The 57,671-nt window shown below is 40.4% G+C and carries 57 protein-coding genes, 1 tRNA gene and 1 pseudogene (2 of these 59 running past the window's edge); 28 read left to right on the forward strand and 31 right to left on the reverse strand.

Annotated features, from left to right (window positions below; genetic code table 11):
• From L6494_RS04450 to purT, 4 genes are all read left to right on the forward strand, one after another.
• On the forward strand, window positions 1–16 hold the 3' portion of the coding sequence (locus L6494_RS04450) for a DUF1824 family protein (protein ID WP_237995798.1). 401 nt of this gene lie to the left of the window's left edge; the window shows 16 of its 417 coding nt (coding positions 402–417); the start codon falls outside the window, past its left edge; the stop codon is at window positions 14–16.
• A 200-nt stretch (window positions 17–216) separates the two neighbouring features.
• Window positions 217–2,157 (forward strand): ABC-F family ATP-binding cassette domain-containing protein, encoded by a 1,941-nt coding sequence (locus tag L6494_RS04455; protein ID WP_237991633.1) that lies wholly within the window; start codon window positions 217–219, stop codon window positions 2,155–2,157.
• A gap of 448 nt (window positions 2,158–2,605) precedes the next feature.
• A complete protein-coding gene (locus L6494_RS04460; RefSeq protein ID WP_237991634.1) occupies window positions 2,606–3,100 on the forward strand; it encodes a pentapeptide repeat-containing protein in 495 nt (164 codons plus the stop codon).
• Window positions 3,101–3,154: 54 nt separating this feature from the next.
• Window positions 3,155–4,330, forward strand: a complete 1,176-nt coding sequence (gene purT, locus L6494_RS04465) for a formate-dependent phosphoribosylglycinamide formyltransferase (RefSeq protein ID WP_237991635.1) — start codon at window positions 3,155–3,157, stop codon at window positions 4,328–4,330.
• On the opposite strand, the gene L6494_RS04470 is transcribed toward purT, so the two are convergent.
• From L6494_RS04470 to L6494_RS04480, 3 genes are all read right to left on the reverse strand, one after another.
• Window positions 4,320–4,466: a hypothetical protein gene (locus L6494_RS04470; protein WP_237996322.1), complete on the reverse strand. Its 147-nt coding sequence runs from the start codon at window positions 4,464–4,466 to the stop codon at window positions 4,320–4,322. The two genes, purT and L6494_RS04470, sit on opposite strands and share 11 nt — an antisense overlap.
• 125 nt (window positions 4,467–4,591) lie before the next feature.
• A complete protein-coding gene (locus L6494_RS04475) occupies window positions 4,592–5,023 on the reverse strand; it encodes a DUF6006 family protein (RefSeq protein WP_237991636.1) in 432 nt (143 codons plus the stop codon).
• A gap of 375 nt (window positions 5,024–5,398) precedes the next feature.
• A complete protein-coding gene (locus L6494_RS04480) occupies window positions 5,399–7,561 on the reverse strand; it encodes a S8 family peptidase (protein WP_237991637.1) in 2,163 nt (720 codons plus the stop codon).
• Window positions 7,562–7,625: 64 nt separating this feature from the next.
• Here L6494_RS04480 and L6494_RS04485 point away from each other — a divergent pair, with 64 nt between their 5' ends.
• The 5 genes from L6494_RS04485 (at window position 7,626) to L6494_RS04505 (ending at window position 9,857) form a co-directional block, all read left to right on the forward strand.
• Window positions 7,626–8,042 carry a XisH family protein gene (locus tag L6494_RS04485; RefSeq protein ID WP_237991638.1) on the forward strand — a complete coding sequence of 139 codons (417 nt, stop codon included), beginning with the start codon at window positions 7,626–7,628 and terminating at the stop codon, window positions 8,040–8,042.
• Window positions 8,030–8,365 carry a XisI protein gene (locus tag L6494_RS04490; RefSeq protein WP_237991639.1) on the forward strand — a complete coding sequence of 112 codons (336 nt, stop codon included), beginning with the start codon at window positions 8,030–8,032 and terminating at the stop codon, window positions 8,363–8,365. The genes L6494_RS04485 and L6494_RS04490 overlap by 13 nt, the downstream gene beginning before the upstream one ends.
• Before the next feature lie 42 nt (window positions 8,366–8,407).
• Complete coding sequence (locus tag L6494_RS04495; RefSeq protein ID WP_237991640.1) at window positions 8,408–9,013, forward strand: hypothetical protein; 606 nt, start codon at window positions 8,408–8,410, stop codon at window positions 9,011–9,013.
• A gap of 183 nt (window positions 9,014–9,196) precedes the next feature.
• The gene (locus tag L6494_RS04500) at window positions 9,197–9,409 is read left to right on the forward strand and encodes a type II toxin-antitoxin system HicA family toxin (protein WP_237991641.1); all 213 of its coding nucleotides are present in this window, start codon (window positions 9,197–9,199) and stop codon (window positions 9,407–9,409) included.
• A gap of 13 nt (window positions 9,410–9,422) precedes the next feature.
• Window positions 9,423–9,857: a type II toxin-antitoxin system HicB family antitoxin gene (locus L6494_RS04505; RefSeq protein WP_237991642.1), complete on the forward strand. Its 435-nt coding sequence runs from the start codon at window positions 9,423–9,425 to the stop codon at window positions 9,855–9,857.
• Window positions 9,858–9,918: 61 nt separating this feature from the next.
• Here the strand turns inward: L6494_RS04505 and L6494_RS04510 are convergent, their stop codons facing one another.
• On the reverse strand, window positions 9,919–10,149 hold the full coding sequence (locus tag L6494_RS04510; RefSeq protein WP_237991643.1) for a type II toxin-antitoxin system Phd/YefM family antitoxin: 231 nt from the start codon (window positions 10,147–10,149) through the stop codon (window positions 9,919–9,921).
• 69 nt (window positions 10,150–10,218) lie between these two features.
• On the opposite strand from L6494_RS04510, the gene L6494_RS04515 reads away from it, so the two are divergent.
• Together L6494_RS04515 and L6494_RS30840 are read left to right on the forward strand one after the other, a co-directional pair.
• A complete protein-coding gene (locus tag L6494_RS04515; protein ID WP_237991644.1) occupies window positions 10,219–10,515 on the forward strand; it encodes a DUF433 domain-containing protein in 297 nt (98 codons plus the stop codon).
• On the forward strand, window positions 10,512–10,643 hold the full coding sequence (locus tag L6494_RS30840; RefSeq protein WP_269139281.1) for a hypothetical protein: 132 nt from the start codon (window positions 10,512–10,514) through the stop codon (window positions 10,641–10,643). The genes L6494_RS04515 and L6494_RS30840 overlap by 4 nt, the downstream gene beginning before the upstream one ends.
• Before the next feature lie 248 nt (window positions 10,644–10,891).
• On the opposite strand, the gene L6494_RS31120 is transcribed toward L6494_RS30840, so the two are convergent.
• From L6494_RS31120 to L6494_RS04545, 7 genes are all read right to left on the reverse strand, one after another.
• On the reverse strand, window positions 10,892–11,047 hold the full coding sequence (locus tag L6494_RS31120) for an anacyclamide/piricyclamide family prenylated cyclic peptide (RefSeq protein ID WP_442947005.1): 156 nt from the start codon (window positions 11,045–11,047) through the stop codon (window positions 10,892–10,894).
• Window positions 11,048–11,665: 618 nt separating this feature from the next.
• The gene (locus L6494_RS04520) at window positions 11,666–13,066 is read right to left on the reverse strand and encodes a hypothetical protein (protein WP_237991645.1); all 1,401 of its coding nucleotides are present in this window, start codon (window positions 13,064–13,066) and stop codon (window positions 11,666–11,668) included.
• A gap of 358 nt (window positions 13,067–13,424) precedes the next feature.
• Window positions 13,425–14,666, reverse strand: a complete 1,242-nt coding sequence (gene argJ / locus L6494_RS04525; protein WP_237991646.1) for a bifunctional ornithine acetyltransferase/N-acetylglutamate synthase — start codon at window positions 14,664–14,666, stop codon at window positions 13,425–13,427.
• A gap of 657 nt (window positions 14,667–15,323) precedes the next feature.
• Window positions 15,324–16,799: an Asp-tRNA(Asn)/Glu-tRNA(Gln) amidotransferase subunit GatB gene (gatB, locus tag L6494_RS04530; RefSeq protein WP_237991647.1), complete on the reverse strand. Its 1,476-nt coding sequence runs from the start codon at window positions 16,797–16,799 to the stop codon at window positions 15,324–15,326.
• A gap of 167 nt (window positions 16,800–16,966) precedes the next feature.
• Window positions 16,967–17,671, reverse strand: coding sequence for a DevA family ABC transporter ATP-binding protein (locus L6494_RS04535; protein WP_237991648.1), 705 nt, complete (start codon window positions 17,669–17,671; stop codon window positions 16,967–16,969).
• 29 nt (window positions 17,672–17,700) lie between these two features.
• The gene (devC, locus tag L6494_RS04540) at window positions 17,701–18,864 is read right to left on the reverse strand and encodes an ABC transporter permease DevC (RefSeq protein ID WP_237991649.1); all 1,164 of its coding nucleotides are present in this window, start codon (window positions 18,862–18,864) and stop codon (window positions 17,701–17,703) included.
• Window positions 18,865–18,877: 13 nt separating this feature from the next.
• Complete coding sequence (locus tag L6494_RS04545; protein WP_237991650.1) at window positions 18,878–20,071, reverse strand: ABC exporter membrane fusion protein; 1,194 nt, start codon at window positions 20,069–20,071, stop codon at window positions 18,878–18,880.
• A gap of 129 nt (window positions 20,072–20,200) precedes the next feature.
• Between L6494_RS04545 and L6494_RS04550 the strand changes: the two genes are divergently transcribed.
• Both L6494_RS04550 and L6494_RS04555 read left to right on the forward strand, forming a co-directional pair.
• Window positions 20,201–20,746, forward strand: coding sequence for a PadR family transcriptional regulator (locus tag L6494_RS04550; protein WP_237991651.1), 546 nt, complete (start codon window positions 20,201–20,203; stop codon window positions 20,744–20,746).
• 908 nt (window positions 20,747–21,654) lie between these two features.
• Window positions 21,655–22,077, forward strand: a complete 423-nt coding sequence (locus L6494_RS04555; RefSeq protein WP_237991652.1) for a hypothetical protein — start codon at window positions 21,655–21,657, stop codon at window positions 22,075–22,077.
• A gap of 202 nt (window positions 22,078–22,279) precedes the next feature.
• On the opposite strand, the gene L6494_RS04560 is transcribed toward L6494_RS04555, so the two are convergent.
• Window positions 22,280–23,083: an SDR family NAD(P)-dependent oxidoreductase gene (locus tag L6494_RS04560; RefSeq protein ID WP_237991653.1), complete on the reverse strand. Its 804-nt coding sequence runs from the start codon at window positions 23,081–23,083 to the stop codon at window positions 22,280–22,282.
• A gap of 457 nt (window positions 23,084–23,540) precedes the next feature.
• Here L6494_RS04560 and L6494_RS04565 point away from each other — a divergent pair, with 457 nt between their 5' ends.
• Window positions 23,541–24,335, forward strand: coding sequence for an Rpn family recombination-promoting nuclease/putative transposase (locus tag L6494_RS04565; RefSeq protein ID WP_237995800.1), 795 nt, complete (start codon window positions 23,541–23,543; stop codon window positions 24,333–24,335).
• Window positions 24,336–24,343: 8 nt separating this feature from the next.
• Here L6494_RS04565 and dnaG read toward each other — a convergent pair whose 3' ends face one another.
• Complete coding sequence (gene dnaG / locus L6494_RS04570; protein ID WP_237991654.1) at window positions 24,344–26,275, reverse strand: DNA primase; 1,932 nt, start codon at window positions 26,273–26,275, stop codon at window positions 24,344–24,346.
• Window positions 26,276–26,470: 195 nt separating this feature from the next.
• Between dnaG and tftA the strand changes: the two genes are divergently transcribed.
• The gene (gene tftA, locus L6494_RS04575; RefSeq protein ID WP_237991655.1) at window positions 26,471–27,838 is read left to right on the forward strand and encodes a hormogonium tapered terminus morphoprotein TftA; all 1,368 of its coding nucleotides are present in this window, start codon (window positions 26,471–26,473) and stop codon (window positions 27,836–27,838) included.
• 26 nt (window positions 27,839–27,864) lie between these two features.
• Entirely contained in the window at window positions 27,865–27,993 is a 129-nt protein-coding gene (locus L6494_RS30845) for a hypothetical protein (protein ID WP_269139282.1), read from the forward strand.
• Here L6494_RS30845 and L6494_RS04580 read toward each other — a convergent pair.
• The 3 genes from L6494_RS04580 to L6494_RS04590 form a co-directional block, all read right to left on the reverse strand.
• A complete protein-coding gene (locus tag L6494_RS04580; RefSeq protein WP_237991656.1) occupies window positions 27,977–28,999 on the reverse strand; it encodes a tetratricopeptide repeat protein in 1,023 nt (340 codons plus the stop codon). The two genes, L6494_RS30845 and L6494_RS04580, sit on opposite strands and share 17 nt — an antisense overlap.
• A gap of 156 nt (window positions 29,000–29,155) precedes the next feature.
• Window positions 29,156–29,929, reverse strand: coding sequence for a hypothetical protein (locus L6494_RS04585; RefSeq protein ID WP_237991657.1), 774 nt, complete (start codon window positions 29,927–29,929; stop codon window positions 29,156–29,158).
• 100 nt (window positions 29,930–30,029) lie between these two features.
• A complete protein-coding gene (locus tag L6494_RS04590) occupies window positions 30,030–30,437 on the reverse strand; it encodes a hypothetical protein (protein WP_237991658.1) in 408 nt (135 codons plus the stop codon).
• Between the two features lie 63 nt (window positions 30,438–30,500).
• Here L6494_RS04590 and L6494_RS04595 point away from each other — a divergent pair, with 63 nt between their 5' ends.
• Together L6494_RS04595 and L6494_RS04600 are read left to right on the forward strand one after the other, a co-directional pair.
• The gene (locus L6494_RS04595; protein WP_237991659.1) at window positions 30,501–31,166 is read left to right on the forward strand and encodes a class I SAM-dependent methyltransferase; all 666 of its coding nucleotides are present in this window, start codon (window positions 30,501–30,503) and stop codon (window positions 31,164–31,166) included.
• A 292-nt stretch (window positions 31,167–31,458) separates the two neighbouring features.
• Entirely contained in the window at window positions 31,459–32,340 is an 882-nt protein-coding gene (locus L6494_RS04600; RefSeq protein ID WP_237991660.1) for a 2OG-Fe(II) oxygenase, read from the forward strand.
• 61 nt (window positions 32,341–32,401) lie between these two features.
• On the opposite strand, the gene L6494_RS04605 is transcribed toward L6494_RS04600, so the two are convergent.
• The 3 genes and pseudogenes from L6494_RS04605 to L6494_RS04615 all read right to left on the reverse strand — a co-directional run bounded on the left by L6494_RS04605 (window position 32,402) and on the right by L6494_RS04615 (window position 33,358).
• Window positions 32,402–32,818 carry an alr0857 family protein gene (locus L6494_RS04605; RefSeq protein WP_237991661.1) on the reverse strand — a complete coding sequence of 139 codons (417 nt, stop codon included), beginning with the start codon at window positions 32,816–32,818 and terminating at the stop codon, window positions 32,402–32,404.
• 16 nt (window positions 32,819–32,834) lie between these two features.
• Window positions 32,835–33,014 (reverse strand): annotated as a pseudogene (locus L6494_RS04610) (HNH endonuclease); the annotation flags it as partial.
• 95 nt (window positions 33,015–33,109) lie between these two features.
• Entirely contained in the window at window positions 33,110–33,358 is a 249-nt protein-coding gene (locus L6494_RS04615; protein WP_237991662.1) for a hypothetical protein, read from the reverse strand.
• A gap of 70 nt (window positions 33,359–33,428) precedes the next feature.
• Here L6494_RS04615 and L6494_RS04620 point away from each other — a divergent pair, with 70 nt between their 5' ends.
• From L6494_RS04620 to L6494_RS04630, 3 genes are all read left to right on the forward strand, one after another.
• Window positions 33,429–33,764: a ribbon-helix-helix domain-containing protein gene (locus L6494_RS04620; RefSeq protein WP_237991663.1), complete on the forward strand. Its 336-nt coding sequence runs from the start codon at window positions 33,429–33,431 to the stop codon at window positions 33,762–33,764.
• A 606-nt stretch (window positions 33,765–34,370) separates the two neighbouring features.
• The gene (locus tag L6494_RS04625) at window positions 34,371–36,380 is read left to right on the forward strand and encodes a GAF domain-containing sensor histidine kinase (RefSeq protein WP_237991664.1); all 2,010 of its coding nucleotides are present in this window, start codon (window positions 34,371–34,373) and stop codon (window positions 36,378–36,380) included.
• Window positions 36,373–36,960, forward strand: coding sequence for an SRPBCC family protein (locus tag L6494_RS04630; protein ID WP_237991665.1), 588 nt, complete (start codon window positions 36,373–36,375; stop codon window positions 36,958–36,960). The genes L6494_RS04625 and L6494_RS04630 overlap by 8 nt, the downstream gene beginning before the upstream one ends.
• Before the next feature lie 400 nt (window positions 36,961–37,360).
• On the opposite strand, the gene L6494_RS04635 is transcribed toward L6494_RS04630, so the two are convergent.
• Window positions 37,361–37,433: transfer RNA gene (locus L6494_RS04635), tRNA-Glu, on the reverse strand.
• A 432-nt stretch (window positions 37,434–37,865) separates the two neighbouring features.
• Here L6494_RS04635 and L6494_RS04640 point away from each other — a divergent pair.
• Window positions 37,866–39,785, forward strand: coding sequence for a cation:proton antiporter (locus L6494_RS04640; RefSeq protein ID WP_237991666.1), 1,920 nt, complete (start codon window positions 37,866–37,868; stop codon window positions 39,783–39,785).
• Here L6494_RS04640 and L6494_RS04645 read toward each other — a convergent pair.
• The gene (locus L6494_RS04645) at window positions 39,752–40,393 is read right to left on the reverse strand and encodes a cytochrome b N-terminal domain-containing protein (protein WP_237991667.1); all 642 of its coding nucleotides are present in this window, start codon (window positions 40,391–40,393) and stop codon (window positions 39,752–39,754) included. The genes L6494_RS04640 and L6494_RS04645 overlap by 34 nt on opposite strands.
• A 100-nt stretch (window positions 40,394–40,493) precedes the next feature.
• The gene (locus tag L6494_RS04650) at window positions 40,494–41,171 is read right to left on the reverse strand and encodes an esterase/lipase family protein (RefSeq protein ID WP_237991668.1); all 678 of its coding nucleotides are present in this window, start codon (window positions 41,169–41,171) and stop codon (window positions 40,494–40,496) included.
• Window positions 41,172–41,238: 67 nt separating this feature from the next.
• On the opposite strand from L6494_RS04650, the gene L6494_RS04655 reads away from it, so the two are divergent.
• Both L6494_RS04655 and L6494_RS04660 read left to right on the forward strand, forming a co-directional pair.
• Window positions 41,239–41,397: a hypothetical protein gene (locus L6494_RS04655; protein WP_237991669.1), complete on the forward strand. Its 159-nt coding sequence runs from the start codon at window positions 41,239–41,241 to the stop codon at window positions 41,395–41,397.
• Between the two features lie 365 nt (window positions 41,398–41,762).
• Window positions 41,763–43,181 (forward strand): hypothetical protein, encoded by a 1,419-nt coding sequence (locus L6494_RS04660; protein ID WP_237991670.1) that lies wholly within the window; start codon window positions 41,763–41,765, stop codon window positions 43,179–43,181.
• Window positions 43,182–43,256: 75 nt separating this feature from the next.
• Here L6494_RS04660 and petJ read toward each other — a convergent pair whose 3' ends face one another.
• From petJ to L6494_RS04695, 8 genes are all read right to left on the reverse strand, one after another.
• On the reverse strand, window positions 43,257–43,601 hold the full coding sequence (gene petJ, locus L6494_RS04665; RefSeq protein ID WP_237991671.1) for a cytochrome c6 PetJ: 345 nt from the start codon (window positions 43,599–43,601) through the stop codon (window positions 43,257–43,259).
• 164 nt (window positions 43,602–43,765) lie between these two features.
• Complete coding sequence (gene petE / locus L6494_RS04670; RefSeq protein ID WP_237991672.1) at window positions 43,766–44,185, reverse strand: plastocyanin; 420 nt, start codon at window positions 44,183–44,185, stop codon at window positions 43,766–43,768.
• Between the two features lie 393 nt (window positions 44,186–44,578).
• Window positions 44,579–45,070 (reverse strand): photosystem II cytochrome c-550, encoded by a 492-nt coding sequence (gene psbV, locus L6494_RS04675; protein ID WP_237991673.1) that lies wholly within the window; start codon window positions 45,068–45,070, stop codon window positions 44,579–44,581.
• 8 nt (window positions 45,071–45,078) lie between these two features.
• The gene (locus L6494_RS30850) at window positions 45,079–45,210 is read right to left on the reverse strand and encodes a hypothetical protein (RefSeq protein WP_269139283.1); all 132 of its coding nucleotides are present in this window, start codon (window positions 45,208–45,210) and stop codon (window positions 45,079–45,081) included.
• A 113-nt stretch (window positions 45,211–45,323) separates the two neighbouring features.
• Complete coding sequence (locus tag L6494_RS04680) at window positions 45,324–46,154, reverse strand: carbohydrate ABC transporter permease (RefSeq protein ID WP_237991674.1); 831 nt, start codon at window positions 46,152–46,154, stop codon at window positions 45,324–45,326.
• Window positions 46,155–46,352: 198 nt separating this feature from the next.
• The gene (locus tag L6494_RS04685; protein WP_237991675.1) at window positions 46,353–47,252 is read right to left on the reverse strand and encodes an ABC transporter substrate-binding protein; all 900 of its coding nucleotides are present in this window, start codon (window positions 47,250–47,252) and stop codon (window positions 46,353–46,355) included.
• A gap of 28 nt (window positions 47,253–47,280) precedes the next feature.
• Window positions 47,281–49,626, reverse strand: coding sequence for a TonB-dependent hemoglobin/transferrin/lactoferrin family receptor (locus tag L6494_RS04690; RefSeq protein ID WP_237991676.1), 2,346 nt, complete (start codon window positions 49,624–49,626; stop codon window positions 47,281–47,283).
• Window positions 49,627–50,127: 501 nt separating this feature from the next.
• Window positions 50,128–51,036: a carbohydrate ABC transporter permease gene (locus L6494_RS04695; protein ID WP_237995801.1), complete on the reverse strand. Its 909-nt coding sequence runs from the start codon at window positions 51,034–51,036 to the stop codon at window positions 50,128–50,130.
• Window positions 51,037–51,480: 444 nt separating this feature from the next.
• On the opposite strand from L6494_RS04695, the gene L6494_RS04700 reads away from it, so the two are divergent.
• Together L6494_RS04700 and thrC are read left to right on the forward strand one after the other, a co-directional pair.
• Window positions 51,481–53,991, forward strand: a complete 2,511-nt coding sequence (locus tag L6494_RS04700; protein ID WP_237991677.1) for an AMP-binding protein — start codon at window positions 51,481–51,483, stop codon at window positions 53,989–53,991.
• Window positions 53,992–54,282: 291 nt separating this feature from the next.
• Window positions 54,283–55,374 carry a threonine synthase gene (gene thrC / locus L6494_RS04705; protein WP_237991678.1) on the forward strand — a complete coding sequence of 364 codons (1,092 nt, stop codon included), beginning with the start codon at window positions 54,283–54,285 and terminating at the stop codon, window positions 55,372–55,374.
• 187 nt (window positions 55,375–55,561) lie between these two features.
• On the opposite strand, the gene L6494_RS04710 is transcribed toward thrC, so the two are convergent.
• On the reverse strand, window positions 55,562–56,299 hold the full coding sequence (locus tag L6494_RS04710) for a 2-phosphosulfolactate phosphatase family protein (RefSeq protein WP_237991679.1): 738 nt from the start codon (window positions 56,297–56,299) through the stop codon (window positions 55,562–55,564).
• Window positions 56,300–56,634: 335 nt separating this feature from the next.
• On the opposite strand from L6494_RS04710, the gene L6494_RS04715 reads away from it, so the two are divergent.
• Together L6494_RS04715 and L6494_RS04720 are read left to right on the forward strand one after the other, a co-directional pair.
• Window positions 56,635–57,054, forward strand: coding sequence for a BlaI/MecI/CopY family transcriptional regulator (locus tag L6494_RS04715; RefSeq protein ID WP_237991680.1), 420 nt, complete (start codon window positions 56,635–56,637; stop codon window positions 57,052–57,054).
• Window positions 57,054–57,671, forward strand: the 5' portion of a protein-coding gene (locus tag L6494_RS04720; protein WP_237991681.1) for a M56 family metallopeptidase. It continues 246 nt past the right edge of the window; only the first 618 of its 864 coding nucleotides appear in the window; the start codon lies at window positions 57,054–57,056; its stop codon lies off the right edge, out of view. The genes L6494_RS04715 and L6494_RS04720 overlap by 1 nt, the downstream gene beginning before the upstream one ends.

Genomic DNA, 57,671 nt, shown 5'->3' on the forward strand with positions numbered 1-57,671 from the left:
GGACTTATTTGTCTAGAATTAGGCAAAAAGATGAGGTGCGTTAAAATAAATAAATGCACCTCATCTTTACTTATACTAAATTTTTGGTAAATACTCAAAAATTCTCTCAAATCTCCTCTCTGCAACTCCGCGTCTGGAGCGTGAGCTTCAACCAAAATCTCTATTCACGCCCAACACCAAATCAGCAATAAATTCAACGGTTTCTTTTAAAATTCTATGAGTATCATCACCCTACAATCAATTAAAAAAGACTTTGGAATCAAAGAAATTTTAAAAGATGCCAGTTTTAGTTTAGATGCTACTGACAAAGTGGGTTTAATCGGCACAAACGGTTCTGGAAAATCAACTTTATTAAAAATGATTGCTGGACTAGAACCAGTTGATAGTGGTCAAATTACCTGCAACTCTGGTTCTAAAATAATTTACTTACCCCAACAGCCAGATTTAGATGAAACCCGCACAGTTTTAGAGCAAATTTTTGCTGACAGTGGCGAACAAATGGCCTTGGTCAAAGAGTATGAAGAAATTTCTGATAAACTAGCGCACTGTCCAGAAGATAATCAGTTAATGTCCCGCCTGTCTGTTGTCATGCAGCGCATGGACGAAACTGGCGCATGGGAATTAGAAACCAACGCTAAAATTATCCTGACTAAATTAGGAATTGTTGATTTTGATGCAGTAATTGGGACTTTATCTGGAGGCTATCGTAAACGTATTGCCTTAGCAACTGCTTTACTAGCAGAGCCAGATGTATTGCTGATGGATGAGCCAACCAACCATCTCGATGCTTTGTCTGTAGAATGGTTACAAAGTTATCTTAATCGCTTTCGCGGCGCACTGTTTTTAATCACCCACGATCGCTATTTTCTAGATCAAGTCACCAATCGGATTATAGAAATTGACCGAGGTGATATTTACACCTACGCAGGTAATTATTCATATTACCTCGAAAAGAAAGCCTTAGCAGAAGAATCAGCTATTAGCACCCAACGTAAACATCAGGGTGTATTACGCCGAGAATTAGAATGGTTAAAAAAGGGGCCAAAAGCCCGTAGTACCAAACAAAAAGCCCGGATTCAACGCGTTCACGCCATGCGCGAAACTGAGTTCAAACAAGTTCAGGGTAAGGTCGATATCTCTACAGTCGGCCGTCGCATTGGCAAAAAAGTTATTGAACTAAATAATATTTCTAAATCCTATAATGGGCGTACCCTCATTCATGACTTTACCTATGAATTTAGCCCCGAAGATAGGCTGGGGATCATCGGCGGTAATGGTGCAGGTAAGTCCACATTAATGAATATAATTACTGGACGGGTAGAGCCAGATCAGGGTAGTGTAGAAATTGGTTCTACCATTCACATCGGTTACTTTGACCAACATTCTGAAGAATTGCTCACAGCTTTAGATGAAAATCAGCGCGTGATTGACTACATTAAAGAAGAGGGTGAATTCGTCAAAATTGCCGATGGGACTAAAATCACTGCTTCCCAGATGTTAGAACGGTTTCTCTTTCCGGGGAATCAACAGTACGCTCCCATTCATAAACTCTCAGGCGGTGAGAAACGGCGGTTATTTCTGTTGCGAATCCTCATTGGTGCGCCGAATGTGCTAATTTTAGACGAACCAACCAATGATTTGGATGTACAGACATTGGCAGTATTAGAGGAATACCTAGAAGATTTTAGCGGTTGTGTCATCGTAGTTTCCCACGATCGCTACTTTTTAGATCGCACTGTCGATACAATATTCGCATTAGAAGCAGATGGAAACCTGCGCTCATATCCAGGCAATTATTCGGTGTATCTTGACTATAGGAAAACCGAAGAAGCACAACAAAACACCACCAACAATAAAGAAAAAACAAAAAATTCTGAAGAATCAAAAGTTACATCCCAAACTAAAGATGTAGAAAATAAAAAGCGACGCAGGTTATCTAATTGGGAAAAACGGGAATTTCAGCAGCTAGAAGGCAAAATTGCTCAGTTAGAGGTTGACAAAGCATCTGCTGAACAAGCACTAGTAAAAGTCTCTCCCGGCAATTATACCCAAGTCCAACAACTCTACGACCAAGTAGAGAGGATCAAACAAGCAATTGATAACGCTACCGAACGCTGGTTAGAATTAGCTGAGATTGAGTCTTCGGAGAATGGGTGAGAGTAAAATGAACGCTCTAAGGCAAAATTTACTACCAACCTTGGCATTGAATGATGCACAATATAAGCATATTTGTCAAGTAAATCGTGATTTAGACATGGAGCGTACATATGAGGGGAGATTGATTACTATACTACCCACAGACACGTTAGGGATTGGTTTTCTGGACCCTAAAGCTGGGAAAACCTCAAATGACACAGACACTACTTGGAAAAAATGTGAACCTGGGGATAGTTAGACTATATTGTCTGGGAATCACCAAGGGAAACTAATTCTTTAACAATTCTGCAACTGAGTTTACCAAAAGTTTGCCGTAGTCATGAAAGTCAGATGTTACCCTTTGTCTGAGTGGGAGATTTGACTGGGTTCTCATGTTACTTTTGTTCACCTGGCTATAGATAACTTTAGCCGTGCATCCAATAGTTAGATATAGTGCCAAGTAATGATCATGATCAATCATCATACTCAAGACCTCCGCTCAAACGCTATTCACTTTTTAGAGCAAACTCCGCCACAACGTCTACAAATTCTCCAAGAATTAGGCTTAGGACGCTACCATTTTTTGACTAAAATACGTCTCAATGATGCCAACATCAATTGTGTGATGGAATTTTTGCAAAATCCTAGTCAAGTCAAATTCCCTAACTTATCTGGGGCTGATTTATCGGGGATGATTTTAAATGAGGTGAATTTGATTCGGGGTAATTTAACAGGGGCAAACTTACAAGGTAGTAGTCTATTAAATGCCGACCTTATTTTTGTCAATTTTACCAAAGCTGACTTGAGAAAGGCAGATTTAAGAGGAGCAGCACTCAATGAGACTATTTGGTTAGATGCACTAGTTGATGAGTGTCAGATGGGCTTAGGTAACGGCTTGACAAAGCAGCAACGTAAAGATTTACAACTGCGTGGAGCTAGGTTTAACTATTTGGCAGATGATTAATTAACATCCCAACAATTATCAGATTGCTAGATTCATACTGGTGCGGACAAGTCAATGATTAACTCCATCAAACTCCCCCAAAAACTTATGTTATTGGGTGCAGGGGAACTCGGCAAAGAATTTGTAATTGCAGCGCAACGACTCGGTAATTATGTGATAGCAGTTGACCGTTATCCTAATGCACCAGCGATGCAAGTTGCTGATTGTTGTGAAGTCATATCAATGCTGAGTGCTGATGATTTAGAAGCTGTAGTCACTCAGCATAAACCTGACTTGATCATCCCAGAAATTGAAGCAATTAGGACGGAGAAACTGCTGGAATTTGAACAGCGAGGGATAACTGTGATCCCCACAGCAGCCGCGACTAATTACACAATGAACCGCGACAGAATTAGGGAATTAGCCCATCAAGAATTAGGCATTAGAACTGCTAAATATGGTTATGCAGTCAGCTTAGAAGAATTAATTGCAGTTGCCGATCAAATTGGGTTTCCTAATGTGATTAAACCTGTGATGTCCTCCTCTGGAAAAGGGCAATCTGTAGTCCAAAATAGAGATGAAGTAGAACAGGCTTGGAATTATGCGATCGCAAATTCTAGAGGCGACAGTCAAAAGGTAATTATCGAAGAGTTTATTAACTTTGAAATCGAAATTACACTGCTAACAATTAAACAGTGGAATGACCCGACAATTTACTGTGAACCCATTGGACATCGGCAAGAAAGAGGCGATTATCAAGAGTCTTGGCAACCCGCAGAAATATCACCAGATAAAATATTACAAGCCCAAGAAATAGCGAAAAAAGTCACCGATGCTTTAGGGGGTGCGGGTATTTTTGGTGTAGAGTTTTTTATCACCAAAGATGAGGTAATTTTCTCTGAACTTTCTCCCCGTCCTCATGATACGGGCATGGTGACATTAATTTCCCAAAATCTCAACGAATTTGAGTTACATCTGCGGGCAATTTTAGGCTTACCAATTCCTCATATAGAACTGTTGGGGGCTTCAGCTAGTGCGGTGATTTTAGCTTCAGAAAAATCAGACTCTATTACTTTTACAGGTGTAGCTGAAGCTTTGTCAGAAAAAGATGTAGATATTAAATTATTTGGTAAACCAACCGCCCATCCTTATCGTCGTATGGGGGTAGCTTTAGCTAAGGCTGATAATGTGCAAGAAGCTAGAGACAAAGCGACGAAAGCAGCAAGTAAAATTCAAATTATTAGTCATTAGGGACTGGGGACTGGGGACTGGGATTACCGGTAAGTTTCCAGGCGATCGCCACTGCCGGAATCAAGTAAGCTAAAATCAACACCCCATACTGGGCTACTTGCGTCCGCACCAAATAAATGATGTAGAGACGTTGCATGCAACGTCTCTACAGTCCAGAATAAAGCGCATCTTCATTAAGAAACGGTATAAAGTCCTTACTACGAAATCAATCCTATTTTTTTACATTACTTAACATAAATTGTTTTTTTCAAGTCGTTTTACTTATCTGCGATTGCGACATTGTAGTGGGTAGCGATTGCGCCGCCATGTTGTCCAACCATCTGCGATCTTAGTCTGACTGTTGTATCTGAGATACCAATTATCTTGCTCTGCGCCTAAATAACGAATACCTAAATCCTGTCTTTGTCTGCTAGAAAAACGCTTTCCTAGGGGAATCCATGCACTACCATTATCACTAAACCTCCCAACAAGACGCACTCCAGACGTAGTAGAGCAGACACCACCACTGCAACTAGTTTGTGGATCATCTACTACTTTCCATTGCATTTGGGCTGGTCTACCGTCAATATTACAATCCCACAAACCAAAGAACCATTCACCAGCAATTTGACCAGCTTTAGTAGAACTAGACCCCAATACTAAACTTGCCGAAACAATTGCCAAACCCAAAAGCGACTTTGTAATGTTCTTCATTATACCTTACTGATACATATGAGTAAATCTGTATCTTCTATTCACTCATATGTATCAGCATTGCTGTTTATGCAACTAATTAAAACTTGGAAACTTAATGTTTTTCTATTGTAAAAATGAAGATTGCTAAATAGTGCAGCACTCTGAGGAAATAAACATCGTGTATAGTTAGTTACTGCATTCTCTTCAATGGGCTTCGCTGACTACGAGCGATCGCACTTTGAGTAGATGGATATCGGCGATCGCTTCTTGTTAGTCTAAACTGTAGGGTGCGTCAGTATGAATAACCTCTTGGTATAGTTAGGTTTTCTCGCACTGACGCACCCTACTAAGCCGTTTATTCTGTTAGAGCATTGAGTTTACTACAAGTCAGAATTATTTCCGCACAGACCAAGAGCGAACTTGACCTAAAGTTACAGGGATTCTATCACTAACATCAATAGTAAATAGGAAAACTCTCCTCGCCCTGCTTCCATTTTCGGGGTCAAAAAACTTTAACTTTACATCCCAACAATCACTATTAATTCTACAAAAAGGACTTTTTTCTACTTCAATACTATCAAGCTGCATTCCTGTAGAAATAGCTTGGGCAAAACTCGAAGCAGCTTGGAAAGCATTAGTTACAGAAAAATTTAACGCCCGGTCTTTAGCAAATTGTCCTAAATTTTGTAAATCATAGTAAACTCGATTTAAGAAACTACTCAAAGCCTTTCGCATTGCTATTTCTTCCGGTGGTGCAGTGGCTTCAGTAATCACAGTTTGCAAAGCTGCATCTACTAAACTGTTGACTTTCCAGCCATACATTCCCCTGGTATTAGTTAGAGTAATTACAGGCACAACTTGACCAGAAAATAACTCTACACTTCTATCTGTTAATCTTGCGGGAATACTCACCCGTTCCACAAAATCATCACTATCTTCTGGTTGAATTTGTCCCGCTAATATTAAAACCAGAGTTTCATAGATATCAGCAGCAAAACCGCTAACAGGTTCTAAAGCATAAATAGGAGTCAGTTCTTGGTTGAGAGTCCAAATTAAAGGTTTAGCTTCCGTGGGATTTTCTGACAAATAATCAACCATTTGTCGGGCATCATAAGGGTTAGCAGGGATAATTGCACCGTCAATATCTACTGCTGGCATTAATTGTTTAAAGGAGTCCCTTCTGGCTTCATCACCAAAGTCATAACCGATAGTTCCCAAAGCATAAACCAGTTTAGAAGCCGCACTAGGGGTAACGCTTTGAGGTATGGTTGCTACTTGACCTAACCCCCCAGCCCCCCCCAGCCCCCCTTCCCTACGAGGGAAGGGGGGAGTAAATTCTGCGGTTGTGACTCTCCTCTCCTCGTAGGAGAGGGGTTGGGGGTGAGGTTCATTGACTCTCCTCTCCTCGTAGGAGAGGAGTTGGGGGCGAGGTTCATTGATTCCCATCTCCTTGTAGGAGAGGGGTTGGGGGTGAGGTTCATTGACTCCCATCTCCTTGTAGGAGAGGGGTTGGGGGTGAGGTTCTAACCTTTCTCCGGTCAATAATTGAAACGCCCCCGGAATATTCAACTTACCTAGTAAACAGCGTTCCGGTTCTTCCACTTCTTCCGGGTTACAGGGAATAGCACTATTTAAAATCGCTTCCCGCACTGCTTCCGCGTTGGGTTGTTCACCTCGTTGCAGTTGCACACTCATTAATAATGCAGAAATACCTGTAACAATAGGTGCAGCGCAACTTGTTCCTTTTTGGCGGGTGGGTTCTTCTGTTCCCGGTTGTGCGCCTAAGATGTTTTCGCCGTTAGCCATCACCCCTTTATTTTGATATTCTCCCCCGTAATTACTAAATTTAAACGGCTGGCCATCGTCGCGTATTGCACCAACGGTAATCACACCTGGAAGAATAGAGGGAATACACCAACATTCCCCTTTATCATTACCACCAGGGGCAACTATTAACATATTATTGTCTTGGCATTGTTTGACAGCACGGGCAAATAAATCTGGGGCTACTCCGGTTTGGGTGGGGTGACAAGCGGCGATATGGATGATATTTGCACCCCATTGCAAAGCTGTATTAATGGCGTGGGTGAGGTTGACGGGGGAAATAAAATCATCACCAGCGAAGGAAATAGGAATATTTAATGCTGTACATAAAGGGGCAATGCCTGGGGCTGGTGTGCCATGTTGCCCTAAGATCGTGCTAGAAATATGAGTAGCATGACTTGATAATTCTATCCGTCGTCTAATGGCTTCGGGGAAGGGGGCAAAAAATGCTTCTCGTTCTTTTTTCGCTTCTTCTTTATCGTGGTCTGGGTCGTCTTTTTTATCTTTTTGTTGTTCGTTAAATTCTAAAGATAAGTTGAGATAATAATAATATTCTTCGTTAAGTTCAATATCTTCTGACCAGTAAGGTTTAAATTGGCTAAAATTTGCGCCTTGAAAACAACTGCGTTCTAAATCTGCTGCACCGTCAAGGATAGCAATTTTAATCTGGGGGTCGCCTTTTGTGCGTGTCCAAATTTGGGGTATTCCGGGGATGTCGGTCAGGTTAGGCATAGTTTTTGTTGGTGTTATAATTGGTGTTATGATAGTGGGTAAAAAGTCTTATTTTTAAAAGTTAATGCCAGCTAAAGATATTTTTCATGATGCTGTTAGGATAGGGTTAGAAAAAGAGGGTTGGGTGATTACAGATGATCCTCTTGAAATTGAAATCGGTGGTGTTGAAATGTACATTGATTTAGGTGCAGATCAGATTTTGGCAGCCGAAAGAGAGGAGAATAAGATAGCAGTTGAGATTAAGAGTTTTGTAGGATCATCCAATATTTCTCAATTTCATACAGCAGTTGGCCAATGTTTCAATTATCAGATTGCTCTTGAAGCAAAAGAACCAGAACGAATTTTGTATTTGGCTGTGCCTTTAGGTACTTATCAAAGTTTTTTTACTTTACCGTTTATTCAGATGGTGCTACAACGTTCTCAACTGAAAATTATTGTTTATGATCCAGTAAATGAGGTGATTATAACATGGATAAATTAGAACAATATCGTGGTTATATCCAACAATTGTTAACGGAATATGCTCAACCAAGTTCGGCAAATTCTGAAATTGAAAAACAATTTATTTCGGATTTGGTTCATGACCATTATCAATTGGTGTATGTTGGGTGGAAAAACAGAAGGCGTACTTATGGTTGTGTTTTGCATTTGGATATTAAAGATAATAAGATTTGGATACAACATGATGGAACTGAAATTGGTATAGCAGATGAGTTAGTTAAATTAGGTGTTCCTAAAGAAGATATTGTTTTAGCATTTCATGAACCTTTGGTGAGACAATATACAGGTTTTGCTGTTGGTTGATTTTCACATTAATTTTACATCGTTATTGGCAAGAATTACATAATGGCATACAGTGATTTTACCCTCAAAAAAGTCAAGCAGACCTTTGGTATAAACACCATTGAAGATAAGAAGTTTCTGCCAGAAATCCAACCAATTGCTGCTAGTGTAACCCTGACGGATTTTTTAGCAGAAAGTTTACCATTAGCTATAGCAACAGGAAGTGAAAAAGCACGTTCTGAGTTAATAATTAGTCCAGTTTTACTAGAAGTACGTAAGATTTTACAAAGAAATATTAGTCTATTTTCTGGTGCAGATTTTACTGTAGATTCTGCTTTAGGATTGAATGGAGTTTGTGATTTTGTTCTCAGTCGTTCACCGGAACAGTTAGAAATTGAAGCACCGGCGGTTATGATTATAGAAGCTAAAAAAGCAGACTTAAATCCTGGGATTGGTCAGTGCATTGCGGAAATGATTGCTGCTCAAAAATTTAATGAAATTAATAATCAACCCATTTCTACAATTTATGGTAGCGTCACTAATGGCACTGCTTGGCGGTTTTTGCAATTAACAGAACAAACTGTAACAATTGATTTTACTGATTATCCACTTCCTCCTGTTGATGTCATATTAGGTATTTTAGCTTGGATGGTAACTTCTGCTAACTAGATAATTGTCACCAATCAGTATTTCCAGGATTTAAGGGTTTACAGGATGTCATTTAAATTGTGTAGGTTGGGTTGACTTAAGGAAACCCAACATTTCGGTTATTTTATTATTTAATTTTCTTGGGTTGTCGCTTAACTCAACCTACATCTTGACTATCGGACAATCTTGTCCGATAATATGCTTATGAAAGGGAGTGAGTTTATTAGAAAAGTAAAAAAGTTAGCAAAGGAGCGTGGTATTGAAGCCTACGTTGACCAAAAACGTGGTAAGGGAAGCCACGTAACATTGTATTTTGGAGATTGTTTTACCATAGTTCGCAACCCGAAAGATGAATTAAAAACTGGCACTTTCAAAGCTATGTTAAATCAACTGGGAATTGAAGAACATGAACTTTAATACTGGGATTATTATGACTCGATTTGTATATCCAGCCCTGCTGACTGCTGATGAAAAAGATGGTGGCTTTGTGGTGACATTTCGTGATTTACCAGAAGCTATTACTCAAGGAGATTCTCTAGAACAAGCACTAAATGAAGCTGCTGACTGCTTAGAAGAATCTATCGCTCTGCGTATTGATGATAAATTAGAAATACCCCAACCATCACAACCCAAAAATAGGGAGCATTTAGTAGCAGTACCAGCGCAGACAGCATTAAAAGCTGCACTATATTTAGCAATGTGTGAAAAGGGTATGAGCAAAGTTGAGCTTGCTTCTACTCTTAATATCCATGAAAAGGAAGTTAGACGTATTCTAAGTCCCCACCACGCCACAAAATTATCTACAATGGAACGGACTTTAGCGGTACTCGGACAACGAGTTGAATTACAAATTAGTGCAAAATAGAATCTGTGTTTATCTGGATCTAAACTCCACCAGATAAGGGCGCAGGTGTCAAGTACAATTTTTATACTTCCAGCCATTCTTCTATAGTTGGGGTAGTTAAATCTTCATAATAATTGACTTTACCGCGCATATTTTTAAACAATTCTTCGGTATTTGGGGTTGTTTGATAGGGGGAAATTCTCACTACTGGTTTATTTCCATCAACAACTAAAATCTCTTCACCTTCTAACTCTACAAGTTGCAAAAATTCTAATAAGTTAGCCTTTAAGTTATTCTTGTCAACTGTTTTCATATTTTTCTTATCTTGCCAATTTCCTCAAGAATACTAAAATAGATAACCAAACAGCACTCATAACCAACTATGTCAACTACTATTACTGATATTGGCACTCTGATTACCCGTCACCCTGAAATTCATGGGGGCTGTCCGATTATTGCCGGAACTGGTGTCACAGTGCGACGAATTGCGATTTGGTATAAACAAGGTTACAGTGCAGAAGAAATTGCCGAGCAAATTAGTCATCTAACCTTGGGACAGGTTTATGCAGCCTTGGCGTATTATCATATCAATCGGGAAGAAATTGATGCTGACATTGCTGAAGAAGAAGCAGAAGGAGATCGCATAGAAGCCCTACATAAAGCTGGAAAGCTAGCATGAGCCTGATTCGCTTATATATGGATGAGGATTCTACTGGACGTTCTCTCATGCTGTCCTTGCAAAATCGCGGTGTAGATGTAATTACAACTCTCAGTGTCAATCGATTGGGTTATCCTGATGAAGAATAATTAATTTGGGCAAGGTCGCAAGGTCGCGTTTTGTATAGTTCTAACATTCGAGATTTCTATCGTTTACACACAGTGTTCTTGTCTCAAGAACAACTACACTCAGGAATGATTTTAGTACACAAACAACGTCAATCAATCGGAGATATGATACGCGGTTTTTACACGACCCACGATGCCCACTATCCGCAACCCCCGAACTGACAGAAGTTGTCCGTCAATTCATCGCGGGAATATTTTCGTCAAATTACTTACTCCGCGTCATCTCCTGCAAAAGGAGTACACATCCTTGTCTCGATGTCGCAGTATGTGCAAGACTTAACCTGACCGATTAAATCTTTAGAAGTAGCGGTGGTTTCGCGTTGTACAGGGGCAACTTGTTGAGGGCGGATGTTTTTCTTAGTAATGGTGTTTTTTCCTTTGTTTGTTTAGATAACTTCTTCGTTGTGAAGAAGACTTTGTTGGTGAAGGTGTTAATTTTTTGTTGAAGGGTAATTTAACGAGTTTTCACCAGAAGCTTTTTTATAGTGATTTACCAAATTACTAAAGGGTAGAAATCAGCTATTTTTTGATCTGCTGTAATAATAGAGGCTTGATTGATTTTAGCAACATGGATCTAAGAGGATGTTTGAAAAGTCCCTATTGGTGTAGCAAAACATTTCAGATCCCCCCTTTTTAATGGCTACGGTGTACACACAAGTCTTAAAATCCCAGTAACTACTTGCTTTATAGTCCTTCAATGTCATTCTGAGTGGAGTCCTGAGCGAAGGGAAGGAACTGGAAGGAAGAATCTCGGACTTGCACCGTAGTCTCTAGATGTTTCATTTCGCTGTCGCTACATTCAACATGACAATTGAGAATTTTGTCAAGGTTCTGAAATGTATGCGGGTAGCACTTGTGTGTACACCGTAGGCTAGCGAGGAGGGGGCTATCACGTATGTCATTTGATTAGGAAATGTTATAACTGCTAGGTTATACTTACTTTCTAGGAGTCGTTAAATAAACTTTAGGTATTAGCCAAAAATTTATTTCTGGGTAGAAGTTTTAGCAGTGATAATTGTCTGCTTAGAATAATAAACAGGTTGTGCATATATGCTAATAACGCTATCGCCTAATACAAAAAACTCACCTTCTCGCTCATATTTAGAAAACTGTAAATCAGGATATCTTTTCACAATTTCTGTTGCAGTCATCGCTGGTACTGACATTTCTTTGGGTAACATCCCAGTAGCACCAATGTAAAACACTAAGGGAGAAATTTTTTCTTGATAAATTTTATCTGCATATTGTTCTAGCTTGGTTTTAGCATCAGTTAATGCCGTTATCATTATCTCTTTGCTGACACGATAGACAGAGGATTTATCCTGCAATAATTCTGCTAAACTATCAGCATTGATTTTAGATAGAGTGGCTGTAACTATTCCGTAATTTTCAATCCCTAAAAAGTCATCAAAAATTACTTTCATGAACTCATCAACTTTTGTGATCTTGACGCGAGATGACAGTAGCTTATGCCTAAAGGCAAGATTTTCTTGAAAAGCCATTGTAAAATTAGGCTTAGTAAAAATTTCGCCAGTCTTTTTGTCATAAATCCGATACATCTTATCAAGGAATTTGTTGGCAGAATAAAACTTACTTAGATTCAATATGTCCTTGCTGCCAATATCAATTTTATAACTAGTCTGGGAGTCAATAGTGCCATTAGCTATTGCTTGTTGACGGCTAGTATATGCGTTAGTTGTGGGAAAATTTAGGTAGACATGACTAGAAATGTAGTGATTTTTCAATTCATCCAATTGTGGTTCTACAAATATATCTGATTCTCCTTTGAGATGAGCAGAAATAATACTACCAATGACCTTAATTTTGGCTAATTCATCAAATAAGCCATCAATGTTTGGATATTGTGCATCGTTACTGACTAAGGGCAATTTATTTAACTGAATAGTGTATTCCCGATGAAAATCAAATTCGACTGTATCTAAAATATCTCTGAGTAATTCAAAAGTTTTTTTACTGCTAATTTTGACTTTTAATGACTGAATGTTAAGCTTACCATTGTTAACAATTGTGTAATTATTGAATGTGTGTAAGTCATTAACTAGCAGCCCTGCAACTTCTAAAATGGGGGTTTGGTCATCAGATTTTACTAGCTTAACTTGACGTTTAACTAGCATATTAATTGTGGCAGTGTTGCGATTAAACTCCAATTTACCCATACGAACATACTCTGCATTATCTATATACTCTGTTCGTAGCCAAGGCTGGATAAGTTCACCGTTAGTATCCCTAACACCTTGAATCCGTTGGATACTTGTTCTTTGATAATTATCTTGCAAATGCTTGATATTAATAATGATATTGTTGCTGTTTTCTGTCAAAATTTCTATGAGTTTTAACAGGGAGATTTTCTCGTTATTTGTCATATGATTTCCTCTAGGAATATTGTTTTGTCTGTCGATTGCAGTCAACTTACATTTATATAGTACAATTGTACCATATAAATGAATATATAGCGGTTCTCGCTTTAGTGAGGTAAAAGAACCCCACCCCCAACCCCCTCCCCGCAAGCAAGGAGGGGGCTATGATATACTTCATGTGATTAGGAAACGCTATATAATAGAAAATTGGCTAGCGATCGCTAGCCAAATACAAAGATTTCTGAGTCAATAGACCTCTTGCAAAAGTCTGAAAATGAGATGTGTCATTCTGAATGAGAGATGTTTCGCTTCGCTCAACATGACAGCTTCAGCATTTACGCAAGAGGTTTAATACAGATAGAATTTATGTGGTGTACTCAGCGTTGATTTTCACGTAGTCGTAACTTAAATCACAACCCCAAGCTTTACCAATACCGTGACCATTCCCCACACTGACAGAAATTAACACTGTATCCTCTTTGAGATATGCACCGGCGGCGGCTTGCTTTAAATATGCACTGGCGGCGGCGCGGTCAAAGGGTTGGGGTTGACCATTTTCAAACAAGAGAAAATCTCCTAATTTAATTTGTAGATTTTCTTGCTCAAAAGCTACATCTGCGCGTCCGGCGGCGGCGGCGATGCGTCCCCAGTTGGGGTCACGGCCAAAGATTGCAGATTTAACTAAGGATGAACCGGCAATGGTTTTGGCGATTTGTCTGGCTGAGAGTTCGTCATGTGCGCCTGTGACTTGCACTTCTACAAGACAGGTTGCACCTTCACCATCGCGGGCGATCGCTTTGGCTAAATGCTGGCATACTGCTGTTAGCATGGCTTCTAATTTTTCGGCTTCTGCACCCATCTCAGTAATCGCTGGGGTGCGGGATTCCCCATTGGCTAAGGCGATTAAGCTATCATTGGTGCTGGTGTCACCATCTACAGTAATAGAATTGAAGCTTCTATCTGCCGCCCTACTTAACATTTCTTGCCATAAATGAGGCGAAACGGCTGCGTCACAGGTAACAAAGGCTAGCATGGTGGCCATGTTAGGATGTATCATGCCAGAACCTTTAGCAATGCCACCAATACGGACTGGGCGGTCTCCTATAGTTGTTTCTAGGGCAATGGATTTAGTTACCAAATCTGTAGTAATAATTGCCCCGGCTGCTGTATCTGAACCAGTATCAGAAAGTGCTGCTACTAATTTGGGAATCCCACCCCGTAAGGCATCCATTTTAATACGCTGACCAATTACCCCAGTCGAAGCCAAAAGAATCAATTCAGGGGTAATATTTAACTCTTTAGCTAATAACTCCGCACTTTCTTGGGCATCACTCACACCTTGGCTACCTGTCGCGGCGTTGGCTTGTCCCGCATTGCAGAGAATAGCGCGCGCAATAGCTTTGCTTTGCAAGTGTTGGCGACAATAATCTACACAGGCGGCTCTAACTTGGCTGGTGGTGAATACACCAGCTGCGATCGCTTCTACATCTGATACTATCAAAGCTAAATCAGGCAATCCCGAAGGTTTTAACCCTGCGGTGATACCTGCCGCTCTATATCCTTTCGGTGCTGTAACTCCACCAGTAATTTCCTGCCAGTCTGCCATTTTTCCCACCCTTACAACTAATTAGCAGCTTGACTGGCGATTATACCAATTCGTAATGCTTAATTCGTAATTCGTAATTCGTAATTCGTAATTCGTCATTACAAAAAAATTTAAGGATGCAACAGGTTAATCTCCCCAGTCCCCAGTCCCCAATCCCCTATATATCAAAAAAGGAGAGCTACTTGGGCAGCTCTCCAGATCATCAGGGTGCATCTACTTAGCACAGTATAGCACTTCTGCACTGAGGTGTAACACCCATTATTTATTATTTGTATAAATAATATTAAGAAATTTCACTGAGGATACTGAAATCATGACCATCAGAATTATTGATGGTAGCTTTAATTACTATTGACGCAATATCATTCAAGAGTTCTTGTATCATTCTCATCACAGTAGAAGTGACACGCTAATCAACAAAGGTATTCAATTATTTAGTTTGGTTGACAGGTCTATGATGTCCGCAAAAAATTGTTATCTTAATTACCTACAGGAAACGCTGGGTTAAGAAACAAGGAGAGTCACTTGGGTAACTCTCCAGATCATCAGGGTGTATCTAATACAAACAGAATAGCTTTTTAGGTGTCAGATTTAACACTGCCTTTTCTGTAGTTTTGGTAAAAATATTGTGAAGATATGACTGAGAAAATACTGATATTAGCCATTCAGTTTCTTTTCTACCAATTCGTTAGTTAGTTTGGGGTCAGCCCGTTTGTTGGTCTTTTTCAAGACTTGACCGACGAAGAAGCCTTTGAGGTTGATGTTACCGTTACGATATTTTTCTAGTTCTTTGGGGTTGGCGGCGATGACTTCTTCAACGATGGGTTCTAGTACACTAGAATCTGTGATGAGTTCTTGACCTGCAAAGGCTTTTTCGGGAGATAAACCTGTTAGCAAGTCTGGTAACTTTTGTTTGGCTTGGGCGTTACTAATTTTGCCGCTTTCAATCAGCTTAATCACCTCAGCTAAGTTAACGGGAGTCAAACCAATTTCAGTGATGCTGAGTTTTTGCTTGTTGAGGTAGGCGGCGATATCTTGCGTAATCCAGTTAGCGGCTGTTTTGGGATTTGCGCCGGCGGCGATGACGGCTTCAAAATATGCAACTACAGAAACTTCCTCTGTCAAGACTCGCGCATCGTAAACAGAAAGCCCCAACTCAGTCTCGTAATGCAGGCGTTTTTGGGCTGGGAGTTCGGGTATTTCACTGCGCCATTGAGTTAATTGTGCTTCTGACACCTCAATTGGTGCTAAGTCTGGTTCAGGGAAGTAGCGATAATCGCTAGAACCTTCCTTAACCCGCATACTGATGGTGCGTTGTGAACCTTCTTCCCAGAGGCGGGTTTCTTGGACGATGCGTTCCCCGGCTTCTACGGCGGCAATTTGACGTTCAATTTCGTACTCAATTGCCCGTTGAATGGCGTTGAAGGAGTTCATATTTTTAATTTCTACCTTCGTACCAAATTCTTTTCGTCCTACGGGACGCACAGAAATATTGACATCACAGCGTAGAGAACCTTCTTGCATATTGCCATCACTGACACCGAGATAGCGCACAATCCGGCGTAATTCTTGGGCATACTCGGCGGCTTCTTGTCCAGAACGGATATCTGGTTCAGAAACAATTTCTACCAATGGTACACCTGCGCGATTGTAGTCTACCAAAGAATAGGTAGAACCAGAAAGGCGATCGCTACCTGCGTGTACTAATTTACCTGCGTCTTCTTCCATGTGCAACCGCGTCACCCCAATTCGTTTGCGCGTGGGGTTTCCCTCTGCATCTACCAATTCAATTTCTAACCAACCATGTTCTGCAATGGGCAGGTCATATTGAGAAATTTGATAATTTTTCGGCAAATCAGGATAAAAATACTGTTTACGGTCAAATTTGCTATATTTAGCGATTTGGCAATTTAACGCTAGCCCTGCTTTAACCGCATATTCTAAAACTTTTTGGTTGAGTACAGGTAAAACGCCTGGTAAACCCATACATACTGGGTCAATATTAGTATTGGGGTCAGCACCAAACGCTGTAGAGCTATTAGAGAAAATCTTAGTATTCGTACTTAGCTGACAGTGGGTTTCTAGACCAATAATCGCTTCATACTCAGTTTTTACACTCGTAGCAACAGTCATAATATTACAAATTCAAGAAATTCACGTAGATTCTTATTTTAACTCTGAGAGCGTAGGGATTGGGGACAAATCAATTCAAAATTCAAAATCATGCCCTCAAACGAAGTGAAGGGTCAAAATTCAAAATTAAATAACTGAGGATTGGGGAAGATCAAGAAAAACTTTTACTAATGATAATTCTCTGTTCTCATACTTGTAAGTCCTGCTAAATAACCATCTTCCATGTGAATGATGCGATCGGCAATATCTAAAATCCGGTTATCGTGAGTGACTAACAAAATTGTACAGCCTTGTTCTTTGGCTAATTGCTGCATTAAATTGACTACATCTCTTCCTGATTTACTATCTAACGCAGCTGTAGGTTCATCGGCTAATACTAGTTGAGGATGATGCACTAAAGCCCGTGCGATCGCAACTCTTTGTTTTTGTCCGCCTGAGAGTCCATCAGGATAGTAACTTAGTCTTTCTCCTAAGCCAACTGTGGTTAACATAGCGGCGGCTTTGGTTTGTGCTTCCTGAAAAGAAACACTATTATTCATTTCAAACGGCATTTGGACATTTTGTTGGGCTGTGAGAAAACCCATTAAGTTATGCGATTGAAATATATAGCCAATATTGCGGCGCACTTGTACCATATCATTTTTACTTGCGCCCCGAAGTTCTTTGTCTAAGATTTTTAGGCTACCTGATTGTACAGAACGCAAACTACCAATCAGTGTCAGTAAAGTCGTTTTACCTGAACCAGAAGGGCCGGTCATGATGACAATTTCTCCCGGTTTTATTTCTAGATTGATATCAAAAAGAATCTGCTTTTTGAGCGAACCTTCACCATAATAGTGATTGAGATGAGAAATAGCGATCGCAGATGACATAATAATTCGTAATTCCCAATAACAAGCAACTAAAAAATGTCAGCAGGGTCAGCCGCTTGTAATTTTCGCATGGCTATAGATGCTGAAATGGAACACATCAAAGTTGTGAGAATAAATATAAATATGGCTCTATCTAAAGTCATCATGATTGGTAGCAATGTTGCTTGACGCGTAATCATATACAACCCTTGAGAAATCGCAATTCCAGGAATAAAGCCGATGGCTGCTAAAATTAAGGCTTCTTGAAAGACAATGACTAGTAAATATCTATTTTTGAAACCTATGGCTTTGAGTGTTGCATATTCTGGTAAGTGATCAGAAACATCGCTATAAAGAATTTGATAAACAATCACTGCACCAACTATAAAACCAATAATTGCTCCTAAAGTAAAAGTGAATCCTACAGGGGTGCTAGTATTCCAAAAGCTTTTTTCTTGAGCGATTAACTCTTGTTTGGAGAGAACCTTGACATCTGTGGGTAAGTTGGCTTTCAAATTAGCAATTACCCAATTTACATCAACTCCAGGTTCTAGCTTAATTAGTCCAAAGTCTATTAATCCTTGCTGTCGTCTTTTGTTAGCAAATAAACGCAGAAAATTTACATCACTAGTAACGATATTGCCATTAATACCAAAAGATGTTCCTAATCTGAATAAACCAACAACATTGATTTGACGGTTATTTAATTCCGTTGTAACTTGATTGTTTTCTTCAAATTGAGCAACAATCTTGCCAAACTCTTGACGCGAACCACGATCAAATAAAACAGTATCTGGTTCTCTAAGATAGTTTAAATTTTCCTCTACACCAGTTAAATTAACTACTTTTTCTTCGGGATTAAACCCAATAGCGAAAATTTGCCAAGTCTGTTGATTATCAGGATTTTTCCAGGGAACTGAATCTAAATAAATCGGACTAACTGATTGCACACCTGTAAAACCTAATGCCTGATATAATCTCCGTTGCGAGAATTGATCAAGAGAAATCAAAGCCTTATACCGAGAACTAACTAGTACAATCTCACCTTCTAAACTGTTGTGTAATTGTACTGCACCATCAAATAAAGCTTCACGAATACCAAGCTGCAAGAACATTAGCACATCTGCAAAGGCAATACCAGCGATCGCTACTAACATCCGTGCTTTTTCTCGTGATAATTGCAACCATGCTAAAGGAATTTTGCGTTTAAACATAATTAGTTACTCCCTACTCCCCAGTCATCGCAACTCTAACTTTAGAATTTGTTAAACCCTCTACCTTTTGACTCGACTCTGGGGTGAGGCGAATTTTAACTTCTACTACTCGTGAATCAATGTCGGCTGCGGGGTCGGTGCTGAGTACGTCTTTTTTGGCTATCAGTAAGCCAATGTCATCTACTGTCCCTTCTAGTTTTTCTCGGAAGTTAAGTTGGGTGATAGTTGCACTTTGTCCGATTTTGACGCGATTGATGTCAACTTCATAAACTTCTGCAACGACATACATTTGATTAGTCTGTCCAATTTCTACAATCCCTTTGTCGCTGACTACTTCCCCACCCCAAGTATGAATTTTTAAGATTTGACCGACTTTAGGCGATTTAACATAAGCTAAATCTAAGTTAGCTTGAGCTTCTTGTACGGCGGCTTTGGCATTTTCTACTTCTGCTTGTGCGGCTTGCACATCAGTGGGACGCACCTCTGCAATCTTTTCTAAAGTGGCTTTTGCTTGTCTGAGTCTTTCTTTGAGGGTTTCTGATGTTTGAGTCTGGTTAGCCACAGCCTCCCGTAAACTCTCTTGTGCTGTTTCTAGGGTTAATTTTTTGCTATCTCCCATAGAAACAGAAACAGCACCTGTTTTTTGCAGATATTGGTAACGCTGATATTCTATTTCAGCATTTCTAACTTCGGCTTCTAAGCGTTTGACTGTCGCTACTCTAGCAACTACTTCTTGACGCAGTTCAGCTTCTAATTCAGATATTATGGCTTGTTGAGCAGCAATTTCTCCCTGTTTTGCCCCAGCTTTTACCTGTGCTAATTGTGATTGGGCAACTTTAACCTGTTGTTTGGCTCTATTTAAAGTTGCCAGCCGAATATCCCGATTATCTAGAATAGCAATGATTTGACCTTTCTGAATGCGATCGCCCTGTTTCACTAAAAGTTCTGCTACGCGATTACTACCAGCCGTCTGCGAAACCGATACTTGTATCACTTCCCCTTCGGGTTCTATCCGACCTAAAGCTGTCACTGCTTTCATTACAGGACGGCTAACAACGGAAGTAGCTTTTTCCCCAGAATTTCCCGCACTGGACAAAAAATACAATGAACTCGCACCACTAGCCACAGCTAAAGCCACAGCACCCACAATCAGGGTTCTATTAGGATACTTAAAATTCCTAACTCGGTCTGGTTGAAGGTTTTGCATAAAGTCACCGCCGGAGTTGGAGAAGCTAAATTTACTGTGTACAACATTTGTTACTAAAATATATTTATTCAACTTGTTGTATACAAACTCTAGTGTACACTGAAGAAAATATCTGTCAAGTATTTCCCTATGGGTTTATCGCAAGCAATTCTGACCTGTTTAATTGATGCTCCTCACAGTGGTTATGATCTGTCTAAGGTCTTTAGTGAATGTGTAGGTTATTTTTGGCAAGCTTCCCAGCAACAAATTTACAGAGAATTAGGGAAACTGGAGTCAACAGGCTTGGTTGTGTCCGAGATTATTCCTCGTGAAGGTCGCCTAGACAAGAAAATTTACTCAATCACAGAACAGGGGAAACAGCATTTAGTGGAATGGATGCACAAACCTAGTGAACCTAATGTCATTAGAGAAGATGTGTTAGTGAAGATTTTTTCTGGTAGTTTAGTACCAGTTAATGTGCTGATAGAAGACGTAGAACGTCATCGGAGAGTTCATATAGACAAATTATCGACATATCGACAAATAGAGCAAGAAAAATGTCCTCCATCAAAAGTATTAACTAAGGAAGAGAAACTGAGAACTTTAGTTTTAAGAGCAGGGATGAGATATGAACAAACCTGGATAGATTGGTGTGATGAAACACTTGAAATATTAAAAAATCTACCCCCAGATTGAAGCATATCTAGTAGTCCGCATTAAGTGTCTAGTTTTTGAGAATAAAAAATAGCACTTATAATTTAATTTATAAAAATTTTGAGACTGCATAAACCCAGGTTCTCCAATAGATTGGGTTTATGCAGTCTCAAGTATGATTTAAAATCGCTATATAAATAAAACCCCGGAGTTTTTCCAGGGTTATCCTCGTGAACCACTATTTAATTTTTATCTAATTACTCTAGAAAGAATGAAAATCATCTAGCCATAATTCTCTTATTTATGTCTTAATCTGGTGGTAATTTAAATTACTTTATCCATCAAGTTAGAAGCTTCTAGATATATAAAATTCGTCTTATAGAAAAATATGCACAGCATTCAAGTGCTTTTTAACCGATGATTTTGAGACATATTTCAGGTTTTTATGTCCAAGGAGTCAAGCTTTAGCACTTGTTTTATTTAGAATATTAGTAAAGAATGAAATCAGCCTCTAGTAATATAGTAGGTCATCTTGGTAATAACCTAACCTTATCCAATGTCCGTAGTCCGCGCAAGCGGACTTTATTTATATCAGCTATTATGTCCGAATTTTTAATATTTTAGGCTTGATTAAGGGAATTACATAGGAGACAATGAAAACGCTATCTGACATAATTGTCAATTACAAAGGTAGCAATTAGCCCTTGTAGTTAGTCCGCTTTGGCGGACTTTATTAATAATGTTGATTAATTTTAATTATTATTGTTATATCTAAAAAAGAGCTTTATTATTGGTGAATCTGGGTGCGAACGTTGTTAATTTCAATATCAATTATTGTGTATTTTTTACTACCACGACGATATAAGAATAGAAGCATTAACTACAAATTTTTAATTTACTTCTATTCTAGTTACAGTAACCAATTGTAGACTGTTATTGGAGATAAAAATGTGGGCAATGTAGGTAAAAAACGATTGGAAACTGTGTTAGCAATTACCACCTATGCCATTGGTAGTGGTACGGCTTCAGTTGCACCCACACCAGGAGGAGAAATTCCCAAACAGTTCATATTAACTGCTTCTGATATTCTTATGTACACCACTATTTGGAGGATTTATTTTGAAGAAGAATTATCAACTAAGGGACTAATAGAAATATTGGCAGAGTTGGGTTTAGTAACATTTGGTGCTACGGGAACAGCCTATATAGTTAGTAAAGCGAGTACAGCAATTTTAAAAGAAATTACTAATTGGGCTGGACCATTGGGATGGGGGTTTACAGCTGCGATCGCAGGGTCTTTAAGCGGCTTATTTGGTGCTATTTGGGCAATATATTGTGATCACCTTTATTCTCAAAAAGAACAGCCAGTTTAAATAAACCTGGAAATATGTAAGCTATAAATACAACATGGATTCAGTTGTATAATACATCCCTATTTCTCAATTCCATTTTTCAAACAAAAGCGGCTACTCACAGGTTAAGGGAACACCAAAAAATAAATTATCCACAATTGATGATTGGGTAGGGTGCGTCAGTATGAATAATTTCTGAGTATAGTTAGGTTCTATTGCACATCTAATTATTCTCCTGCATTTTTCTCACAATTTTAGTTACTAAACTTCTAGGTATAAATCTGACAAGTTTTGCCATAATTTTATTTTCTAGCCCAGGAATAACAATGGTTTTACCCTTCATTAAACCCCGATAACCAATCTCTGCTACTGTTTGAGCATCCATCATATTTTTCTTCTTAATCAGCTTCGAGTCTGCCATTCCGGTTCTTTCATGAAAAGCTGATTCCGTTGTTCCTGGACACATAACTGTCACAGTCACACCTGTACCTTCTAATTCATTAGCAAGTGCTTCGGAGAAAGATAAAACATAGGCTTTAGTAGCAAAATAAACTGCCATTAAAGGGCCTGGTTGAAAAGCAGCAGATGACGCAACATTTAAGATTTTCCCCTCACCTTGCTTGACCATATTTTTCAAAAATAACTTAGTTAAATGGGTCAAACATACCAAATTAACCTGGAGCATTTCCAGTTCATCATTAAGGCTTGTTTCATTAAACAATCCATAAGTGCCAAATCCCACGTTATTGACGAGTACATCAACATTAATGCTTTCCTGTTGTAACTCTGTGAAAATTTCTTCAGGAGAAGTTGATCGAGATAAATCTTTACTAATAATTTTGAGAGAAATATGAAATTTTTCTTGAAATTCAGTAGCAATTTCTGTGAGTTTTAATTGGTTTCTATCTACTAGTACAAGATTGTAACTATCATGAGCAAAAATACGTGCTAGTTCGTAACCAATGCCACTAGCTGCACCAGTAATCAGAGCAGTTTTCTTGTAAGACTGATCGTGTGTTTTATTCATATGTAATGTTATGACAAGTAATAGTAATAGATTTTCTACTTAGTGTTTAGGTGCTTCTTACTTAAGATATATACTTACCAATTGATATTTCTTAAATAAGATCAAACCCTACAACAGTATATTTAAAGTATTGCCATAATTCTGTATTAAGATATGCCAGTTGTAAAATTTCTCAGAGCAAATTTGAATAGCTTAGATTGTTTGGTCAAGTTTATATTTTTAGAGAAATTCACCATGCTTTGTAGAGACGTACAATAGCACAATACATTTCAGACAAGCCCAAAAGTTTCATGTATAGACGCGATAAATTGCGTCTTTTAATAGTTTTAAAATAAACCTAAATCTAGATATTTTGAGCAAAAATACCCTATATCACTTAAATTTTCACTCTTGACAGAGTGTACCTAAACCTGGAAATATGCAACCTATATGTAAAAAATCTATTCGTCAAACATCCGTGAAAACAGACAGCATATTCTACCGATTGTTTCAAAGTTTCCCTGGCATCTTCTTTGAACTTATTGACCAGTCTCCAACAATAGCAAATATCTATCAATTTTCGTCAGTTGAAGTCAAGCAACTGGCATTTCGCATTGATGGGGTATTTCTTCCCAACAACGATACATTACCTATTTATTTTGTTGAAGTTCAATTTCAACCAGACAAAAAAATATATTCACGGCTCTTTACAGAAATCTTCCTGTATCTGGATAAAACCGAATTGCTCAATAATTGGCAAGGAGTAATTGTTTATCCTAGTAAAAGTATTGATATAGGAGAAACAGAAAGATATATAGAATTACTGACATCGCAACGAGTAAAACGTGTCTATCTTGATGAGTTAAACTCAAAAGATGAACAATCAATTGGTATAGAGACAGTCAAGTTAGTTATTGAACCCGAAACCACTGCGGGGATGAAAGCCAGGGAGTTAATAGTCCTTGCTCGACAACAAATAACAGATGAAATTACCCAACGGGACATTATACAATTAATAGAGACGATAATTATCTATAAATTTCCTAAAGTTAGTAGAAAGGAGATTGAGCAAATGTTAGGCTTAAGTGATTTAAAACAAACTAAAGTTTATCAAGAAGGCAAACAAGAAGGCAAACAAGAAGGTAAACTTGAGGCTGTACCCTTTATGCTCAGTTTAGGTGCAACAGTAGAGCAAATAGCAGAGCAACTAGGCTTAGACATTGAGCAAGTTAGACAAGTAGCTCAAAGCCAGCAATCACAGCAGCAAAAATAATCAATGGATTACAACAATTCTGTAATAGAAAACTGTCGTTGACGGTCTAATTCTTGCAGCTTTAATTTTTCGGTATAAAAAGCTTGATAATAAGACTGCCATTTTTCTGGTTCAGCTTCTGGATCAGTTGCTTCCCACAGTTCCAAAAAGTGCCGATAACGCTTTTCTCTTAGCACTCTTTCCATACAAGCGATCGCAGCTTGCACAACTTGGGGAGTACGCATGATCTCTTTCTTCCCTTTCTCGTTGAGATGAAACAGATGAGAGATGATTGCTATATCTTCAGATAATTCTAAATATCTGTCTTGCAAACTAGAGATTAAATCTACCTGTTCCCCCATTAACTCTAAAATCTCTTGCCACAACAATCGATGGTGAGAAAGGCTAAATTCTAAATCTCGCTCTTCTAAGGCTGCAACAATAGCTTGACGCTGTTCAGCGCAATGCAAGTAAATCCCTAGTAACAAGGCTTCTGCTTGTTCTAGAAGGCTGCGGTCTTTGGGAATTAGGGATTGAGGACTGGGGACTAGAGAAAGTTTTCCCCCATTTCCCGTTCTTTTGATAGCTACAGGCTGAGAATATTTAGCCGTCGATGGAGTGATTTGAGTTAATAGATTTTCGACTCTTAGGGGTATAAGCCTCACATCACCTAAGCTGAGGATTTCTGCACAGTGAGAAACATAATAGTTACGGGTGTCACCGTTAACTATATTTTTAAGTAGCTTTACAATTTGTTGTGTAACTTGTTGAAAATCTGTAGCCTGTTTTAAGTTACGGTCTTGGATAATTTGCTGAATCTGCCAATCTATCCACAGAGGCGCATTGACTAATAATTGTTCATAATCTTCTCGGCTATGGGAACGTAAATACTCATCAGCATCTTTACCGTCGGGAATATTGAGAATTTTCAGCTGAACTTCACCCTTATAAGCTAAATCAGCGATTTCCCCAATGGCTCGTTCCGCAGCATTTGTTCCCGCCTTATCAGCATCAAAATTGAGTACCAATTGTTTCGAGTCAGTGTAGCGCAATATCAGCCTGACTTGTTCCAAACTCAACGCCGTACCGAGGGAGGCAACAGCATTATTAATACCAGAAGCGTGGAGAGCGATCGCATCAAAATATCCCTCCACTACCACCGCTTGATCAAGTTGGGAAATCCCAGGTTTGGCTTGATCTAAAGCAAATAAAGTTCTCCCCTTATTAAATAATTCTGTTTCTGGGGAATTTAAATATTTGGGTTGTTCATCACTCAAAGTTCTACCACCAAAGGCAATCACTCGCCCTTGCACATCACGAATCGGAATCATCAGGCGATCGCGGAATACATCATAATACCCGCCACCTTCCTTGCGGGGTTTAATCAAACCTGCCTTTTCCACCAACTGCACGGGATAGTGCTTATCTTCTACCAAATAGCGGTGGAGAGTTTCCCAACCGGGAGGGGCATAACCCAAGCCAAACTGCTGGATTGTAGCTTCATTAAACAGGCGATCGCTGCGTAAATACTTGAGTGCCGATTGTCCTTGAGATTGACGCAAGGCGTGTTGATAAAACTGTGCAGATGAAGCCAGAACCTCATACAACTGTTCCCGCAAAGATATCTGACGCTGTAACTCTTGGCGTTGTTCTGGTTCTAAAGTTTTGACAGGCACTTGGTAACGCCGTGCTAAATCTAACACCACCTCAGAAAAGGACTGCTTACCCAAATCCATCAAAAACTTAATTGCATTACCCCCAGCTTGACAGCCAAAGCAATAATACATTTGCTTAGTTTGGCTGACAGTGAAACTAGGACTTTTTTCATCGTGGAAAGGACACAACCCGACAAAATCCTTACCACGCTTGCGTAACACCACATATTCTGATACAACATCGACAATATCAGCACGATGTTTAATTTCTTCAATTGTGTCTGGGTGTAGGCGCGGAATTTGCATATTAGTTAATGGTCATTAGTCATTAGTGAATAGTTTTTCTCCTCTGCCCCCTGCCCCCTGCTTCTTCCCCAACTTGGGAGAAATAGCAAAATATCAATGATTAATCACGTCTGATGGATATTATATTGTTGTTGCCAAATGAAGAATATTGTATAGAATTGCTAGTCTTAATTTTATTCAGAGGAATTACGGTAAATGGGGCGTATTTTTATTTCAGCAGCCCACGGAGGCCAAGAAGGAGGAAGGCTAGATCCAGGATCGATCGCTGGTGGGACGACAGAAGCTAGAGAAATGATTTTGCTGCGAGATTTGATTGTAACAGAACTGCGATCGCGGAGTTTTGAAGTATTAGCTGTTCCTGATGATCTCAGTGCTGCGGGTACTATTGGCTGGATTAATTCTCGCGTGCGTCGCGGTGATGTGGCTCTAGAAATCCATGCTGATTCTGCCAGTAGTCCAGTTGTACGGGGGGCTAGTGTGTTTCACATTGCCAATAACAATGAGCGCAAGAATAATGGCGAACTGCTACTAGTGGGACTATTGCGTCGTGTTCCCCAACTGCCAAACCGAGGTGTAAAACCAGATACCGAGAGTGGTTTAGGGAGTTTAGCCTTTTGTCGGCAAATTGCGATCGCCTCTTTATTAATGCAAGTAGGGTTTATCAGCAGTCCAGAGGATCGGGCTTTGCTACAAAATCGCCGCCGAGATTTCGCTTTGGGCATTGCCGACGGGCTAGCATCTTGGAGTCGTGTTATTGACCCCACCCCAGGCACTCCCCCAGATCCAGTTTATCCCCCAATCAACATCAACATCAATGGGCAAACCTATGCAGAACAAGGTATTTTAGTCAATGGTAATGCTTATATTCCCATTGATTTAGTAGATCGGCTGCGGATTGACTTGTCAAAATCACCCAATGTCAATCGGATTACCTATCGTAAAGTGGTCTATCTCAAAGCTGTGGAATTGCGCGATTTTAATATTGCAGTTGGTTGGGAAGCAAGCACTCGGACTGTCACTTTGCGCTCAAATTTGGTAATTTGCCCTGGTCAATTTGACAAAATTATGGCGCATGGCAACACTTCAGAAATTGAGTTGCAACTCTTTTTAAGAAATAATAATGAAAATGCCCTCAACAAGTTTCCTGATATACCCAAACTCTATCGAGAAGAAGGAGCTTTAGAAGGAGTTAATTATGACATCGCCTTCTGTCAGATGTGTCTAGAAACAGGATTTTTGCGCTTTGGCGGAGACTTAAGACCTGAGCAAAATAACTTTGCGGGTTTAGGATCTATTGGTGGTGGTGCTGAAGCCGCCTCTTTTCCTAGTGCCAGAATTGGAGTCAGGGCGCACATTCAACACCTCAAAGCCTACGCCAGTCTAGAACCTCTAGTGAATGAAGTTGTAGACCCCCGTTTTCGTTTTGTTACCCGTGGCGTAGCCCCACTCATTGAACAACTCTCAGGACGCTGGTCAGCAGATTTAGAGTACGGGACAAAAATCACCGCCATGCTCAAACGCCTATATGATTCAGCCGGATTTTTAAACGCTAATAGAGTTTAGAGATCGGGTAGTGAGAAAGTAAGGGAGTGAAGTCCCTAACTAATGACTCAGCACTCAGCACTCACTACTCAGCACTCAGCACTCAGCACTCAGCACTCAGCACTCAGCACTCAGCACTCACTACTCAGCACTCACTACTCAAAGCGCATCTATAAACTGCTTCACCTTGTCTTGGATAGTCGGGTCTGCGATTTGCTCTGCTAATTGCTGGGCATTTTGATAACAAACTCGCGCTAAACTTTTACGTTTTGTTTTGGCGTAAAGGCTACCCATGTTGAGCAAAGTAGCAATTTCACCAACAGAATCACCCTGTTGTTGATAAATCTCCACAGCTTGCCTGTAGAATTTTAGGGCTTTGCGGTGAATATCTAGGTGGTTGTAGATATAACCAATATTATTGAGGGTATTGGCCTCGCCGGAGCGATCGCCCATAGCACGACGTGATAAAAGCACTTGATGATAGAGCAATAGTGCTTGTTTGGGTTGTCCTATATCTATATAAATAGAAGCAATATTGTTTAAGGTAATTGCTTCACCAACAGTATTCTTCGTAGCCTTTTGAATTGGTAGTGCTGCTTGCAGAAATTCTAGAGCTTTTTCTTGATCACCTAAAATACTGTAGGCAAATCCAATGCCATTGAGGGTTGTCGCTTCACCAGAAAAGTCTCCCAGTAATCGACGCATTGCTAAAATTTGGTTTTGTAGCAATAAAGCTCGTTTTGGTTCGCCTAATCTGATATGAATCAGCGCGACATCATTGAGAGTGGAAACTTCCCCTAGGGTGTCTTGCAGTTCCCGAAAAATTTGCGCGGCTTTCTCTAGATACTCCAAAGCCTGGGAAAGTTTTCCTATGCGACTATAAGTAGAACCTACATTGCTGAGTGCTGTTGCTTCTGCTTGCAAGTTACCAAGCTCAACGGCGACAGCTAAAGCCTGCTTGAAAGAATCTAATGCTTGTTGCATTTGACAACAACCCAGATAAGCTAAACCAATGTCATTTAATGTATGTCCTTCTCTAGCTCGATCTGAAATGGCTCTAGCTAACTGTAAATTTTTCTGGACTAAATCAAGATATTCTTGAAATTTTCCCTGCTTATAGTAGCTATTGGCTGTATCACGACGTTCTTCCCACTCTTTGGCTTGATTGCAAGATTGCGTCATTTGACCTCAGTTGCACTGCAAATAAATTGGCGGGTTCTTCTTGGACTTCTGGCTAGTTGCCCAAGTTAAGTTTAGGTTAACCTTTATTTTCTACCTTTAGGTACAAGACGTAAAGAAGTAGGTGTGGTATGTTTAACTCGCTATCAGCAGTATTAGTTAAGCTGTCTTAAAAAACCGAATGATTTCGCGGACATGATCCAAAAATTGCCCATCGGTGGAAAGTTGCGCGATCGCATTGCGTGCTTCCCTAGCTAATCTTTCATGTTCGGTTTGATTGGTAGCCCGGAATTCTTCTAAGTTAGCGGACATTCTAGCTAGGTCTTTACGCGTTTCATCAGCAAAGCGTTGTTGAGTCGCTGGTAAGGAATAAGGTTGTTCTGGGTTGAGTTGGTCTTCTAAAACTTGGACTTTTTGCTCTAATTCGTAGAAGCGATTGCGGAGTTCAAAAATATCTTCACGGGGATATTTCCATTCTTGGCTAATCATCGTTAGTCTTGCGTATAAATATTCATAAGCGCGAATAGCTGGACGCAAGATAGTTAATAACAAAGCCGCACCAGAACTGATATAACCTACCGCACTGATACCCGTGGCGGCGAGGGTATAAAGACCAATAGTTGAAAACAAGTGTAAAGCTAAAGCAGCCCAGAGCGATCGCTTGGCTAAAATCCTGACATACTTAACTTGTCTTTCGTCTACAGGTATTTCTTTTTCAATTGACTGTGCGGCTTCCGCTAAAACTTGCTTGGCTTGAAAATGGATATTCCAGGGGACAGTAACAATCACCAACAACCACCAAAAACTTGCACCCCCAATAACCCAATCAAGAAAGTTACCGGCTGGGACATGAAACCATTGCAGCACGCCAAAACCTAGCAGCACTACAGCCACAATCCCGACAATCGAACTAATAAAAAAATTGAAATACATATATAACCCTGATCTTGGTGAAACTATCACCTCAATCATGGCTAGGCTATGGCATTTCTACGGATAAGTTTGTGATGCTTTTTCTAGCTGCATACATTATCTATGGGATTAAATAGCTACGCCAAACTGTTTGATTATCTTGACTAGTCTTACTCCGTGACAGCAATCGCCAAGTTTTACCTTCTTGTTGAATCTGTAAGTAAACTTCAAACGGTTGTTGCAGTTTTGTCAACTGTCTCTTGGGTAACTGAAAAATTAAGTCGTAGTTTCCCCGCACTCGAAAAGCAGGCAAATTTTCAATCGTCAGGGGTTCTTCCTGGCGAATTTTCAGGTGTTTAATTTCAAACCCTTGGAACTTGAGATCCAACTGCTGATTGAGTTGCTGTTGGGTTTGTTCTAGCTGGAGTGCGATCGCTTTCTGCACTAACTCACTAGTTGGTAACAATCCAATATTGCCACAACCCACCAATAGCATCAGCAAAACCACTGTTACAACGAACCGCACCATGTTACTTCTGATAGAGTTTCAGCGATAGTATAGCGGGAGATACCTAAAACTCCCTAATATACTATGTCATCACAAACGATTGGTCTTGATCAACAACTTTATACCTACTTGCTGGCTAATTCTGTGCGAGAACCAGAAATTCTCCAGAAATTACGCGAAGAAACAGCTAATCATCCCCACGCTGTTATGCAGATTTCTCCAGAACAGGGACAATTTATGAGCCTGCTAGTGCAGTTAATGGGCGCAAAAAAAACCTTAGAAATAGGCGTATTTACTGGCTACAGTTCCCTTTCTGTCGCCTTGTCGTTACCGACTGATGGCCAGTTAATTGCTTGTGATGTCAGTGAGGAATTTACAGCCATTGCCAAGCGTTATTGGCAAGCAGCAGGAGTTGCAGACAAAATTGACTTGCGATTAGCACCAGCACTGGAAACTTTAGATACCCTATTAGCAGAAGGACAAACAGCAACATTTGATTTTGCTTTTATTGATGCAGATAAACAAAATTACCTCAATTATTACGAACGCGCTTTGCAATTAATCCGTCCTGGTGGATTAATCGCCATTGATAATGTTTTATGGTCTGGAAACGTTGCCAATCCGCAAATCCAAAACCCTAATACCCAAGCTATCCGTAACTTCAATCAAAAGTTATATGATGATGAACGTGTAACAATTTCTCTTGTGCCAATTGGAGATGGGCTAACTTTAGCACTCAAGCGCAGTTAATATCGAATGTAATGATTTTGCAGGTTTGTAGTAAGAACTTTAGTTCTTAAAAAATCAGAAAGCGAGGTGCTTATCACAAACTTGTTTAATAATATATGCCAAATGTGCAATTGCACTATAAATCTATAACTAAAGTAAGATATTTAGTCTCTCTCAATAGCAGTATTTTTATAAGGCTTCAGTCTTACCAAAATCTCATGAAGTCTTGTTGAGCGATCGCCAAGTTATAAAAAATTCTAGTCGTCTGAATTAAGCAAATTTAACTTAATTAGTATTATAGGAAGAAACTTTAATGGTAAAATTATTTTCCAGGATTCAAAATAAAATATTAAGAAATCTGATAAGATTTCCTTTAATGAAATATCATGCTGATATTGCTTATCAAACAGATATAAAAGAACATTTTCCATGTTTACCAGTTCTTTCAAGCTCAGACTTAAATATAGTCAAAGCTATAAAAACGCAAGGTATAGCAATTACTTCCTTAGAGGAATTAGGTGTTCTATCTAATCCCAAAATGCTAACATCAGCACAAAAATTATTACCAAGTATTAAATCTAATATTGCTGTCCAAAAAAATGGATTTGTGGTTCATGCTAACGCCCAACAAATGATTGATTATCCAGAAATCTTCTTGTGGGGATTAGAACAACGATTATTAAATATTATTGAAAATTATCTTGGGTTGCCAGTAGCCTATCATGGGGCATATTTCCGTAGAGATATTGCTAATCAGTTAGAAACAGGATCAAGACTTTGGCATATAGATACAGAAGACCGACAAGTTATAAAAATAATAGTTTATATCAATGATGTTGATGAAGAGACAGGGCCATTTCAATACTTGCCTCAATCTTTAACAACAGAAGTAGCTAAATCTTTAAATTACACATCTGGCTATCTTACAGATAAAACCATGCAAAAAGTGATATCTCCGAAACAATATCAATCATGTGTAGGGTCTGCTGGTACAGTGATTTTCGCAGCCACTGGCAGTATTTTTCATCGCGGTAAACCACCAAGCAATTCAGATAGATTTGCCATTTTCTTTGATTACACTTCTCATAGAAAAAAATATTTATACTATAATACTTCTCCTTTAACTAATGAGTTTTTAGTCAAATTTTATAACCATCTTTCAGAACAACAAAAAAAATATATTTATTGGCAATAAAAAAGGAATTGGGAATTGGGCATTAGAAAAAATTATCCCCAATCCCCAATCCCCATTCCCCTCATTCACTCATCACAGAGGCGCAAGCTTGCGCTGCTTGCCATAGTTTCTGTATAAATAGTTCTGTGCGTGAAGCAAAGCTGTCGCCCTTAGGCGAATCGCTAATTACGGTCACAAACACACCGTCTGCATCCGCAGAACCATCTGATAGCCAAGAACCCCGCAGGGTAATTTCCACATACTCAGCATCACCAGTTGACACATCAATAATTTGACTGTCAGCAAATCTGGCTTCAGCCTTGAGTGCTTCGATTCCTGGCAAATCCGCAGGTAACAAAAAGGAAGCAGTGCTGGGTTCAACGCATAAACTGTGACCAACCCGTAGTGCTAAAATTACTCTTTTTTGTACCCATTCCTCTAGCGATAAAGCCAGATATTCCAAATAAAAACTGCTTTCGGTGTAAGTTAATTTCAGCATTCCTTATGCTCTCCTGCTATTCCAGGTTTGCTTGCACATCTATCCAAAATTTTGTGGCACTTTCTCGCCAAGTTTCACTAAATGCAAAGGCTACGGCCGGGTGAACTGGTATTTTTGGTTTAGTACGCAACTGCATACCCACCTCAACCGGGGTGTGGTCTCGTTTTTGAGAGTTACATCTTTCACACTCTAATACTGGTATTGCGTCCACCGCTTCACTCCTTAATAAAAAACCCCCGCTTCTGATTTAGATGAGGCGGGGGTAAAATTTGACCATCATGTTGTTTGGTCTTACCTTGGTACAGCATTTCTCTGTCTGTACCTCCCGCTTCTTACATCTAGTTGTCGTTTGGCATTCAGCCCATCAATACTGAAATATCTAAAATCATGATTTTCCTCTGTGATTTGCTCTTGCTGGTGGCTACCATCGCCCATAAATAAATACTCCACTCCCACAGCACCTGATTCCCAACTAATGCGATAGTTGGTTGCGCTCCAGAAAGTAGAGATGGGGTAAATGGCTTTCACAGAAAATTTCACCTATTGAACATTCCTTTAAACATACTACACTTGTATTACTATCCTGTCCATACTTTAAAGGAGAAAAGTCATGCACACAATTACTCGCACCCCAACTACCGATATGGAAGTTACTAGCATCCGCTTGGAGCGAGAACTTAAGGAGAAACTCAAAGAAATTGCCGGGAATCAGGGTTATCAAGCCCTCATCCGCGATATTCTCTGGAATTATGTACAGCAAAAATCTGGCGAGTGGAAACCGCGATTTTCACGAGCCGATATTCGCGCTAGTATAGCCGCCACAGCTCAACAAGAAGAACGTTGTGTACTCACAGGTCAACTCATTCAACCCCAACAAGCCATGTTATTAGGACTAACCAGAAACGGCGATATGGTTCCTCTCGCTGTCGAGAGTCTAGCAGGATAGTTTGCTATGCAGGTGAATACAGCTTAGTTGCTGCTTGATAAGCTACTAGGTTGTATTCATCACCTTCTCATCAGAAAATTTCTATGTTGATTGCTTGACAAATAAATATTTTTAATTTAATAAATTAAACACTATGTCAACTAAGCATTAAAGTATTTCCTGTCTTCACCCAGAAATTTTGGGTTTTTGAATTGCTCTATAAGTTTTTCTATAAGTAATATTACTTAAGCATTTGCGTCCCCACAGTAGTAATGCGGTGATTATATATGAAGTGCTGGTTTGAAATCCAGAGAAATCACGGTTTATGTATAGTTCCCAACAAGGTATGGTAAGGCAAAAGTTATTAATTGGTACTACACCATTTCCCTAAACATAAGTTAAATTAAGTATTCTCGAAAGTTTTGAGTATTTTTATGGTCATGTATAAATTAGCCTAATATACTGATAATTTGGTCATCTACAAAATAAAGGGGCTATAACAGAATGATAGAAAATCTTCAAGTAAGATTTGCCATCCATCCTGTATAGCCACACAACGAACGGTGAATAATATGCCAAAAAGTTGGGTGCAAGCAAATGGGGTCATTATTCAAGCACAAATCAGGAATGAAAAAGCATTTACTAGTGTTACCACAACGCCCCGATGACCCAGAGAGACTCAAACCATACCCAGTCAAACTGATGCAGCATCAGGAAGAAACAGCCCACAAGTTGGCGCAAAAGATTAATCACATCATTACTAGCAGTCAATCGACAGCATTGATGCTGCCAGAAATTGCCAAATTGATAGGCATAGCTACTAATGTAGATTGTTGCTGCTTAGTTACGGTGAAGAGTGAGGACTCAACCGAAGCAACAACAGCTAGTTGGTGTTCTGATGAATATCTAGGAATGCCCCAGCCAGATGAACTATTCTCTGTTGAACAGTTAGTGCTGCAATGTGCTACTGAACCCTTCACGATTGAGGATATTGCCACAATTCGTCATAGTTTAGTGATTGGGTGTCAACAGTTACCATTACCTATCAAATCGGTGTTAGCGATTCCTACTCGCTTTGGTGGGAAAAATAATGGTGTAATAAATCTGATCCAATTCCAATCCTATAATTGGGGGAATTCAGAAAAAGAAATACTCAACACGATCGCCTCATCCTGTGCGATCGCTTTTTCTCAAGTCACCCAAGCACAGTTAATTTCCACCCAGCAGCAATATCTACAAAAAAGTAATCAGCATCAAAGCCTGATCAAGCAATTAACTATACTAAGTCGGAGTAACTTGGAGTTAAATCAAATGCTCCAACTCGCCATAGCATCTACTGCTGAATCTTTACAAGCAGACAGGGGTTTATTAATCCTCCTCAAATATACAGATCCATTATTTAGAACTCGCACTAAAAAACAAATTCCCCAAGCTAAAGCCGAAGTTGCTGGTGAATGGTGTAGGGACAATCCCTGTCAACCAGAATCTTTAAATCAATCTTTTGCTTTGGCAGATTGTGCTTTGTGTCAGCGAGCTTTTCTGGAGGGGGGAAAACCACTGATCATCAATGACTATACAGAATTACAAGATACTACAACGGTTGCCCCATTATTTGCCATTACAGAATTGCCAGCCGTGCTGTTAATGCCATTAGAAAATCAAGGTAGAATCTTAGGTTTTATAGTGCTACAACAAGCAGTGCCTCGTGAGTGGCAACTAGCAGAATTAAATCTAGTAGAAATGGTCTGCGCTCAAGTCAGCAACGCCATTATTCAGTCAAAAACCCTACGACAAGTCCAGACTTTAGTGGATGAGCGTACCGCCAAACTTCAAAGCAGCCTGGAACTACAAGCTAAACTGCACGAAAGAACACGGCAATATGTAGACCAATTGCGGGAGTTAAACCAGCTCAAAGACGAATTTATGAGCAACATTAGCGATCGCCTGCGCTACCCCCTGACAAATATGATGATGTCTATCAAGAACTTACGTCTACCAGGGATTACCGCCGAACGTCAAGGCAGATACTTGGAGATTCTCGAACAAGAATGTTCTAAAGAAATCAACTTGATTAATGACTTGCTGACTCTGCAAAAACTAGAGACGCAGCAAGAACCGCCACGCTATGAAAATATTCATGTCAATACGAAAATCCAAGAACTCAGGAGTTCTTTAACTGCAAAACTAGTAGAAAAAGGCTTAAGTATAAATTTAGACATACCAGAGAAACCGTTAAAACTCCAAACAGAACTAGAGAGTTTTGACAGAATTCTGCATGAGTTATTAAATAATGCGTATACATACTCAGAGAGGGATACAGTTATTCACCTGCACGCCAGTCACCAAGTTAATCAGTTAGTAGATCAAGTTATGATCAAAGTGACTAACACAGGACGTGGCATCTCCCAAGAAGAGGCGACCTATATCTTTGATAGGTTTCGTCGCGGTAGAGGAGGTCGTTGGACACCAGGTACTGGCTTAGGACTCGCTTTAGTGAAATCCTTAGTGCAGCATTTAAATGGAGCGATCGCAGTTGAAAGTACACCAATACCTGATTCTCAACTGAGCGAAATCTGTTTCACCCTGACTCTGCCCCAGTTTTCTGACGACAGCAAACCATATTCTGAAAGTGACTAACCAACAAAAAACCACAGAAGACTTTGAACTCGATCCCAATCTCGACCCTGAATTGGGTTTGGTTGCGGATACAGCTAATTTACCCCCAGTCGATGTCCAAATCGCCAAAGTTGCCGAGCGACAACGACAAATTACGGCTAAAGTTCAAATTCCCCATCCAGTAGAACGAGTCTGGAAGGTGTTAACAGATTATGAAGCCTTGACTGAATTCATTCCCAACCTAGCCAAAAGCAGTCTTTTAAAGCATCCTAACGGTGGAATTCGACTCGAACAAATCGGCTCTCAGCGTTTACTCAATTTCAACTTTTGCGCCCGCGTAGTTCTAGACTTGGAAGAATCTTTCCCCAAAGAAATCAACTTCCAAATGGTCGAGGGAGATTTTAAAGGCTTTTCTGGTTATTGGTGTTTAGAACCTTATGTCCTGAATGAACTAATCGGCACTAATCTCTGCTACAGCATCCAAATATGGCCAAAATTGACTATGCCGGTGACAATTATTGAACGTCGTCTCAGCAATGATCTCAAATCTAATTTGCTGGCGATTTACCAGCGAGTCAATTACCTAGCAAATCAACAGTAACTATCGTACCTATGCTGAGAACCTCCGGCTTTTAGCCGGGGAATGAAAGCTATCCGCCTGAAATATCCAAGCATTTTAGTTTTACTAGATTTCGGGTAAAATCTCACTCATGATGTTGGTGAAAAACCCATAACAAAAAAACATCATGAGTTAATTAAAAGTAGCCGCACAGCCAAGTAATTGGTCGAGGCGAGTAGGACTGTTTGAGCCAGTCAAAGACCGGAAGGGCAGAACAAACATTGCGTAGTCTGCTTATAGCAGGCGTAGCAATATCAGTTCGGAATCCTGGTTTTTCAAAGCCAGGAGAGTTCAAAAAGACTAAGTTCCTACAGAAATCTATCTGTAGGAACTAATTCTTAAAATATAGGTGAGACTTTTTAGTCTCCTTTAATTTAATCAGTACCCCCAGGGGAATTCGAATCCCCGTTACCTCCGTGAAAGGGAGGTGTCCTAGGCCTCTAGACGATGGGGGCATCAACCTCAGACCTTTTATAAATTAACGGATTTTTCAGAGAATGTCAAGACATTAGGCGAAAAAAATTTTTAAGTTCGTAGTAAGGACTTTAGTCCTTCTTTTTTCAGCACTTTAGCCTACCCTGTTAGACAATTAACCCTAAACTCTTTTTCCTCTAGTACACAGTGAACATCTTTCATCAAGCAGATTACTCACATCTATCAACAGATGTATTCTGTTTAGTGTTTAATACTCAGAAAGTTATGCCAATCATTGGCGAATTGTCACACTCGGTCGCCAATATAGCGAGAAATAGAGTATTGTGAAAAACTACGTATGAAAAAAACTCTGAAGTTCACAAAGGATAAATGGTCTAATGTTGTACCCTGTAAAGGGAATATTCATTATTCTTTACAAAAGATTTTGAAATACATCGCTCAAAATCCATAGCATGGAAGCATCTTTTGAAGTCACCCTACAGATGGTGATCACTGTCGTTGCAGGTATTAGCGCGCAAGTATTGGCGGCATATTTTCGTGTACCCAGCATCGTCCTATTACTCGTAGTGGGCATTTTCCTGGGTTCTGATGGGATTGGTCTTTTACATCCCCAGTTACTCGGCTCAGGATTGGAAGTGATTGTAGCCCTAGCAACGGCAATCATTCTATTTGAAGGTGGATTAAACCTAGATTTGCGAGAGTTGGGTAGAGTTTCTTTAAGCCTGCAACTGCTCGTCACCTTGGGGACACTGGTAACGCTGATTGGTGGGAGTATGGCGGCTCACTGGTTGGGTGAGTTTCCTTGGAATATAGCTTTTCTCTACGCTTCTATCGTCGTGGTGACAGGGCCAACGGTGGTTGGCCCCTTACTAAAGCAAATCAATGTAGACCGCCAAGTAGCAACACTACTCGAAGGGGAAGGAGTATTAATCGATCCTGTCGGCGCAATTCTCGCCTTTGTGGTGCTGGACACCATCGTTAATGGTGACGCTGACCCCATCAACGCCATCGTCGGTTTAGTCATGCGCCTGGGTGTTGGTGCGGCGATTGGTGCTGTTGGCGGTTATGTGATGAGCTTGATTTTCAAACGCGCCAATTTTTTGTCATTCGAGTTAAAAAACCTCGTGGTTTTGGCGGTGCTATGGGGTTTGTTTACCCTAGCGCAGATCATTCGCACCGAATCAGGGGTGATGACTACTGTAGTCGCCGGGGCAGTATTTGCTAACTCCTCTGTACCAGAGGAACGCTTGTTGCGTAGCTTTAAAGGTCAACTGACCATTTTGAGTGTTTCTGTACTCTTTATCCTGCTAGCGGCTGATTTATCCATTGCTAGTGTGTTTGCTTTAGGTTGGGGCAGTTTATTTACTGTCTTGGTGTTGATGTTTGTCGTTCGCCCGATTAATATCCTGTTGTGTACTGGAAACAGTGACTTAAATTGGCGACAGAAATTATTTTTAAGCTGGGTTGCGCCTAGAGGTATTGTTTCGGCTTCGGTTGCTTCCTTGTTTGCGATTTTGTTGACCAAACATGGCATCAATGGTGGTGATGCAATTAAAGCTTTGGTTTTCCTGACGATTATCATGACGGTGGTTTGTCAAGGATTGACGGCTGGCTGGGTTGCTAGATGCCTACAAATCACTTCTCAAGAAGCTACAGGTGCGGTAATTGTCGGTTGTAATCCCTTAAGTCTATTAATTGCCCGTTTCTTTCAAGAACGGGGGGAAAATGTTGTACTCATCGATACTGAACCAGAATTTTTAGCTCAAGCTGAAGCTCAAAACATCAGGGTAATTGCTAGCAGTGCGCTGGATGCTGAGGTGTTGGAAGAAGCAGGACTAGCTTCGATGGGGACTTTCTTGGCGATGACTAATAATGGTGAGGTAAATTTTGTTTTGGCGCAACGAGCAGCCGAGGAATTTAATCCTCCAAGAGTTTTAGCTGTTTTTCCCCGTGACCCCCAAGCTAATAATTCAACTAACAATAAAGTTAATCAAGCTTTTGTCTCGGATTTGGCGATTAAAACTTGGAATGAGTATCTCAATGATGGGCGAGTCAAGTTAGGGACAACTACACTCAATGAAGCAGAATTTACTACCCAACAGGAACGCATCCAAGAAAAAATTCGGACTGGAGTTTTAGTCCCGTTGTTGGTAGAAAGAGAAGATCGTCTCCAGATTACGCCAGCTAACCAAGATTGGGAAGTAGGCGATCGCATTATCTACCTGTTACATGACCCCAGACCGAACCTATTAAAACGCTTATCTGGTGCTAGTCAGTCTACGCCTCTAGTTCTAGAAAAATTACCAGAGTTGGAAGAAGTACCTTTAGCGAAATTAGCTCAACTTTCTGCTAGTGATGCAGCTGCTAGTTGAATTTCCTCCCCGGCTTGTTCTGTGTACATTTCTTGTTCTTGCCACAATAAAGCCGCCAAATGCACCACAGCCAAAATAATCGCCCCTAGGGAAATTATGTAGCTGTGTAGGGTGTATAAATGCTCAACAGTAATGCTGCTAATTGCTCCACCACCTGTAAGAATATCTCGCAGTTGTGAACCAATCACGGGAATAGCCTGGATATTGCCTAGCTCAATGTTAAACCGCCAGTAGCCTTCTTGAGTCCAGTCAAGAATCATGGCTGTCCAATCAAGAGCGATCGCACTCAAGGTAAATAAAATCCCACTTACCCAAGCAAATAGCCAACTCCGGCGAAATTGCCTTCCTAAAAACATGATGACGATTTGCACCAGAGCGATCGCAATCATCACATTACCTGCAATATCATGCGCTCTATGGAACAACCAACCATAGGAAACCTGTGTATCAATCATCCTCAGTGAGTTATAAGCCCCGCCTGCTGTGGGTTCGTAATAAAAAGACAACAAAATGCCAGTAGAGACATAAATCAGGCACAGGGAAAGAATTACGACCGATAATATCGTTGCGATTCGCCGCAAAATCCTATCAAACTGGGTGCTTTGCATGGCTCACCCCTCCTGTTATTAGATTAAGTATGTATTTTTATTACAATATAACTAAGATTTATTAATATATCTATATTTCTTTTGCTAAGAGCTTAGTTTTTTAAACTAAATACTGCCCCCAAATTGCTAACTTTTCTGGCGAACCATACCAAATACCTGGACTTCTGGGCGAATGTCTCACACCTTCAATTACCAAATTTTCTGCGTCAGCCAAGTGAGCAGCTGCAATAGGTGTGATTCCATCACCCCAGGTATTACCCAATCCACAGGTTAATTGATAACTGCTGTAAGCAAACCAACTACCCAGCCGCCTTTCCCCAAAAATCGTTTTACCAGCGACGCAAACGTAACGCACGGTTTGATAAAAAGCTCCGGGGTAGTTATCATTCACAAAATCCAAATTCAAGCGAGTCCAGCGTTCCTGGCTAGTGTGGGGTGTACCCAGGGTAATGAGAGTCGCCACTAAAGGATGAGCATTCCAGACATTCACCGCATAAGGCTTTTCTCCCAAATAGATGCGAGAAATCCAACCGCCAGCCGAGTGACCAATCAAATTGATTTGAGTAGCGTTATATTCCTGTAATGCTTGTTTAACAGTGCGATCAAGTTGTTGCAAAATTGGTGTGATGGGTCTACCGCCAATAGTGGGTATCCAGTCACGCCGACGAAGAGGGACTGTAAATGTTGGGAAACCTAACCCTTTAAGAGTTGCTTCTAGTGGACGATAGGCGATCGCACTTTCTAAATATCCCGGCACAATAACTATAGGTAATGGCATAATCAATTCAAAATTCAAAATGACGCTCGATGACTCGCTAACGCTGTGCTAACAAAATTCAAAATGGGTGGTATTAGGAATTATTCTCCCCTACTCCCCTACACCCCTACACCCCTACACCCCTACACCCCTGTTTCTTGAAGAAATAGCAAAACAGGCAACATTTTCAGATGTTGTAGGTATGGTAATATATCTCGGCTTGCCGATATTCATCACCACAGCTTGAGTTTTCTTTCAGAAGTGCAACTACTAATTAATCTTGTGTTTTGAGTAAAAAGACTTATGCACTTAGACTGATGCGATCGCTCTGACTGGTAACTACTCTATGCTTAAGCTGGAATAGTGCGGAATGGTGCAACGCATAAGAATGGAAATTTCTTAGTGAGCATTTCATTCACAAGCTCATCAGCCAGTGCAACCAAGAAAACGCGTTATAGCTTTAAAAATTAAAGAGTGGAAAAAGTTTCCATTCTCCTGTTTTGAGCGTCAACATAGACAGCTATGATTTTTCTAAGGGACGCATTTATTACAATCAAGATAAAATTTCTTTCCTAGTCAACTGCAACCGAGCCGAGTGAACGATTAACAGCTATGTCTTACGTCTCCCTGATAAAAAATATACCAGAATTCCTTAGCCAACCAACTGGGATAGCAGCAATAGCCTCTGTTGGCATTCACGGTGCAATTGCATTGATTGTGCCATTGATGCCTGTAGATTCTAACCAACCGAAAGAATTATCTGCACAAAAAACATTTGGAGTTTTAGAACTCAGCCAAGCTGATCAAAGTCGGCTACCACAAACTCCAGAGATGAACTCAGTTGCACTACAACCACAACTGCCTTTACTACAAAATCAATTTCCTCAACAACCGCAACTGAATAATATTCCTAATCTGGATGCTCAGACGACTGTCTTACCTCCTTTACCACCACCTGTAAATACACCGTTATCAATGCCACCGCTTGCGACAATACCAGAAAATTATCGCATACCCTCTTTACCACAACGTCAGCCTTTGCGGGTGTCTCCCAAGAGAAATTTCCGATTTGATGATTCTACCTTCAATCCGGCTAACAATAAATTCGCTACTGTCACTCCGCCTAATTTTGATAACAAGCAGATAGTTCCAGAAGCATCAAAACCTCTATCTGTAGACAAATTACCAGAATTGGGTGCGGCGACACTACCAAACGATTTGCCTGCTACTCCACCTGCTATTAATACACCCAATAGCAATCAAGCAACTACACAGCTCGGTGGCGATGCAGCTAATCCCATTACTAAGACTCCCAACGTCGGAGATGATTTAGCTCTCGCTAATCAACCCATACCTAAATTAGAGCAAGGAAATACTCCAAATATTCCTAATTTGCCTTCAAAGCAAGCTGAACCGGGTGAAATTGCTCAGGTAACTTCATACGAAAATTTGAGAAAAGCACTTCAGCAGCAATACCCCAACTCGCAAGAAAAAGCAGTTATTCGTAGTATCATCCCTACAGAAAAACCAGGTCTTGACAGTACAGTATTGGGTGTGTTGGTGATAGACACCGAAGGTAAAGTGTTAGATATCAAGTTTCAAGACAGGTTAGTTTCTCCTGAACTGGAACTGAAAGCAAGGCAATATTTTACTCGAAACAAGCCTAAACCTGATCAGCAAATCAGCCGTTATCCATTTAGCTTACGTTTTCAACATGGCAGCAGCGTTACAAATGAAACCAGTGAAGAAAAAGCTCCGGCTGTAGTTATCCCCAATTCAGGTACTAATCCGGGTGTCAATAATGGTCAAGCTACACCTAAAACCGAAGCTACGTCTCAGCCTTTACCACAACTACAAATCAACAAAAATCAGCCTGCATCGAATGCAGTCGTAAAACCACCTTCTGAGCAGACTGTAAACGAAGATGGTTTATCTTCTTCACTAGAATCTGGTCAAGACCTGATACGGAAGTTGCAAAATTTACGTGAGACTAGACAGCAAAAGGAAAACTCCAATACCTCAAAACAATAAAATTGGTTGATTAATTCATGAAACTTAAGAACCTCAGTTTCTCCGCGACACCGAGGTTCTTAAGTCTTGCAATTTTCACCAACCTTGCTCGGCCTTTTGGAAGACGTAAGCAGCCACCTCCAGAATTTCTTGCTCACTTAACTTTTTTTTGAAGGCAGGCATAGCATTTTTACCATTTTCTACTTGATGGATAATGGCCTGTATGGAGTCAGTATTGTAGTTATTGAGATACTTTGACAGTGCTTCTTTGTGCAAAGTTTTTGTGGAAATCAGAATATTACCGCCACCTATATGACAAGCAGCACAGTTATTCTGAAAAATTTTAGCACCTGGTGATATTTCTGCTGCTAGAACTGGACTAATAAATGTAAGTTTAAGTATAGCGATCGCCACCAATAACATTAATAAGACTATTCTCAAAATATTTTCCTCAGAACCAGGCTTTAGCAATTGCAAAACTATAAAATTTGTGGTGACAAGTCTATTTCTGCTCTTTATGAGGGGGGAATAAGACTAGTCACCACCATTAATTTACAGTATTGCTCTTGGCTAATTTAGCCGTGGAGCATGAAAAATCATTGGGTCTAGCCTTCAACAATGATTTTACCGACCATACCAGCACCGCGATGTGGTTCGCAGTAGAAGGTGTATTCACCAGCAGGAGCATCTGCGGCGAAGGTGGTTGTTTCTTTTTGACCAGGACTCATCATCAACTGTTTATGAGATAGTGCTTTAGCTAAATCAGCACTCTTAGCAGGGTTGAGAGCAGAATCAAACACAACGTTGTGGGGAGGTACTTTGTTGTTTAACCATTCGATGGTATCGCCTGGCTTAATACTCAACTTTGCTGGCTCAAATGCCAACATTCCTTTATCTGTACCCAGTTTAACTGTATATGTTTCAGCCGCAGCACTAGGCGTGAAGATGGCGACACTGCTCACAACTAAAACAAGTGTCAATACAGCTAGGCTAAAGCGTTTCCAGCTTGCAGCAATTAATTTCATGGATTTCTCCCAGATAAACAGTTTTCATTTTCCTAATCTCATTTTAAATAAAATCAAGCGCAAATATGACAACTTGTCGTAGATAGAATTTTTTTTTTGAAAAAAAGCCGGAAATCAATAGTAAAAACTTAACTAAAAACTAGATTTTTATGTTTTTATTAATGCTGTTGAGTTTTTTATGGGTAGCAAAAATTCTGAGTTCTGAATTCTGAGTGTTGGGTAATATAGGAATTAATCATGAGAAACCAAATATGATGACTCAATCAGATTTCTAGTCTTATTACTCAAAACTCAGCACTCAGCACTCAGCACGGGCTAAACGCCCCGCTACCGCTAACAGCACTCAGCACTCAGCACGGGCTAAACGCCCCGCTACCGCTAACAGCACTGAATTTAGTAGTAGATTTTACCGCCACCCCATTTGTCGCCCAGAATCTTGGGCTGTAGAAGGATATGACCTGCGATCGCTTTGAGGTCATCGTCGGTCAGATTTCGCATTTCTGTGAAAATATCTGCGCTCTTGATGCTGGGGTGTAATTCGGAAATTTCCTCTTCCCCGTCATAGGTGGTGGGATTTTTCATGTAATCCACCAAACCTTCAACGTTGTCACGCTTAGGTGTTGCTAGAGCCAGTGCTTCTGGTTCAAGTCCTACGTTCTGGTTGGTCTTAGTTACACCACCGACATGGCATTGGGCGCAAGCGTATTGAAATAAACGTTTACCTTCTTTGACTTGTTTTAAACTCAGTGTGACGTTATCACCCTGAGCATTTAATTTCACTGTTCTGGTAGCTTCGTCTAGTTCCACTGCTGTTGCGCTACCGACAACCAACTGAAACGTCAGTAAAATAGTAGCGGCAACAACGCCAATAAGTCTTCTAAACATGTTTCCCCTTAAAGATTTTGACGCTCAACACAGCTAAAAAAGTGATACTCAATCTCTAAGATTGCCACAGAAAAACCCTTGGCTACAGTCACACTGTAGTCTAGTAATATCTCTGCGATCGCTAGGTTTGCAAAACCCATAACGTGTGTTAACTAACAGATAGAGATTGAGTCGCTGTAATACCAATATCACGTTAGGAGTGCAATTTGTTGCCCAAAATTTGGAATGGGGATCGGGGACTGATAACTGATGACTATCCTTTACCACCGGTGAAGGCTGCACTTTGGATAAAGTAGCGGTTGAAAAAGGCGTAAATACTTAAGGCTGGTAGGGTGAAGACCATAGAGGCCGCCATGATGTAGTTCCAGTAGCTGATGTACTGCCCTTTGAAGGTGTTCAAACCTAGGGGGAGAGTAAACATTTCTGGATCGAATAAGATGACTACTGGCAGTAAAAAATTATTCCAACTACCCATAAACACAAAAACCGCCTGTGCTGCTAGGGCTGGTTTGGCTAGAGGTAAAATAATATGCCGGAAAATCCCAAAGGTGTTTAAGCCGTCTAGTTGTCCAGCTTCTTCTAGTTCTTTAGGAAAATTAACAAAAAACTGCCGCATCATAAAAATAAAAGTGGCATTGACCATACTAGGTACAATCATGCCTTGATAAGAATTGAGCCAACCAATGGCTTTCAATATCAAAAATGTCGGAATCAGGGTGATTTGTGCGGGTACAGCTAGCACCGCCAAAATCAAGAAGAACCAAAAATTTCTCCCCGCGAAGCGCAGTCTAGCTAAGGCATAACCAGCCATAGAATTGAAGAGCAAGTTTAAGCCCGTGACACTGACAGCAATCAATACACTGTTGAATAGCCAGCGTAAAAATAAGGGTTCTTGTAGGAAGATTTGCTTGTAGTTGTCAAGGGTAAAACTTTTCGGGAAAAAATTAGGTTCACCACTGATAATCTCAGAGAGGGGCTTAAATGATGCTGACAACGCCCACAGAAAGGGAATTAAGGTAATTACTGCATAGGTGGTCAACACAACATACAGCAGCAACTTAGCCAATGAGATATGACGCAACATGAGTAAGTAGGTCGGTGTAAATAATTATGGTTGGGATCAGGCAGGGAGCAGGGAGCAGGGAGCAGGGGGAGAAAGAATTTGAGCCTTATTTACTTTTATTTACATAGTTTGGTTTTATTGCATCGACTTACTTTAATTGAAATCAGTTATCAAGGCGTATTGTGGGAAATGAGTGACCCCCCACCAATACCTACCACATTATCCTCCAGATAAAGCTTGCTGTAACTTTTTGCAGCTTTTTTCAATTGCATCAATGCTACCAGCATTGATAAATCCGTAATAATCAAGTACATAAACGCGGTTATTTTTAGTTGCGTTTAATTTTTGCCAAAAAGACTGTTTTTTCCAATCATCTAAAACTGCTGCTTCTGATTGTTGTTGTGGCGGATTAACTACCAATAAAACTTCGGGATTCACTTCTAAAACTTTTTCTGGTGACAGAGTGATATAACCACGAAATGGACTTTTACCTTGTAAATCACCAGTTATATTTTGCACCTGAAATTTTGTCAATAAATCTCCTGCCCAACTATTTTTATTAGGTGATAAAAGTGGTTGGGGACTGACTAATACCAAGGCTGATACATTCTGTTTAGAAGTAGTACCAATAAAACTTTGATAGCGGTTGATTAAAGGCTGGGGGTCAGCATCAATATATTTAGCTAAATCTTGCGTAAGCTTTTCTAAAGCCTGCCAACTATCAAGCTTATAAGTATATACAGTAATACCTAGTTCTTGTAATCTCTGGGCTTCTTTGGTAAAAAAGCCCTCTGGGATGATAGCTAAATCTGGTTTGAGGGCGATAATTTTTTCTAAATTAGGTGGGGTTTGATTTTCACTTACACGAGGAATATCTTTAAATCTGGCATCTTTTTGAAATAAACTACTACCAGTCATGCCCACTAATTTAGTTTGATCTAATTGGTAGATAATATCAGCCGCAATACTAGAAAGCGCAACTACTTTTTTAACAGATGTTTGTGGCGAAGTTGCACTATTATTTTGGGTTACGGGGGTGACTTGTGCTTCAGGAGTAGCCGTAGAACTACAAGCTACTAAAAGTATAAGTAATAAGCATGATATCCAGCGTTGAAACATATTAAAACAATTGGTAAAATCAACAAAACTAAAAACGGACTGTGAGACTAGCGGCGAAGTTAATACCAGGTTGGGTATATAAATCGAGGAAGCGATCGCTTGCATTGACACCCCGGACATCAGACCATTCAATATACCGTTCGTTGAATAAGTTGAAAATCCCCAGGTTTAAAGTTGTATTGCGGTTAAAGTTATAGTAACCCAGTAAATCTACAACAGTGTAGGCTTTAGATTTAAAAAAATCACTACTACTCACTCTGTCTTTATCTGCTACAACAGTAGTTGCTAATTCTGCCCCCCAAATGTCACCGGGAGAACGATAGCGAAGTCCTAAAACTGCTTTGAAAGGGTCTACAGAATCCAAAGGTTGATTTGTTTCTTTGTTATCACCTACAGCATAAGCTAAACCACCAAATAAGCTTACACCATCAGAAGTATTATTGAAGCGATATTCACCTTTAGCTTCAATGCCATAAATTGTTGCACCTTTGATATTTTGACTTTGGAATTGTTGGAATGGTCTACCACCTATGGGTAATACTCCCACTTGTACATTCTCAATAAAATTATCGTAGCGGTTGTAAAAGCCTGTCAGACTAAATTTTCCTTGGGGGAAACTACCCCGTATACCAACTTCGTAGCTATCGCTGGTTTCAGGTTTTAAGTTGGCATTAGGTAATACTGTGTAACCAAAAGCAAAATTAGTAAAGGCTAGTGTTGCATCATCGTAGGGAGGGCTACGAAAACCACGGGCATATTGAGCAAATAATGCAACTTCTGGTGTAACTTTGGCAACTATACCTAAGCGTGGTGAAATAGCCGAATCAGAAAAACCCTTCACTTCAGAATTTTGAGTGTTGATTCTATTAAAATCATCATCTCTATTAGGACTTAATTGATAATAGTCATAACGAATTCCTGGGATTAAAGTAATTCTGCCATCAGCAAATTCTATTTCATTCTGTACATAAACTCCGCCCCTTAATGTGTTGGTATCGGGGAATGTTTTATTGGGGAAGAGTTCACCTATGACATTTTTTGTCACTGCACCAGTAGTTTGATTAAATTCTGTGGCATCACGGGGACGGGTAGTGGCAGTATTAAATAAATCAAACCCGTAGGTAAGACGATGATTAACATTACCCGTTTTGAAATTACTTTGTAACTGGACATCTCCCCCAATGATTTGTTGAGAAAAACTATTTTTCTGTACTCGACGAATGTTTTGTCTAGCACCGTTAATAAAACGAGTTTCTACTTCCTCTGTGGTGTCTGCATCTTGGTAATAAACTTGCCATCTTAAGTTTTGGAATAATGAACTATTAGGATTAGCATAGTCATGACTCAAACTAATTCTTCCTCGTCGCACATCATCTTCTGCAAATTGACTAACTGTTGTTAATCGCGTAAAGGGATTAAACCCCGCAGAACTTCTGACATCAGTCTCAGTGTTGCGATCAAGTAATTCACCAGTCAGCCTAAAAGTATTATTATCATTTGGACGAAAAACAACTTTACTAAAGAAATTATTGCCCCCTACATCTTGAGGATTAGGTGCAATTCCGCCATAGTTTTGCAGTTCATTTTGATCACGGCGAGTATATTGTAATAACCCTGATAATTTTTCATCTCCCCCAGCTAAAGTAAGAGTTTCAGCTAACCCATAATCAGATGTGTTGTAGCTGACTTTACCACTCACATAGAAGGGACGATTAAAAATACTCAGGTAATCTTCTGGGTCTTTAGTAATAAAAGAAACAACGCCGCCAATGGCATCACTACCGTAGAGAGTAGACGCGGGGCCACGGAGTATTTCTACTTTGCTCAGAGATTCAAAATCTACTAAATCTCGGCTAGTGTTGAAGTAAATATCAGGTACACGAACGCCATCAATTTGGATTAATACACGATTTCCTTCAATCCCCCGGATATTAATACTAGAATTACCTGCACGGGTGGGACGGTTGCGTACAGATACACCGGGTTCATAACGAATTAAATCTTTGATATCGCGGATAAAAAGATTTTGAATATCGTCATCATCAATGATGGTAATTGTCCCTGGAGAATCTTGTAATGATCTAGGTGTCCGAGTTCCTGTGACTGTAATTTCAATATCTGCTTCACTATCTGCTTCACTGCTAGTTTCTTCCTCTTCCTGTTGACAAGCTTCTGGCAAGTTTTGATCATTGGCTTCTGCTTGATTATCTTCAGGGGGACATTCCGGCGGTGTTTCCTCTGGCTGTTGTTTGAGTAGGTCAGCGTTATGATTTGGCAAATTAATGTCTTGCAATTGGGGCATTTCTGCTGATGCAGCCGCAAAATTACCAACAGTAATTAACAGGATGTTGATGAAAAGTAAATTGGATTTCATGATTTTATGGCACTGGAAAATAAAGGTTAATGTCGCAACAATAACCAGCAAATAATCACATGATGAGTAGGAGTATTTTAATTACAGGATTGACACACCAAACTCTTCGCTTTGGGAGGTGTTACAGGGTAAACTTCTAGCCTGAGCATCACTTGGATGTATATCTGTGACTAATAGAGAAATATTTTTATTAAAATTTGTTAGAAAAAGATATTAGATATAGCTACATTTGCAATAACCTAAAAGTAAGATGGATGCAGTTACTACCAGCATTGATTCCTGTGAAGATGATCTTCCCAGAATTGCTGCTCAGTAGTTGTCTATAAATTATTAGAATACTAATGCAAGTTCTTGTCAACTAAATTATTCAAAATATTTGTCATTAAATTCTCATGTATGGCAACGATGGAGAGAAGAGGTAAAAAAGATAAATACAGTTACTTCCGTTAAAACCGTTACCTAGAGACACTTCTATGGTTCAGGTGTAGGACATTTTCTCACTCAAACCTGCTCCCTGCCAAAAAGTCGTCGTTGTAGTAGTGTGACAGCAATGATTACCACTGCTAATAAAAATGCGATCGCAGCTGCATATCCCATCTGTAAATAGCGAAAGACAGTTTGATAAATCAGCAGCACGACAGTCAGGGTGGCATTATTCGGCCCACCAGTCCCACCAGAGAAAATATACGACTGATCAAATAATTGAAAAGTCCCAATTATGCCTATCGCCACCACAAAGAAAGTCACAGGTTGTAGTAAGGGAATAGTAATGTAAATAAACTTTTGCCACCCATTAGCCCCATCAATTTCTGCTGCTTCATAAACTTTTTGGGGAATATCTTGCAATGCTGCCAAATATATCACCATATAAAATGGTGCAGTTGACCAAATATTCATGATCATGATACCTTTAAGGGCAACAGATGGATCACCCAACCAATTGTAAGTAGGTAGTCCTACAAAGGCGAGAAAATCATTTAGTAACCCATCAGTGTTATAAATCCACATAAAGATGAGGGTTAGCACAGCCGAAGATGTAACTGTAGGCAAAAAGTAGAGAACGCGCCACCACTTTTGAGCATGAATCCCAGAATTTAAAGTTACGGCTAGAATCAACGCCAAGATAGTTTGACTAGGTACAACAATTGCCACGTATTCGGCTGTATTTTTTAACGCAATTCCAACTCTAGTATCGGTAAATAATCGCTGGAAATTACTCAAACCAATAAATTCGTAATCAATACCGCCCAAAAGTTGAACTTTATGCAGCGAAAGAAACACAGCGTAAAGAATAGGCAGTAATACGAAAGTTCCTAAAACTAGAATGACGGGCATCATGAACATATACCCTGCGATGGTGTCTTGGATGTTCCATCTGTGGCTTATTCTTCGCCTGCGGTTCAGAAACATCATTCAACCTCCGTATAATTTTAGCTGGGCTGATGTTAATAAAGTATTCCTCGGAATTTATATCGTGCTAGCAATTATGGGTGGGATTGTTACCTTTGCAAAGACTTGCACCAAGACTTGTGTTTACACCATAGCCAGGGGAAACACATCTAATTTGTTTTGACAGAATGCAACTTATATGTATATAAAAAAAGGATGTATTATTAGGTTGATATCAATTTAATAACCCTATACAAAGAAGATTTGATGGTAAAATCGTTTCTGTTTTTGATGGTATAGCGTTTCTTGGTTGAGTTAGGTACAAGAACCCCACCCCCAAACCTTTCAGTAAAAGTTCTGTTCGGCGGAAACCGCCGCTCAGACTTCTCTGCGGAGCAAGGATAGGACTTATGATATACCTCATGTGATTAGGAAACACTATTAAACAAGAGGCGATCGCATTATATGTTTGAATCTTTCTCTCAATTTCATGATCAACTAGCAATTATTACTGAAAATGAGCTGAGTATTTCTTATAGACAATTAGACGAGCTAATCGATGTATTTCAATCTCGTTTTTCATTAGGTCGAGGCGTTGCTTTGATTGAATGTGAAAACTCTTTAAATTCTATTGTTGCGTATCTTAGTGCGCTTCGCGCCGGTTGCCCAGTAATTTTAATTGGAGCAAAACAGCCTGAAGTTAGTAAGTCCCTTTTGGCTCAATTCTCAGCTTTATATCATGTTGATACTGCTGCCAATATAGTAACAACTTACGAATCAGCAGCTAACGTTCAGTTACACCCTGATTTAGCCCTCATCCTCTCAACCTCTGGCTCAACTGGAACTGCAAAGTCTATTCGGCTGTCATACCGCGCCCTTGAGGCTAATGCTAAATCAATTGTGGAGTATCTTGCTATCAACTCAGCTGATCGCGCACCCACAACCCTGCCGATGAATTATTCCTATGGACTGTCAGTAATCAATTCCCATCTGTTAGCTGGCGGTTCTTTAGTTCTAACGCAGAAATCCGTCGCCGAACCAGAATTTTGGCAACTCTTTGATAAATATCATTGCACCAGCTTTGCAGGCGTTCCCCATAGCTATGCACTAATTGAAAAGAGTGGCATGAAAACATCTGAACGACCGACTTTGCGTTATGCAACGCAAGCCGGCGGACGTCTTGAACCAAGTCGCGTCAAGGAACTGATTGAACAAAGTACAAAAGAAGGCTGGCAATTTTTTGTGATGTACGGTCAAACGGAAGCAACAGCTCGCATGGCTTATCTTCCACCAGACCTCGCATTAGAAAATCTGCATTGCATTGGCATCCCTATCCCAGGAGGTACATTTCGGCTGATCAACGATCAGGGACATGAAATTAAAGATTCAGAGGAAACAGGTGAATTAGTCTACACAGGCGACAATATAATGATGGGCTATGCTCTAAGTGCCAAAGACTTATCCCTCGGCTATGATTTAACGGAATTACATACGGGAGACTTGGCGCGCCGAACTAGTAATGGTCTTTATTATATTGTTGGCCGCAAAAAACGTTTTGTTAAGCTATACGGATTGCGAATCAGTCTTGATTCGGTTGATGGATGGTTAGTTGATCATGGCTACAGTGCTGTCAGCACTGGAAATAATGATAATTTGTGGATTCTCACCACAAATGCTACCAGTGTACCAATCATTCGCACTGCGGTTGCGGATTGGCTTGGTTTGCCCTTAGCCTCCATTAATATTGGTGTTGTAGAAACTATTCCTCGAAAAGCGAATGGCAAGATTGACTTTAGCGAAGTTGCACGTTTAGCCGAGCAAGAAGCACAAAAACTAGATGCTACGATAGTTAATGGTGCTACAGAATTCAAAGAAAATACAGTCAGAAATATCTTTGCCGCGCGTTTCCCCAACCAGGAGATTAAACCAGAGTCGTCCTTCATGAGCCTTGGTGGTACATCTTTAGACTACATAGATATGATGCTGGCTCTGGAAAAGAGTATTAGCAACTTACCACAAGACTGGTATAAAGTAAGCCTTCACGAACTCGAACAGCAGCAAGGGACAAGCAGTTTCTTTCAAAGCATTGAAACCCAAATTCTGCTTCGATTCATCTCAATTTCGTTGATCGTTATAGACCATCTCACAGACTTCAACTACGGCGGAACTGGTGCTTTTTTGTTATTTATGATTGCTGGTTTTAATTTTTCCCGATTTCAGATCCCCAAGATTATCGCTACAGGATCATCTCGACCGATGCTGGCACTGGCTGCGACAATTGCGGTGCCAAGTTTGGCTTATCTCCTGCTAATCCAGATATTGTTCAATCGTCTACATCTCCCATCCCTACTCTTGATTTCTAACCTGATTGAGGCTAACGCGAACGAAGGTTTGACCGTGTGGTTTATCGAAGTCTACGTACAAACTATGTGTTTCATGTCATTGGTAGTTAGTTTGATACCCAAGAAACGCATATCTAGTGTACGTCAAGAATCTGTTGTTGTTGGCTTAATTATACTTTCTATATTTCTAAACCTAGTTGGACCAATGGTTTGGGATACAAAACCATTATTTGACCGAGTACCCCATATGTTATTTTGGCTCTTCGCTTTTGGCATAGGTACTCAGACATTTGTAACTAAGTCGTCAAAGCTGATTTTATCAGCAACTTTTCTTACTGTCGTCTATCTACAATTGGGCATTGATGCCCCATATCGACTCCTTACCTACGGAGGACTTTTGCTAATATGGCTTCCTTTGATTAAGATACCGGCTATCTTGAAACTCCCCATGTCTCAGATTGCTGGCGCATCGTTGTTCATTTATCTTTCTCACTTCCAGTTCAATTCACTCAGTGCGATAATTTTTGGACAGAATGGTTGGATTAGCACGATCTTTGCACTTATTGGAGGGGCTGTTACCTGGAAAATTTATCTCGTCTTTTCATCTTATTTAATGCGTATTTTGCAGAAGTAAACAACTGACGGTCTCTAGAAAATTTATTTTCCCTACTCCCCACTCCCTATTTTCAAGCCAGGTCTAATGAAACAGCCCTCGGTGAGTGGGGAATCAATAGTTATTAGTTATTCTCCCCAGCCCCCAGTTAAATAAAATTAAAATTAACTGTAAAATAGCTGTACAAAAAGAGATAATATCTGAAGTAAAAAATCTCAGCACTAAGAGAAGGTCGCAAAAATATTAACCTTCCTTGCCTGAGCAATTACCAAATTCCTCCATAATATAATTTTGAAGTAAGTTTTTAAGCCCGTGACTGTAAGCTTGTCTATTGCTCAATCTCACCGCCAACCCTGGCCCGGACTCATAGAAGCCTATCGTGAGTATTTACCTGTTAGCGAAACTACGCCGATTGTCACTTTGTTAGAAGGTAATACTCCCTTGATTCCTGTGCCAGCGATCGCAGAACGCATCGGTAGACAAGTGCGGGTATTTGTCAAATATGATGGTCTAAACCCTACCGGTAGCTTCAAAGACCGAGGGATGACGATGGCAATTACTAAAGCCAAGGAAGCCGGAGCTAAGGCGGTAATTTGTGCCAGTACCGGCAATACTTCCGCCGCCGCCGCCGCCTATGCTCGCCGGGGGGGGATGAAGGCTTTTGTCTTGATTCCTGATGGTTACGTCGCCTTGGGTAAGTTGGCGCAAGCTTTACTCTACGGTGCAGAAGTTTTGGCGATTAAAGGTAACTTTGACCGCGCCTTAGAAATTGTTCGGGAAATGGCGGAACACTATCCCATTACCTTAGTAAATTCAGTTAATCCCTACCGCTTAGAAGGACAAAAAACCGGAGCATTTGAAGTTGTCGATGCTTTGGGGAATGCTCCCGATTGGTTGTGTATCCCCGTCGGGAACGCAGGCAACATCACAGCATACTGGATGGGTTTTTGTCAATATCATCAAGTCGGCAAATGCGATCGCCTCCCCCGGATGATGGGATTTCAAGCCGCAGGTGCAGCACCTTTAGTCAACGGTTATCCAATAACTCATCCTGAAACCATAGCCACAGCCATTCGTATTGGTAATCCCGCCAGTTGGGACAAAGCGATCGCCGCTCAATCATCCAGTCAAGGTCAATTTAAAGCCGTCACCGACGAAGAAATTCTCGACGCTTACCGACTTTTAGCTTCATCAGAAGGCATTTTCTGCGAACCCGCTAGTGCTGCTTCTGTCGCTGGTTTATTACAAGTGAAAGACCAAGTACCCACAGGCGCAACAGTCGTATGTGTCCTCACCGGTAACGGATTGAAAGACCCTGATACAGCCATCAAACACAGCCACTCCCAATTTAAACAAGGCATTGAGGCAGAATTAAGCGATGTCGCTCAGGCAATGGGCTTTTAACTGTCACCTGTCACCTGTCACCCGTCCCCTGTCACCTGTCACCTGTCACCTGTCCCCTGTCACCTGTCCCCTGTCCCCTGTCACCTGTCCCCTGTCCAACTACTTATTAGCCCCTTTCTAAATTAATTCTAGAAAGGGGCTAATGTTAACAAAGCAAGAAATTTTTGCGGTTATTGACTTTACATATTTAGATTTTACTTTTAAACACTCCTGGTTCTTGCTGTGTGGGCAGAACAGCTAAAATATCGGTTTGGGAACAATATTTCAGGTCTTCATGGCATTCCAGGCGTAACAATCGTTTACCGTGACTAGCGTGGTGGAATAAACCCAATAGATTATTTTCCCACTGGGAGTATAGAGCGATCGCACTAATAACTTCATCGTTACCAGCTAATTCTTCTGGTGGTAATTGGGATTTTTCGATGACACTATGAGCGATCGCACCTGCACAGGCTGTATCCTCTAAAGAAAAACTGCCTTCCCAACCAGAACCGACAATCCAAACTGTTTCGGGTTGCTTCTCCAGCAGGTAATCTACAACTGCGGCGCGGTTAATAAAGGCGGCTGTCAGCACAGTGGCTGAGTCCTCTATCCGTTTTAAAGCGCGAGTCCCATTGGTGGTACTAATAAACAAACGCCGTCCTTCCACCAGTTCAGGTGTGCAATCGAGGGGTGAATTACCTAATTCAAACCCAGGGACTTTACCACCGCCGCGTTCTCCAGCTCGCAGCCGTTTTTGTGCTGGCCATTGTTCACTCACAGAGATGAGTTGATCTAAATCGCTAAAGACTTGTACAGCTTCGCCCCCAGAAGAGAGGACAGTTGCTATAGTGCTAGTAGCTCGCAAAACATCGACTGCGATCGCGCAGTCTGGGGCTTTGTCCGTTGGAGTTAGTTCCGGGGTATGGTATACAAATAGCTTCACGCTGGGGATAAACCTGCTCTCAATACTATTGCCGAGATTAATTCTAATTGCTCGTGATCACAATAATGACACTTAATGTCCGAGTATTTCTTATGGTTAGGCAAGAGTATTGATTATTGTGAGTGATTGGGGATTGGGGATTGGGTAATGGGGATTGGGGATTGGGGAAGAGAGATTTTCATTCTCTGGTCAGATATTAACTAATGATTTAAAGTTGCTAGAGTTTGCGTCTAGACCTTATATTCTGAAACAATATGGGGAAAGCTATTCCCCCAGAAAATCTAAAATTTTGACTTTTGATTTTTCACTTTTGACTTTTATTGTCCCCAATCCCTATGGCCCCTTTACCCGACTATCATCCTAAACAACTGTCTTTAGGCCCTTTAGAAGCAGAGATATTAAATATCATCTGGGAATTAGGTTCAGTCACCGTCAAAGATGTTCACGATCGCATTTTGGCTGACCCTAACCGCGAGTTAGCTTACACTTCTGTGACTACAGTTTTGCGTCGCCTCACCGATAAAGGTTGGCTAGTTTGTGATAAAAAAGGTAAAGCGTTCTATTGGCGGCCTTTACTGACAAAGCAGCAGGCACAGGTAATTAAAGCCCATGAACAATTACAGCGATTTCTGGCTGTAGGTAATCCTGATGTAGTGGCGGCTTTTGCTGATAGTCTGGATGAAGCAGCTAGCGAGCAAATCGAAGCGATCGCTAAACGTATTCAAGCAGCACGCCAAGCCAGGGAGGAACAATAATGCACCTAATCATGATTTTGATTACTGTGATAGTCGCAGGGATATTGCGCTGTTCTTGGACTCCTACCCAAGGTAGTTGGGATGTGCGCTGGCGGCGATCGCTATTTCTGTTTCTCTTCCCGCCTTTGCTAATTTTTATGACAGCGATCGCGGTGCTGTGCATGGGGCCGCAAGGCCAAATGGGCGGTATGTATACAGGTTGGGTGAGCTATTCCCTAGCTTTAGTTGTCTTGACTGTATTCTCTGGGTTGTGCCTCACACTAGCTTACCAAGGTTGGCGATCGCTACAATCAGCCCGTCATTGTCCTATGGTGAATGTTGAGGGTAAACCCGTCAGACTACTGAACACAGAAGCTTTATTTGCAGGTCAAATTGGTTTTTGGCAACCAGAATTAGTAGTCAGTCAAGGATTACTACAAACCCTCTCTCCAGACCATGTAGAAAGCGTATTAGCACACGAGCAAGGACATCATTATTATAGAGATACATTTTGGTTTTTCTGGCTGGGTTGGATACGCACCTGCACCGCTTGGCTACCCAACACAGAATCATTGTGGGAAGAACTGTTAGCACTGCGAGAATTACGCGCTGATAGTTACGCTGCATCCCAAGTAGAC

Origin of the sequence: Nostoc sp. UHCC 0870 (assembly GCF_022063185.1) — a bacterium.
GTDB lineage: Bacteria > Cyanobacteriota > Cyanobacteriia > Cyanobacteriales > Nostocaceae > Trichormus.

Bases quoted from the DNA above. Each gene is read 5' to 3' on its own strand.
- L6494_RS04625 (WP_237991664.1), top strand. From the start codon at position 34,371: ATGAAAAAGCATTTACTAGTGTTACCACAACGCCCCGATGACCCAGAG.
- L6494_RS04620 (WP_237991663.1), top strand. From the start codon at position 33,429: ATGCACACAATTACTCGCACCCCAACTACCGATATGGAAGTTACTAGC.
- L6494_RS04470 (WP_237996322.1), bottom strand. From the start codon at position 4,466: ATGCAACGTCTCTACATCATTTATTTGGTGCGGACGCAAGTAGCCCAG.
- petE (WP_237991672.1), bottom strand. From the start codon at position 44,185: ATGAAATTAATTGCTGCAAGCTGGAAACGCTTTAGCCTAGCTGTATTG.
- L6494_RS04690 (WP_237991676.1), bottom strand. From the start codon at position 49,626: ATGAAATCCAATTTACTTTTCATCAACATCCTGTTAATTACTGTTGGT.
- L6494_RS04580 (WP_237991656.1), bottom strand. From the start codon at position 28,999: ATGACGCAATCTTGCAATCAAGCCAAAGAGTGGGAAGAACGTCGTGAT.
- L6494_RS04545 (WP_237991650.1), bottom strand. From the start codon at position 20,071: ATGCAAAACCTTCAACCAGACCGAGTTAGGAATTTTAAGTATCCTAAT.
- L6494_RS04460 (WP_237991634.1), top strand. From the start codon at position 2,606: ATGATCAATCATCATACTCAAGACCTCCGCTCAAACGCTATTCACTTT.
- L6494_RS04485 (WP_237991638.1), top strand. From the start codon at position 7,626: ATGCCAGCTAAAGATATTTTTCATGATGCTGTTAGGATAGGGTTAGAA.
- L6494_RS04700 (WP_237991677.1), top strand. From the start codon at position 51,481: ATGTTTGAATCTTTCTCTCAATTTCATGATCAACTAGCAATTATTACT.
- L6494_RS04590 (WP_237991658.1), bottom strand. From the start codon at position 30,437: ATGGTGCGGTTCGTTGTAACAGTGGTTTTGCTGATGCTATTGGTGGGT.
- purT (WP_237991635.1), top strand. From the start codon at position 3,155: ATGATTAACTCCATCAAACTCCCCCAAAAACTTATGTTATTGGGTGCA.
- L6494_RS04605 (WP_237991661.1), bottom strand. From the start codon at position 32,818: ATGCTGAAATTAACTTACACCGAAAGCAGTTTTTATTTGGAATATCTG.
- L6494_RS04510 (WP_237991643.1), bottom strand. From the start codon at position 10,149: ATGAAAACAGTTGACAAGAATAACTTAAAGGCTAACTTATTAGAATTT.
- L6494_RS04595 (WP_237991659.1), top strand. From the start codon at position 30,501: ATGTCATCACAAACGATTGGTCTTGATCAACAACTTTATACCTACTTG.
- dnaG (WP_237991654.1), bottom strand. From the start codon at position 26,275: ATGCAAATTCCGCGCCTACACCCAGACACAATTGAAGAAATTAAACAT.
- L6494_RS04650 (WP_237991668.1), bottom strand. From the start codon at position 41,171: ATGCCATTACCTATAGTTATTGTGCCGGGATATTTAGAAAGTGCGATC.
- gatB (WP_237991647.1), bottom strand. From the start codon at position 16,799: ATGACTGTTGCTACGAGTGTAAAAACTGAGTATGAAGCGATTATTGGT.
- devC (WP_237991649.1), bottom strand. From the start codon at position 18,864: ATGTTTAAACGCAAAATTCCTTTAGCATGGTTGCAATTATCACGAGAA.
- L6494_RS04515 (WP_237991644.1), top strand. From the start codon at position 10,219: ATGTCAACTACTATTACTGATATTGGCACTCTGATTACCCGTCACCCT.
- L6494_RS04600 (WP_237991660.1), top strand. From the start codon at position 31,459: ATGGTAAAATTATTTTCCAGGATTCAAAATAAAATATTAAGAAATCTG.
- L6494_RS04560 (WP_237991653.1), bottom strand. From the start codon at position 23,083: ATGAATAAAACACACGATCAGTCTTACAAGAAAACTGCTCTGATTACT.
- L6494_RS04505 (WP_237991642.1), top strand. From the start codon at position 9,423: ATGACTCGATTTGTATATCCAGCCCTGCTGACTGCTGATGAAAAAGAT.
- L6494_RS04475 (WP_237991636.1), bottom strand. From the start codon at position 5,023: ATGAAGAACATTACAAAGTCGCTTTTGGGTTTGGCAATTGTTTCGGCA.
- L6494_RS04680 (WP_237991674.1), bottom strand. From the start codon at position 46,154: ATGTTGCGTCATATCTCATTGGCTAAGTTGCTGCTGTATGTTGTGTTG.
- L6494_RS04500 (WP_237991641.1), top strand. From the start codon at position 9,197: ATGAAAGGGAGTGAGTTTATTAGAAAAGTAAAAAAGTTAGCAAAGGAG.
- L6494_RS30850 (WP_269139283.1), bottom strand. From the start codon at position 45,210: ATGGGTTTTGCAAACCTAGCGATCGCAGAGATATTACTAGACTACAGT.
- L6494_RS04695 (WP_237995801.1), bottom strand. From the start codon at position 51,036: ATGTTTCTGAACCGCAGGCGAAGAATAAGCCACAGATGGAACATCCAA.
- L6494_RS04645 (WP_237991667.1), bottom strand. From the start codon at position 40,393: ATGCAAAGCACCCAGTTTGATAGGATTTTGCGGCGAATCGCAACGATA.
- L6494_RS04640 (WP_237991666.1), top strand. From the start codon at position 37,866: ATGGAAGCATCTTTTGAAGTCACCCTACAGATGGTGATCACTGTCGTT.
- L6494_RS04535 (WP_237991648.1), bottom strand. From the start codon at position 17,671: ATGTCATCTGCGATCGCTATTTCTCATCTCAATCACTATTATGGTGAA.
- L6494_RS30840 (WP_269139281.1), top strand. From the start codon at position 10,512: ATGAGCCTGATTCGCTTATATATGGATGAGGATTCTACTGGACGTTCT.
- L6494_RS04660 (WP_237991670.1), top strand. From the start codon at position 41,763: ATGTCTTACGTCTCCCTGATAAAAAATATACCAGAATTCCTTAGCCAA.
- L6494_RS04480 (WP_237991637.1), bottom strand. From the start codon at position 7,561: ATGCCTAACCTGACCGACATCCCCGGAATACCCCAAATTTGGACACGC.
- L6494_RS04520 (WP_237991645.1), bottom strand. From the start codon at position 13,066: ATGACAAATAACGAGAAAATCTCCCTGTTAAAACTCATAGAAATTTTG.
- tftA (WP_237991655.1), top strand. From the start codon at position 26,471: ATGGGGCGTATTTTTATTTCAGCAGCCCACGGAGGCCAAGAAGGAGGA.
- L6494_RS04455 (WP_237991633.1), top strand. From the start codon at position 217: ATGAGTATCATCACCCTACAATCAATTAAAAAAGACTTTGGAATCAAA.
- L6494_RS04495 (WP_237991640.1), top strand. From the start codon at position 8,408: ATGGCATACAGTGATTTTACCCTCAAAAAAGTCAAGCAGACCTTTGGT.
- L6494_RS04490 (WP_237991639.1), top strand. From the start codon at position 8,030: ATGGATAAATTAGAACAATATCGTGGTTATATCCAACAATTGTTAACG.
- L6494_RS04585 (WP_237991657.1), bottom strand. From the start codon at position 29,929: ATGTATTTCAATTTTTTTATTAGTTCGATTGTCGGGATTGTGGCTGTA.
- argJ (WP_237991646.1), bottom strand. From the start codon at position 14,666: ATGGCAGACTGGCAGGAAATTACTGGTGGAGTTACAGCACCGAAAGGA.
- L6494_RS04550 (WP_237991651.1), top strand. From the start codon at position 20,201: ATGGGTTTATCGCAAGCAATTCTGACCTGTTTAATTGATGCTCCTCAC.
- L6494_RS04685 (WP_237991675.1), bottom strand. From the start codon at position 47,252: ATGTTTCAACGCTGGATATCATGCTTATTACTTATACTTTTAGTAGCT.
- psbV (WP_237991673.1), bottom strand. From the start codon at position 45,070: ATGTTTAGAAGACTTATTGGCGTTGTTGCCGCTACTATTTTACTGACG.
- L6494_RS04715 (WP_237991680.1), top strand. From the start codon at position 56,635: ATGGCCCCTTTACCCGACTATCATCCTAAACAACTGTCTTTAGGCCCT.